A 55,936-nucleotide genomic window follows, 5' to 3' on the forward strand; every position below is an offset into this window, starting at 1 on the left:
CTGTCCGCGTTGCTGGGCGTGGTCGCGCTGGTCGGCGCGGGCTGCGGCACCGAGCCGAAGGCCGCGCCGCCCCCGGTGACAACCACGGCCTCGGCCGCCGTCGACCCCGGTCCCGTGAGCGGGAACTACTCCATCGCGGTACCCGGCAGCCTGGCCGCGGATTTCACCGCGCTACAACCCAGTCTGCGCGGCAATGCGGGGCTGGCGATCATGCCGGTCGGCGGCTCGAAGATGGTCACCTTCGGCAACTGGACCACCGGCCCGGCCTGGTCGACGATCAAGGTGCCCATGGCTATCGCGGCCCTGCGCAACAGTTCCGCCTACTCGTCGTACGCCGCCGCCGCGATCACCGCGTCGGACAACGGTGCGGCCGACTCGCTGTGGGCGTCGCTGGGCAGCGGCACCGACGCGGCCAAGGCGGTGGAGGGCGTGTTGCGCGAAGGCGGCGACACCCGCACCACCGTGCCGTCCACCCGCACCCGCACCGACGCGTCGGTGTACGGGCAGGCCGAATGGGCGCTGGCCGACCAGGTCCGGTTCGCCTCGCAACTGCCGTGCCTGCCGCAGAGCGAGCGGGTGGTCGGGCTGATGCAGCAGATCATCGTCAGTCACCACTGGGGTCTGGGCGCGTTCGGCAGTGCCGAGTTCAAGGGTGGTTGGGGTCCCGACACCTCGGGCAAATACCTGGTCCGGCAGTTCGGCCTGATCGACTCGCCCACCGGCCGGATCGCGATCGCCTTCGCCGCGCAACCGGATTCGGGCAGTTTCACCGACGGCATGGCCATGCTCGACAAGATGGCCACCCTGATCTCGGGCCATCTGGACGAGCTCGCCGGAGGTCACTGCCCCTGATCGGCACCGGTGCGGCAAGATGAACGCCATGCGCATCGGAGTCTTGACCGGAGGCGGGGATTGTCCAGGTCTGAACGCGGTGATCCGGGCTGTGGTCCGCACCGCGAACGGACGCTACGGCGATGCCATCGTCGGCTTCGAGGACGGGTGGCGCGGGCTGCTCGAGGATCGAAAGATCCGCATCCACAACGATGATCGCACCGACCGCCTGCTCACCAAGGGCGGCACGATGCTGGGCACCGCGCGCACCAATCCCGAAGTGCTGCGCGAAGGTCTGCCCCGCATCATGCGGACCCTGGACGACAACGGCATCGAGGCGCTGATCCCGATCGGCGGCGAAGGCACCCTCACCGCCGCGAGTTGGCTGGCCGACGAGGGCGTGCCGGTGGTCGGCGTGCCGAAGACCATCGACAACGACATCGACTGCACCGACGTCACTTTCGGCCACGACACCGCCCTGTCGATCGCCACCGAGGCCATCGACCGCCTGCACACCACCGCCGAATCGCACCAGCGCGTGATGCTGGTGGAGGTGATGGGCCGCCACGCCGGCTGGATCGCGCTGAACTCCGGCATCGCCGCGGGCGCGCACCTGACCCTGGTGCCCGAGGAACCGTTCGACGTGGCGCAGGTGTGCGCGATGATCAAAAGCCGCTTCCAGCGCGGCGACAAGAGCTTCATCTGCGTGGTCGCCGAGGGCGCGCACCCGGCCGAGGATTCGGGATTCGCCCTGCGCGAGGGCGGAATCGACGAATTCGGGCACGAGCGGTTCACCGGCGTGGCGCAGCAGCTGGGGTCGGAGATCGAACGCCGCATCGGCAAGGAAGTCCGCACCACGGTGCTGGGTCATATCCAACGCGGTGGCAGCCCGACTCCGTACGACCGGATCTTGGCCACGCGGTTCGGCGTGCATGCCGCCGAGGCCGTGCACGCTGGGCATTTCGGTCAGATGGTGGCCTTGCACGGCACCAAGATCGGACTGGTTCCGCTGGCGGAGGCGACCAAGCAGCTCAAACGTGTTCCGCCGGAACGACTGCGTGAGGCGTCGGCCTTCTTCGGCTGAGATCTGCGCGGTTCGCGGTTTTTGTCGGTGGGCGTGCGTACCGTTGATTCATGCGCACCGGTTCAGTGGTCGTTTCGGTTCTGTTCGTCGTCGCCGCGTTGGTGACGGGATGTTCGTCCGCGCCCGAACCCGCCGCTCCCGTGGCGGTGGAAAGTGGTGCGCGGCCGCAAGATCCGAAACCGCCGTACCCGTATCGCAGCGAGGACGTCACCTACCGCAACGGTGACATCACCATCGCGGGCACCCTCACCGAACCCGAAGGCAGCGGACCGTTTCCGGCGATGTTGCTGATCACCGGCAGTGGCCCGCAGGATCGCAACGAGGATCTCAGCGGGCACCGGCCGTTCTTACTGCTGGCCGACACGTTCACGCGGGCGGGGTACGCGGTGTTGCGCACCGATGATCGCGGGGTCGGCGGGACCAGTGGGGTGCTCGACGAGGCCACCTATCCCGATCTCGCCGCCGATGCCGCCGCGGGGGTCCAATTCCTGCGTGGCCGTGCGGAAATCGACCCGGAGCGGGTGGGGCTGTTCGGGCACAGTGAGGGTGGGTATCTCGCGCCGCTGGTCGCTGCCGGGCCCGAGAGCAATGTCGCGTTCGCCGTGCTGATGGCGGGTCCGTCGGTCCCCGGTGCTGACGTGTTGATCGAGCAGAACAAGGTGGTCATGGCCGCGGCGGGAGCACCGCAGGCCGATATCGACACGCAGGTGGGTTTTCTCACCGAGTGGACGGCGTTGCTGAACGCGGGTGACATCGCGGGCGCCAAGGCGTTCTCGCAGCAGCACAACGATTCGCTGCCAGAGGGTCAGCGACTGCCGCAACCGGTGCTGGATTCGTTGAACGCCCCGTACATGAGCGCCTTGCTCACCTACGACCCGAAACCGGCGCTGGAAGCCTTACGGATCCCGGTGCTCGCCTTCTTCGGTGGCACCGACATGCAGGTGATCGCCACCCAGAACGAACCGCCGATGCGCGCCGCGCTGGCCGGTGATCCCGACGCGACCGTGCACACGTTCCCCGGGCTCAACCACCTGATGCAGCCGTCGCAAAGCGGTAAGCCCAGCGAGTACGCGACGATCGAGACGACCATCGACCCGGCTGTGCTGACCTATGTCACCGACTGGCTGAAGCAGCAGGTGCCCCCGCGCTAGGACCACCGGCGGAACTCGTCGGTGGCCTTACATAGACTGTCTGACCATGAGCGCACCCACGGTCGAGTTGATGGATTACACCGACGTCCTCTCCCGGTACGAGCCCGTGCTCGGCATGGAGGTCCACGTCGAGTTGTCCACCGCGACCAAGATGTTCTGCGGTTGCCCCACCGAGTTCGGCGCCGAACCCAACACCCAGGTGTGCCCGGTGTGCCTGGGCCTGCCCGGCTCGCTGCCCGTGGTGAACGAGAAGGCCATCGAATCGGCCATCCGGATCGGTCTCGCGCTGAACTGTTCGATCACCCCGTGGGGCCGGTTCGCGCGCAAGAACTACTTCTACCCCGATCAGCCGAAGAACTACCAGATCAGCCAGTACGACGAGCCGATCGCCACCGAGGGCTACCTCGACGTGACTCTCGACGACGGGTCCATCTTCCGCGTCGAGATCGAGCGCGCGCATATGGAGGAGGACACCGGCAAGTCCCTGCACGTGGGCGGCGCGACCGGTCGCATCCACGGTGCCAGCCACTCGCTGCTGGACTTCAACCGTGCCGGCGTGCCGCTGATCGAGATCGTCACCAAGACCATCACCGGTGCCGGTGAACGCGCCCCCGAGGTCGCCCGCGCGTATGTCACCGCGCTGCGTGAGGTGCTGCGGTCGCTGAACGTGTCCGACGTGAAGATGGAGCAGGGTTCGCTGCGCTGCGACGCCAACGTGTCGCTGATGCCGATCGGCGCGAAGGAGTTCGGCACCCGCACCGAGACCAAGAACGTGAACTCGCTGCGCAGCGTCGAGGTCGCGGTGCGCTACGAGATGCGCCGTCAGGCCGCGGTCCTGGCCGCCGGTGGCGAGATCATCCAGGAGACCCGCCACTTCCAGGAGGCCGACGGCTCCACCGCCGCCGGTCGCCGCAAGGAAACCGCCGAGGACTACCGCTACTTCCCCGAACCCGACCTCGAGCCGGTGGCCCCCGCCGCGGAGTGGGTCGAGGAACTGCGCGGCACCATCCCCGAGTACCCGTGGCTGGTGCGCGCCCGCATCCAGGCCGACTGGGGCCTGTCCGACGAGGTCATGCGCGACCTGGTCAACGCCGGTGCCCTTGACCTGATCATCGCCACCGTCGAGGCCGGCGCCCCCGCCAACGAGGCCCGCTCGTGGTGGGTGGCCTACCTGACCGAGAAGGCCAAGGAACGCGATATCGCCCTCGCCGACCTGCCGATCACCCCGGCTCAGGTCGCCGCGGTAATCAGTTTGGTAGAGGCCAAGACGGTGAACAACAAGGTCGCCAAGCAGGTGGTCGACTTCGTGCTCGCCGGTGACGGTGAGCCCGCCGCCATCGTCGAGGCCAAGGGGCTCGGCATGGTCAGCGATGACACCGCGCTGCAGGCCGAGGTCGAGAAGGCCCTCGAGGCGAACCCCGACATCGCCGAGAAGATCCGCTCGGGCAAGGTGCAGGCCGCGGGCAAGATCGTCGGCGACGTCATGAAGGCCACGCGCGGTCAGGCCGACGCGGCCCGCGTGCGTGACTTGGTCATCGCAGCCTGTAGCTAGGCGCGAAAACCCGGCCGCCCGTTCTGCTTTCGCAGAGCGGGCGGCCGTTTCGTACCCTAGTCCGGGCCGCCCGCGCCACCCTGCGGCGGCGGGATGCGCACGACGCGGTCGTCGAATTCGCCCGGCTCGCCGTCGGTTTTGTTGGTGGTGGTCACCCAGATGCTGCCGTCGGCGCTGGCGGTGGCGCCCAGCAGTTTGCCGTACTTGTCCTGGGCGATCAGGGTCGGTGCGGTGGTGACCGCGAAGGTGGTCGGGTCGGCGGCGACCGCGGCCAGCGCCTTTCCTTCGCTCAGCGCGATGCCGACGCCTTCGCCGGTGGCCGTGCAGCCGCCGACGCCGGGTCGGTCGGGCCAGGTCCAGGACACGGTGAGGGTGCCGTCGGTGCCCAGGTGCTGCAGGCGGTCTTCGGCGGCGGTGCGGTCGGTGACCCACATGCCGTCCTTGCCGTCGCGGCAGATGTCACCGGCCGTGCCGATCCCCGACGCCACCACCTGCGGGGTGTTCTCGCCCGACGAAGGTGATTCCAGCCGAAGCAGTTTGCCGCCCAGTGAGCCGGGATCGGTTGCGGCACCAGGGTTTCCGGCATCGCCGGTCAGTACCATCAGCTGGGTGGGTGACGACCATTCCAGCGCGCCACGATTTCCGTTGGCGCCCTTGGGGATTCCGGTGAGAATCGGCTTCGGCGCACCGTCCTTGGACAGGCGCACGACCCGGTTGTCGCTGCCGGTGGTGATGTAGGCGTACATCAGCCCGTCCTCGCCGAACGTCGGCGACAGCACGATATCGGACAGCCCACCGTCGCCGGACCCATCCACGGGCACGCTGGTGATCTCCACCGGCGTCGGCTGCGGAGTGCTCGCGTCCACAGCGGTGACCTGCAGAATCCGCCCGGTCTTACGTTCGGCCACCAGTGCGCCCTCGCCGACGCCGATCAGCCCGGCACCCGATTCCATACAGGTGGCGATGACATTGGGGTCGGGGTCGATGCACGGTCCGGTCGGTCGCGGCGCCTTCGACGGATCCTCCTGCGGCTTCTTCGGTTCCGCACCCGACCCACCCAGTTGCGGTTCGGTGGTGAACGGACTCGACGCCGACTCGTCGAAACGGGCGCACCCGGCGATCAAAACGGTGCCGATAGCCACCCCGACTGCCACGCGGCCCGCGATTCCCGAACTCATGTCCCAGACGTTACCGGCACCGGTGCGGGCCGGGCACGCCCGTCGCGTCCGAAGGCCGCCGATCGGTCGAGTGGGGCTGACACGCTGAGGAAGCGTTGGGGCACGCACCGCGACGACCCGTCATAGGGTGGTCCGGTGACCGACAAGTCGAAGGACATTCCGAACGCCGATGATTCGGCGCGGGCCGGACAGGGCGCAGCGGCGGCTGGTCGCCCGGTGACCAGCCCGTTCGATTCGCCGACGGGACAGATGCGCAAGCCGAATCCGAAGGATATTCCGCGCACCGACGAGGACCTGGGCCTCGACCCCGGCGACGAAGTACCCGGCGCATCCACCGCCCATACCGGCCGCGACAGCGCCGGCGAAGATTACGGGTACGCGACGATTCCGCCCGCGACCGCCACCTCCGCGGAAGCCGTGCGCCTGCAGCGCCGCAACCGCGAAGCCCGCCGCGGCACGCTGGATCTTGGTCTGTTCGTGCTGCGACTGGTGGTCGGCTACACGTTCATCTACCACGGCCTGCAGAAGCTGACCGGCTGGTTCCACGGGCCCGGCCTGGACGGCACCGAGCTCATGATGGAAAGCGGCGGCTGGGATTATCCGTCGCTGGCCACCGCGCTGGTGATCGCCGGTGAACTCGGCGGCGGCATCCTGCTGGTCGTCGGCCTGGCGACTCCGCTGGCTGCGGGCGCCGTGCTGGCCACGATTCTGAACGCGTGGATGTGGAAGCAGGGCATGGTTCCCGGTTTCCAGTACAACGCGGGCACTCCCACGGGCGTCGAGCTCGACAGCGTGCTGGCCGGCGCGACCCTGGCGATCATCCTGACCGGCCCCGGCCGCTGGTCCTTCGACCGCACCCGAGGCTGGGCCACCCGCCCCGCCTACGGTTCGTTCGTGGTGGTCCTGCTGGCAGTGGCGGCCGCCATCGCCACCTTCTGGTTCCTGCACGGCGGCAACCCATTCCAGGGCGTGGGCCCCTTCTAACCGATCGGTGGCTGCGGCGGTGCGGGCTCCGCCAGGTGGGCGGTCATCGTGGCTTGTAGGTCGGCTACGAAGGACTCGAACCGTCGCAGTTCCTCGGGGGAGTACTTCCCCATGACCGTGTCCACCTTCGCGCCGAGCGGGCCGAAGAATTCGTCGGCCAGGGCATGGATGCGCGGCGTACTGCGCAACGTGATGACGCGGCGATCGTCGTGTTCGCGACTGCGCACGATGTGACCCGCCTGCTCGAGCCGATTCAACAAGGCCGTGGTTGCGCTGTTGGACAACGAGATCCGCTCACTGAGCCTTGCCGGTGACAGCGTGCCCCCGCGTTCCTCCGCGGTGAGAATCTCGATCAGCGCCTCGGCATCGGTGGAGTGCAACCCGAGCCAGGTCGCGAACCGGCGCGTGAACTCCCGATAGTTCGCGCCGTATGCCCGCAGACCCTCGTCGAGTCGTTCGTGCTGGGCCGCGGCCTTCGACTGGCTCATAGGTTCCTTTCGCGTCGTTTGACATCCTATTGCCCCCAATATACTTTTACCGTGGAATTATTCCACCGTGGAAATAGGAGTGTGCGATGAGTCAAGAGTCGTCCCTTCGCCGATGGCTCGGCTTGATCGCCATAGCCCTCGGCGTAGCGCTGATCGTGGTCGACACCACGATCGTGAACGTGATCATCCCGTCGATCATCGGTGACCTGAACACGGGTTCCACTGAAGCGCAATGGATTCAGGAGTCCTACGCGATCGTGTTCGCGGCGCTGCTGCTGGTGGTCGGCCGCGTCGCCGACATGGTCGGAGCACGTCGAGTGTTCGTGGCCGGTGTCGTGGTGTTCGGCGCGACCAGCATCCTGGCCGGGCTCGCCCCCAACGGCGAACTGCTGGTCATCGCCCGATTCCTGCAGGGTGCGGGCGCGGCGATGATCCTGCCGACGTCGCTGGCCCTGCTCAACGCCACCTTCACCGGCAAAGCCCGTGGTCAGGCGTTCGCGGTCTGGGGTTCCACCATCGGTGCCGCCGCCGCTCTCGGCCCGCTGCTGGGTGGTTGGCTGGCCGAACATGTGACATGGCGCTGGGCCTTCGGCATCAATGTGCCCCTGGCCGTGCTGATCGTGGTCGGCGTCATGGCGTGCATCGCGCCCTCGCCGAAGATCGCCGGACGCCTCGACGTGGTCGGCTCGATCCTGTCGGTGCTGGGTCTGGGCCTGCTCGCCTTCGGACTCGTCGAAGGCCGCACCTACGGCTGGATCACCACCACCCATCCGATGGGGATCGCCGGATTCACTTGGGGCAGTGGACCTTCGCCGGTGCTGGTCGCGCTGCTGCTCAGCGTGCTGGCGTTGGGCGGGTTCGTCTTCCGGCAGGTGCTGCTTCGCCGCAACGGCAACGCCGACAAGGCGCTGATGGACCTGAGCCTGTTCTCGCTGGCCTCGTTCCGCAACGGCAATATCGCCACCCTGATCATCGGCCTCGGCGAGTTCGGCGTGGTCGCGGTGCTGCCGCTGTGGATGCAGTTCACCCTCGGCTACAGCGCCCTGCAGGCCGGTCTGGCCCTGGTCCCGATCGCCATCGGCAGCTTCATCGCCAGCGGCGCCAGCTTCGGCCTGGCGGGCAAGGCATCCCCGCTGAACATGGTGCGCCTGGGTCTGGGCCTCGAGGTCGTCGGCCTGGCCGCCCTGGGCTTCTTCGCCGCCACCGACAGTTCCTGGTGGTCGATCGCCCTGGTCCTGTGCGTGTACGGCGTCGGCGTCGGCTTCGCCACCGCCCAGGTGACCAACGTCGTGCTGGCCGACATCCCCGAAGCCGACAACGGCCAAGCCTCCGGCATCCAAAGCGCCTTCCGCCAACTGGGCTCAGCCCTGGGCATCGCCCTACTCACCACGGTCTTCTTCACCACGTTGAGCGCCAACGTCGACAAGGACCTGACCGCAACAGGCATGCCCGCGGCCCAATCCCAGCAATACGCCCACGCCATCACCGGCAGCGCAGGCGCGGCAATCGAAACCTTTGCCGCCCAACCGGATACACAACAGGTAGCCTCCGCAGGCAAATCCGCCATGACCACCGGCGTCAACCTCGGCGCCTACCTGGCCGCGGCCTTCGTCCTACTCGGCCTGATCGCCACCGCCCTGATCCCCTCCCGGACGGGCCGTGACGACGAGTCGTCAACGCGGACAACGCAACCCGCGCTGGTCTGATCAGCTCGAATAAATACACGAACGGCGTCCCTCGAATCCGAGGGACGCCGTTGGTGTTTCGCCAGTTTCTTACGGCACGTGCCGAACGGCGCCCTTGTCGGCCGACGTTGCCAAGGCCGCGTAGGCGCGCAGGGCGGTGGTGACCGTGCGGTCGCGGTTCACCGGCTTCCAGGGGCGTTCGGAGGCTTCCATCTTCGCGCGGCGTTCGGCCAGGGTCTCGTCGGAGACGAGCAGTTCCAGGGCGCGGGTGTGCACGTCGATGCGGATGCGGTCGCCGTTTTCGATCAGGCCGATCGCGCCGCCCGAGGCGGCCTCGGGGGAGATGTGGCCGATCGACAGGCCCGAGGTGCCGCCGGAGAAGCGGCCGTCGGTGATCAGCGCGCACACCTTGCCGAGGCCGAGGCCCTTGAGGAACGAGGTGGGGTGCAGCATTTCCTGCATGCCGGGGCCGCCCGCGGGGCCTTCGTAGCGGATGACGACCACGTCGCCGGGCTGGATCTTCTTGCCCAGGATCATCGACACCGCGTCCTCCTGCGACTCGACCACCACGGCCGGGCCTTCGAAGGTGAACAGGTCTTCGTCGATGCCCGCGGTCTTGAGGATCGCGCCGTCGGGGGCGATGTTGCCGCGCAGCACGCACAGCCCGCCTTCGACGGTGTAGGCGTGCTCGACGTCGTGGATGCAGCCACCGGCGGCGTCGGTGTCGAGCGAGGACCAGCGGTTGCTGGTGGAGAACGGCTCGACGGTGCGCACGCCACCGGGCGCGGCGTGGAACAGTTCCAGCGCCTCGTCGGATGCCTTGCCCGAGCGGATATCCCAGGTGTCGAGGAATTCCTCGAACGAGGCGGTGTGCACGGTGGTCACGTCGGTTTCGAGCAGGCCACCGCGACGCAGTTCACCGAGGATGGCGGGAATGCCACCGGCGCGGTGCACGTCTTCCATGTGGTAATCGGAGTTGGGGGAGACCTTCGACAGGCACGGCACCTTGCGGCTGATGTCGTCGATGTCCTGAAGGTCGAAGTCGATCTCACCTTCCTGCGCGGCGGCCAGTGTGTGCAGCACGGTGTTGGTGGAACCGCCCATGGCCACGTCCAGGGCCATCGCGTTGCGGAAAGCCTTGGCGTTGGCCACGTTTCGCGGCAGCACCGAGGCGTCGTCGTCCTGGTACCAGCGCTTGGCGATATCCACGATCACGGTGCCGGCGCGCTCGAACAGCGCACGGCGGGCGGAGTGCGTGGCCAGCGTCGAACCGTTGCCCGGAAGCGCGAGACCCAGCGCCTCGGTCAGGCAGTTCATCGAGTTCGCGGTGAACATGCCCGAACACGAACCGCAGGTCGGGCAGGCGGACCGCTCGACCTCGTCGAGGCCCTCGTCGGACACGGCCGGGCTCGCGCTCGCGGAAATCGCGCTGACCAGGTCGAGCGGCGCCTGCGCGACACCGTCGACGATCACGGCCTTACCGGCCTCCATCGGCCCACCGGAGACGAACACGGCGGGGATGTTCAGGCGCATCGCGGCATTGAGCATGCCGGGCGTGATCTTGTCGCAGTTGGAGATACACACCAGCGCGTCGGCGGTGTGCGCGTTGGCCATGTACTCGACCGAGTCGGCGATGATCTCGCGCGAGGGCAGCGAGTAGAGCATGCCGCCATGGCCCATGGCGATGCCGTCGTCGACGGCGATGGTGTGGAATTCGCGCGCGATGCCACCGGCGGCGGCCACGGCCTCGGCGACGATCTCGCCCATGTTCTTGAGGTGCACGTGACCGGGAACGAACTGCGTGTACGAGTTCGCGATCGCGATGATCGGCTTACCGAAATCGGAGTCGGTCATGCCGGTCGCGCGCCAGAGCGAGCGTGCGCCCGCTGCGTTGCGGCCGATGGTGGTTGTGCGTGAGCGAAGCGGTGGCATGCGAAGTCCTTGGGGGGCTGACCTGCGGGTTGACGGAGTCCGGCAACCTTCCACAGTACTGCGCGGCCTTGGTGGGCGTCGCGCCGGTGGTCGGAGTGCCGGTGGTTGCAGCGGGGCGGAAGCGGAGGTATCGCTTCGAAGGGTGTCGCCGCGGTCGTGCCGTCGGCGCGGGGGTGCCCGTCGCCGTCAGCCTACCTGGATGAACAGTCGCGCGACCGCGCCGATTCCTGATGTGGTGGATATCGCCTAGTCGGTGGCGGCCGACTCGTCGATGACGTCGGCTTCGGCGCGTTCGGCCTCCTCGCGGGCCTTGCGCGCCGCTTCGATCTGGGCGGCTTCGGCGGAGGCGAACACGTCGGGCAGTCGACCGCCGGACGCGTCGATCAGCTCGCGCAACCGGTCATAACCGACACCGGGCAGCGTCACTTCGGCGTCATCGGTGAGCCGGGCGCGCACATACCCGCGCTTGGGAATGGTGATGCCCTTGATCTGTGACCAGTCCAGGTGCTTGCGACGCACCATCGAACTCAGGTCCAGCCCGGACGCGGACACGGTCGTGTGGGTGCGAGTCACCCACCACACCGCGATCACCGGCAGCAGCAGCAACGGCCACAGCAGGGCAGGCCACCCCACGAACGGGAAGAACACGCAGAACGCCAGCACCAGCACGCCGATGTAGGCCAGCTTGGGCACGCCGATCACGTGCACACCCGGCGTGGGCGTGTTGGTCTTGCGCGGCACGAGCAACCACACGATCACCGCGGTGGGCACGACCATCCCGACCAGGGTGCCCAGCGACCAGTCCTGCACGGTGCCCACGACAACGAAGGTCAGGTACGCCAGTACCACTGCGCCGATGGCGGCGAGCCGTCCCGGCGACGCCGAGCGCAGGCCACCGGGTCGCGAGGGGCGACCCGTCTGGGTTCCCTCGTCGGTGGTGTGGGACGATTCAGACGGTGGCACGGACTGATGCGGTGAGGACACCCTCCCATCCTCGCATCTCGGTACACGGACCCACGCAACCACTCGAGTCCCACAGAATGGGACCGGAGCGGTAAGCCTGTTTGACTCGACGCAGTACGCGCGCCTAACGTCGTACGTGTGATTCGAAACGAGCTCGTACTTCGCCCGGCGCGTCCAGCGTCGAGCCTGACTTTCTAGTCGAAATACGTCAGCTCGCGTTTGCGACGCGCCACCCTCGAACAGCCATGCGCTGGGCGGGGGCTTTTTTGTGTTCGGGCGAATGCCAGTGGCCCAGTCGGGTCAGTCCGAGTCAGAACCAGACAGTGAGGAACGAAGACGGTGAGTGCACCAACCGCACGACCCGGGCCATCGGCCCGCAGGTCAACGCCTTCCGCTACCCCCGCGGGTAGCCCGGCGACCAACCCCGCCCGTCGTCAGGTCGCGCCCGAGCGCGTCACCGGCGCCCAGTCCGTGGTCCGGTCGCTGGAAGAGCTCGACGTCGACACGGTATTCGGCATTCCCGGCGGCGCGGTCCTTCCTGTCTACGACCCGCTGTTCGATTCGAAGAAGGTCCGGCACGTGCTGGTCCGGCACGAGCAGGGCGCCGGTCACGCGGCCACCGGTTACGCGCAGGCCTCGGGCAAGGTCGGTGTGTGTATGGCCACATCAGGTCCCGGCGCCACCAACCTGGTGACCCCGCTGGCCGACGCGCAGATGGACTCGGTCCCGATCGTGGCGATCACCGGTCAGGTCCCGTCGAGCCTGGTGGGCACCGACGCGTTCCAGGAAGCCGACATCTCCGGCATCACCATGCCGATCACCAAGCACAACTTCCTGGTGAAGGACCCCGCCGACATCCCGCGCACCCTGGCCGAGGCGTTCTACCTCGCCGCCTCGGGTCGCCCCGGTGCCGTGCTGGTCGACATCACCAAGGACGCCTTGCAGGCGCAGACCACGTTCTCGTGGCCGCCGGAGATGCGTCTGCCCGGCTACCGTCCGGTCACCAAGCCGCACGGCAAGCAGGTGCGTGAGGCCGCGCGACTGATCCTCGAGTCCAAGCAGCCCGTGCTGTACGTGGGCGGCGGCGTGATCAAGTCCGACGCCTCGGCCGAACTGCTGGAACTGGCCGAACTCACCGGCATCCCGGTCGTCACGACCCTGATGGCGCGGGGCGCGTTCCCCGACAGCCACACCCTGAACATGGGTATGCCCGGTATGCACGGCACCGTCGGCGCTGTCGCCGCGCTGCAGCGTTCGGACCTGCTGATCACCCTCGGTGCCCGTTTCGACGACCGCGTCACCGGTCAGCTGGACTCCTTCGCCCCCGACGCGAAGGTCATCCACGCCGACATCGACCCGGCCGAGATCGGCAAGAACCGGCACGCGCACGTCCCGATCGTGGGCGACGCGCGGGAGGTCATCGTCGAGCTGATCGAAACCCTCAAGGCCGACCCGCAGTCCGGCGCCGCGCCGCTGCTCGAGCTGGGCCCGTGGTGGACCTACCTCAGCGGCATCCGCGACAACTACCCGCTGGGCTGGAAGACCCCCTCCGACGGTTCGGTCTCGCCGGAGTACGTCATCGAGACGCTGGGTCGTCTCGCGGGCCCCGACGCGATCTACTGCGCCGGTGTGGGCCAGCACCAGATGTGGGCCGCGCAGTTCATCAAGTACGAGAACCCGCGCACCTGGCTCAACTCGGGCGGTCTGGGCACCATGGGCTACGCGGTTCCCGCGGCCATGGGCGCCAAGATGGGCGCGCCGGACAAGGAAGTCTGGGCTGTCGACGGTGACGGTTGCTTCCAGATGACCAACCAGGAACTGGCCACCTGTGCGATCGAGGGCGTGCCCATCAAGGTCGCCCTGATCAACAACGGCAACCTGGGCATGGTCCGCCAGTGGCAGACCCTGTTCTACGAAAAGCGTTACTCCAACACGGATTTGGGCACGCACACCCTGCGCATCCCCGACTTCGTGAAGCTGGCCGAAGCGCTGGGTTGCGTCGGCATCCGCGTGGAGAAGGAGTCCGAGGTCGAAGACGCGATCCGTCAGGCCCAGGCCATCACCGACCGTCCCGTCGTGATCGACTTCATCGTCGGCAAGGACGCTCAGGTGTGGCCGATGGTCGCCGCGGGCACCAGCAACGACGAGATCATGTTCGCCCGCGGTATCCGTCCGCTGTTCGACGAGGACGAGTCGGTCTCCGAACCGGCCGTCATCCACGAAGCGATGGAACGCGAGCAGGCCGCATTCGAGAAGGGCACCGACGAATGAGCACCACCCACACTCTGAGCGTTCTCGTCGAGGACAAGCCTGGTGTGCTGGCACGTGTCGCGAGCTTGTTCTCGCGCCGTGGCTTCAATATCGAATCCCTGGCCGTCGGTGGCACCGAGATCCCCGAGATCTCGCGCATGACGATCGTCGTGACCGTCGACGATCTGCCGCTCGAGCAGGTCACCAAGCAGCTCAACAAGCTGATCAACGTCATCAAGATCGTGGAGCAGGACGCCGACGCCTCGGTGGCCCGCGAGCTGATCCTGGTGAAGGTGCGCGCTGACGCGTCGGTGCGCACGCAGGTGATCGAGGCCGTGCAGTTGTTCCGCGCCAAGGTGATCGACGTGTCGCCCGACGCGCTGACCATCGAGGCCACCGGCACCCGTTCCAAGCTCGACGCGCTGCTGCGCATGGTCGAGCCGTACGGCATCCGCGAGATCGTGCAGTCCGGTGTCGTGGCTGTGGGCCGCGGCCCGAAGTCCATCACCGCGACCCGCTGACTTCCACTCAGCAACCCCCGCGATAAATTTTCCTAACCATCATTTTCAGAAGGGACCAATCAAGTGGCAGTCGAGATGTTCTACGACGACGACGCTGACCTGTCGATCATCCAGGGCCGCAAGGTCGCCGTGATCGGTTACGGCAGCCAGGGCCACGCGCACTCGCTGAGCCTGCGCGACTCCGGCGTCGACGTGCGCGTCGGCCTCACCGAGGGCTCCAAGTCCCGCGCGAAGGCCGAAGAGGCCGGTCTGACCGTCGGCACCCCCGCCGAGGTCTCCGAGTGGGCCGACGTGATCATGGTGCTCGCGCCCGACACCGCCCAGGCGTCGATCTTCACCAACGACATCGAGCCCAACCTGAAGGACGGCGACGCGCTGTTCTTCGGCCACGGCCTCAACATCCACTTCGGCCTGGTCAAGGCTCCGGCCGGCGTCACCGTCGCGATGGTCGCCCCGAAGGGCCCCGGTCACCTGGTGCGTCGTCAGTTCGTCGACGGCAAGGGCGTTCCGGCTCTGATCGCTGTCGATCAGGACCCGACCGGCGAGGGCCAGGCGCTGGCGCTGTCCTACGCCAAGGGCATCGGTGGCACCCGCGCGGGCGTCATCAAGACCACCTTCAAGGAAGAGACCGAGACCGACCTGTTCGGTGAGCAGGCCGTGCTCTGCGGTGGCACCGAGGAACTGGTCAAGATCGGCTTCGAGGTCATGGTCGAGGCCGGCTACGCCCCCGAGATGGCCTACTTCGAGGTCCTGCACGAGCTCAAGCTGATCGTGGACCTGATGTACGAGGGCGGCATCGCCCGCATGAACTACTCGGTCTCCGACACCGCCGAGTTCGGTGGCTACCTGTCGGGCCCGCGCGTCATCGACGCCGGCACCAAGGAGCGCATGAAGGCGATCCTGACCGACATCCAGGACGGCACCTTCGTCAAGCGCCTGGTCGCCAACGTCGAAGGCGGCAACAAGGAGCTCGAGGGCCTGCGCAAGGAGAACGCCGAGCACCCCATCGAGGTCACCGGCGCCAAGCTGCGCGGCCTGATGAGCTGGGTCGACCGCCCGATCACCGAAACCGCGTAATTCTCGCACCCTGAAAGGCCCGTTCGCCCCGTGCGAACGGGCCTTTCGGCATGGTTGCCTGCTACCTGCCCGCATGCTGTCATCGCATGGTTATCTGCAGGTCCTTGCCGTGGTGGTTCGGTAGCGGCAGACTTGCTCGATGACCACGGTTGAGGAATTCGATCGGCAGGCGGAAGACGTCGGTAAGGACGCGCGGAAGCGGGTTTCGCGGTCGGAGTTGGGGCAGTGGCGGGCGGAGCCGGGCAGAGAAGACCCGGTGGGGATTCTGTTGAAGCAAAATGCCGGGCGGGTGCAGAGTCTGGTGCCGATTCGGATGGCGCGAATGGCGGTGTCGCCGTTCGCGTTTCTGCGGGGATCGGCGGCGATCATGGCGTATGACCTGGGGTGTCATCCTGATACCGGGCTGACCGCGCAGCTGTGCGGTGACGCGCATCTGGCGAACTTCGGGCTGTATGGAACCCCTGAGCGCAACCTCGTTTTCGATGTCAACGATTTCGACGAGACGTTGCCGGGGCCGTTCGAGTGGGACGTCAAACGTCTGGTGACCAGTGTCGCGGTCGCCGCGCTGGGCAATGGTTGCACCGACGAGGATGCGGCGTCGGCGGCGGAGGCGGCCGCGCGGGGGTATCGCGAGGGCATCGAGGCGATGTCGGAGCTGGACAGTCTCGAGATCTGGTACGAGCGGGTCGATGCCGACCAGGTGATCGCGCAGATCCCGAAGAAGAAGTTCCGCGAGAAGGCCGAGAAGACGATGGCCTCGGCGAAGAAGCGCACCAGCTTGCAGGCGTTCGACAAACTCACCGAACCCGACGCCGACGGCATCCCACGGATCAAGAACCAGCCGCCGCTGCTGGTGCCCATCACCTCGCCCGACGAGGCGACGGTGAAGTCGGTGCTCGCCGAATACCGCCGCAGCCTGCCCGACCAGATGCGCGTGCTGCTCAACCGCTACACCCTGGTCGACGCCGCGGTGAAGGTCGTCGGGGTCGGCAGCGTCGGCACCCGCTGCTTCATCGCCTTGATGATGGACAAGGAATCCGGCGCACCCCTGTTCCTGCAGATGAAGGAAGCCGACACTTCGGTGCTGGCCCCGTACCAAAAGCCAAGCAAGTACCAGCAGCAAGGCCACCGTGTCGTCGCGGGCCAGCGGCTGATGCAGGCGGCCAGCGACATCTTCCTCGGCTGGGCCACCGGCGCCGAGGGTGTGGACTTCTACTGGCGCCAGTTCCGAGACATGAAGGGCTCGGCCGACATCGAGAACATGAGCCACCGCCAACTGTCCAACTACGGCGGCCTGTGCGGCGGCGTCCTGGCCCGCGCGCACTGCCGTTCCGGCGACCCCCTCGCGATCAACGCCTACATCGGCGGCAGCGACAAGTTCGACAAGGCCCTGCGCGATTTCGGCATGTCGTACTCGGACCAGACCATGGCCGACTACCGCCTGTTGCTGGCCGCGATCAAGGACGGACAGGTGCAGGTGGCAGCGAACCCGTACTGACCGGCGCCGTGCGATACAGCGCGGCTCCGATGGCGAACAACCACAGCATGGTGAACCCGCCGACGGTCGCGGTGGTGCCCCATCCGTTGGCCGCGTAGAAGTCGGCCGGCACGTTCCCGAAGTACAGCGACGGCACGAACGCGAAGTTCACCGCCGCGAGCGCCCAGCTGGCCGCGATGCACCAGCGGGGGAGCAGTCGTGCCGCCGCGATCGCGAACGCCACCAGGAACAGTCCTTCCATCAGCCGCGACACCGTCCCGTACAGCACGTAGGTCCCGGTCACGGAGATGGTGGGGTCGATGGGCTCGGGCGCGGCGATCACCGCCCCGATCTCGAGCCCGGTCGACACCAGAACCACTGTGAGCCAAGCCGTTCCAGCCGTGGCGGCCAGCGACCCGAACCATTCGCGTTCGGGATCACGGTGTTTCACCAGGTACGCGACCCCGCTCATGAACACGATGAACAGCGTGATCCCGACCAACCCGAGCAGGCATCGCGTGAGCACATTCGCATCCGGCGGCGCTCCCGCATACACGAAGTACAACGGCAGTTCGATCAGCGTGCACCCCGCGCCGAGGAACGCGGCCGCCCCGGTGATTCGCTGAATCCTGTTGATATCCATGATCATTCACCCCTTGTTCCCGGCCGGCCCCAACCGCCCGGAGTTAGTATATGAATGAAACTATAAGCCATATGCTAATCTGTGGGAACCCCCGAACGAATGAGGATTCTGTGGCACGAGACCGGCCCGAACAACCCGCACGTCTCAACCTCTCGGATCTGTCGGCGGAGGATCTCGCGGTCCTGCGTCGAAAGGTCAAGGCCGACGGATTCGATCAACCGTCGGCAGTTCGCGCGCGTGTAGGTCGCCCGGCCGAACTCGACGTGGAGCGCATCGTCAGCACCGCCATCGCGCTCGCCGACCGTCATGGGCTCACCGGCGCGTCGTTGACGAAAGTCGCTGCGGCCCTGCATGTCACACCCATGTCCCTGTACCGCTACGTCAAGTCCAAAGACGGTCTCACCGACCTGATGGCCGACGCCGCCTTCGGCCTTCCGCCTGTCGCAGACCCTCAGTGGCGCCCCGCGCTGCACGGCTGGGCGACCGCACAACTGGACGTGTTCGCCCGCCACCCCTGGCTGGCCCAGATCCCCATCAGTGGCACCCCGCGCGGCCCGCACGCGATCGCCTGGATGGACGCGGGCCTGGCCGCCCTGCGTGAAACGAACCTGAGCTGGGGCGCCAAGATCGGCGTGATCACCGTGATCGGCGGCTATGTCCGCCAGGCGTTCGTCACCGGCCGCCACCTCGCCGAACGCCGCCTGGTGGAACAGATCGACGAAGCGGAATCGCTGCGGATCTATCAGGAAGAAGTCTCGGCCCACCTGGATCCGACCCGCTTCCCCGAGGTGGCGCGCCTGTTCGCCGATCAAGCCTTCGCCGAGGTCCCGCCGGATCAGGAGTCCGCCGATGCCGATTTCGCCTTCGGCCTCGACCTGATCCTGGACGGCGTCGCCGCGACGATCAGCCGCTGACGCCCCCGCCTATACTCATTACTGATGAGTAACTTCTTTGCCTCGGTGGACCAGGTAACCGCTCGCCTCACGGCCGCGGGCTACCTGCCGTCCCTCGACATCGCGACCGCGGTCTTTCTCGCCGACCGCCTCGGTAAACCCCTGTTGATCGAGGGTCCCGCGGGCGTGGGCAAGACCGAGCTGGCCAAGGCCGTCGCCGCCGCGACCAGCGCCGAACTCATCCGTCTGCAGTGCTACGAGGGTGTCGACGAGGCCCGCGCCCTGTACGAGTGGAACCACGCCAAACAACTGCTACGCATCACCGCCACCTCCGGGGAAGACTGGGACAGCACCCGCGACCACGTCTTCACCGAGGAGTTCCTGCTCGCCCGCCCCCTGCTGGCGGCGATCCGCAACCCCGACCCCACGGTCCTGCTCATCGACGAACTCGACAAGGCCGACGTGGAACTCGAGGGTCTGCTGCTGGAAGTTCTCGGTGATTTCCAGGTGAGTATCCCGGAGCTGGGCACGGTCAAGGCCGTGCGCAAGCCCTTCGTCATCCTCACCTCCAACGCCCACCGCGACCTATCCGAGGCGTTGAAGCGCCGCTGCCTGTACCTGCATATCGACTATCCGACAGCGGAATTGGAGAAGTCGATCGTCGCGCTCAAGGTTCCGGAACTGGATGCGGCCCTGGCCGAACCCGTGGTGGCAACCGTGAGCGCGCTGCGTCAACTCTCGCTGCGCAAGGCACCTTCGATCGCCGAAACTGTTGACTGGGCTCGAACTTTGGTCGCACTCGGCACGAAAACACTGTCCAGCACCGTGGTTCGCTCGACGCTGGGTGTCCTGCTGAAGTACCAGTCCGACCACCGCGTCGCGATCGAGCGCCTCGGCCTCGATGATCAACCCGACGGCAGTGTGACGCGATGAATCGGGCCCCCACCCGCTTCGCCCCGACCACCGCCCGCCTGGTCGATTTCGTCACCCTGCTGCGCGAACACAACATTCACGCCGGCCCCAGCGAAACCATCGACGCCGCAGCAGCATTGGTCGCCCTCGCCCCCGCAGACCCCGCCATCCTGCGTTCCGGCCTGGCCGCCTGCCTGCTCCGCCGCAACGGCCAACGCAAAACCTTCGACCAACTGTTCGACCTGTATTTCCTCGGCTCGGAACTGCCACCCGCAGTCCCGAGCGAGAACGCGGATTCCCTGCGTGAGCGTCTCATCGCCACCCTCATTCAGGGCGAAGACACCGCCGAACTGGCCCGAGAAGCCCTCAACACCTTCGGCGCCTACGGCGGCGCGGGCGAGAGCGCGGGCAGAGTCACCCAGGCGTCCGGCGCGGGCTGGTCGTCCTACCTGACCATGAAATCCCTACGCCCAGACGAAATCTCCGAAGAAGTAGCCCAAACAATGGGCGGCACAGGCCAATTCGACACCGCAGTCCGCACCATCGAAGCCCGCCGCCGAGTCGACCGGTTCCGCACCGCCGTCCAAACCGAAGCCCGCCTACGCTCGGCCGAACTCCGAGGCACCGACTACATCGCCCGCCGCGGCGTCGAAACCGCTGCGGACAGAACAGATTTCCTCGGCGCCCGCGAACAAGACCTCGCCGAAATGCGCAGACTGGTCCACCCTCTGGCCCGCAAACTCGCCACCCGCCTGGCCGTGCGCCGCAAGAAGGCCGTCCGCGGCCAGATCGATCTTCGTCGCACCCTGCGCCGTTCGATGGCCACCGGCGGCGTCCCCGTCGACCCCGTGCTGCGCGCCCGCAAACGCGGCCGCCCCGATCTCGTTGTGCTGGCGGATGTTTCGGGCTCGGTCAGCGGTTTCGCCGAGTTCACGTTGCAGCTGGTGCAGGCCCTGCAGGACCAGTTCAGCAAGGTCCGCAGCTTCGGTTTCGTCGACACCTGCGCCGAGATCACCCACTACTTCACCCCCGGCGAACCCCCACCCCCCGGCTTCGCCCAGAACATCGTCCGCGAAGGCGGCGTGGCCCGTTTCGGTTCCAGCAACTACGGCGAGGTCCTGCAGGGTTTCGTCGACCACTACCTCGACGCAGTCGGCCCGAGAACGTGCGTGCTGATCCTGGGCGACGCCAGAACCAACCGCACCGACCCGAATCTCGAAGCCCTGCAAGCGATCACCGAACGGGCAAAAGCCGTGTACTGGCTCAACCCGGAGCCCTCGCGCTCCTGGTCGACCGGCGATTCGGCCGCGCAGGACTACACCGACATCGTCACCATGCACGAATGCCGCAACGTCGCTCAGCTCGCCGAGGTGATCGGCCGACTCCTGCCGGCCTGATTCACCGGTACTGCGTGGTGCCCGCCGACCCGCGCGAATTGCTCACCAGTTTCGCGAAGCACTCGTCCACAGCGATCCCTTGCGCATCACACCAGGCGTTGGCCGAGCCCGGATCGGAGAACGTGACCCCAGCCAGGGTCACCCACCATCCCTGCAGGTCGAACGTGCTCCAGTCGTCACTCCAGATCAGCCGCGCCCCCGGATACCGCTGCCGCAACCGCTGGTTCTGGGCGAGGATCTCGCTGTCGGTCCAGTTCACCATCCGCCCGTCGACATCGGCCGCGTACAGCCCGTTCTGTTTGGCGGACAGCTGCGGCACCCACCGGTCGGCCAGATTCACGGCCACGAACGGTAGATCGGCGTTGGCCTGCGCACGCAAGCTGTTCTGGGCCTGAATCTGCGGGTCCACCGGGACGGGCGGAACATAGGTGATGTCCGGCCCGGTGGCCGCGATGGTCGCGGCGGTGAGCGGGGCAGCGGCGGTGTCGGCGTCGCGATCGCGGTTGCGTTGCATCACCACGATGATCCCCGCGGCGATCACACCGACAGCCAACGCGGCGACCACCACCAGCACCGCGAGAACCCACGGCCACCGCGACGGTCGCGGCGCGTACGGCCCGTTCGGCGGGTATCCCGGATAGCCCACGATCCACCTCCGCATCGGCAAGAGCCATCAGCTCGCTCCCCGGCCTGTCGATCAGTCTAAAACCGTTCGACAGGCCCCTCAGCTTTCGTTGCGCAACCGACACGCACCCTCACACGGCCGCCAACTCCACCACCGTGTACTCCCGACCGGCCTTGGCCTGGTACTTGTTATACCGGGGCTGTGCTGCGGCGATGCCCGTCCAGGCGGCCGCTCGCTCCGCTCCTTCGAGCACCCGTGGCGTCACAGAAACGGCATCGTGATCGGGTAGCTGAACGGTCGCCTGTTCGGGATGCCCCATCAGATTGCGGAACCAGTCCGGCTCCCCGTCCTTGCCACCGGACGCGACCAGCAACCAGGTCCCGTTCTCGCCGGGGAACCAGCTGATCGGAGTCTCACGGGAAACCCCGCTGCGCCGACCGACCGTGTGCAGGATCAGCACATCCATTCCCATGAAAGTGCCTTTGCCACTGCGGATCTTGCGATTCATCCGCGCGTTCATCCGGTGCTGCATCCACCGCGAGAACCCGCTGTGGCTGGTGCTGGTGTTGGTCGACATGAGGGAATTCCTTTCAGGAGTTGGGGTTTTCAGCCCCACGCGCCGGCGATTTGACGGGTGGTGGCGTTGAGCCGGTTGAACATGTTGGTCACGCCGATCATGAGCACGATCGAGGCGAGCTGCTTCTCGTCGAAGTAGCTGGCCGCGTTGTCCCAGATCTCGTCGGTGACCGCGTCGGGGCGGTCGGCCATGCGGGTGGCGGCTTCGGCCAGTTCCAGCGCGGCGCGTTCCTCGTCGCTGAAGAACGGCGTCTCCCGCCAGGCGACGACGGTGGCCAGGCGCTCTTCGCTGACGCCGGCCTTGCGGGCGGTGGTGGTGCCGCCGAACACGCAGGCCGCGCAGCCGTTGATCTGGCTGACCCGCAGGTGCACCAGCTCGAGGAGTTCGGACTCCACGCCGCCGGTCTCCACGGCCTTCAGCACCTGCTGGATCGGGCCCATCGCGTCGGCGAGGATCATGGCCGGGTTCTTCATCCGAGACTGCATTTTCTTCTCCTTGTTCGTTGCTTGCGGTGTGCCTCAATAACAGCCCGTGGCGCGCTGGAACAGAATGGTTGTGGGACACTGTGGGACAGCGGAAAACGGCTCTGACCACCGGCTTGTCGGTCGGAAAATTCCTGGTCCGGGCCGGGACAACGGGAGTGGTAACGGTGGTTGTGCAACAGCGGGCGTACCCGCAGGACGAGCTCGCCTCGCGCCTGCGCCTGATCCAGGAACTGTCCGGGCTCGGCGTGCGCGCGCTGGCTCGCGATACCGGCTTGAGTTCGTCGTCGCTGTCGCGATACCTCAGCGGCCAGACGGTGCCGCCGTGGCCCGCGGTGCTGGAACTGTGTCGCCTGGTCAAACGCGATCCGCGCCCGCTGCGCCCCCTGTGGGAGCGCGCCAACAACCCGCTGCCCGCCCCGCCGAAGACCAGCCGCCAGATCGCCCCGCCGTCCCCGCCCGCCGACGCCCCACCACCCCCGCGCAACGATCTGCCGCGCGATGTCCCCGACTTCACCGGCCGCGAACAGGCACTGGCCGACGTGCTGGCCGCCGTGGCATCCGATCGCGTGGTCGCCATCGACGGCATGGCAGGCGTGGGCAAAACGTCGCTTGCGGTGCACGCCGCCCACCAGCTCACGGACCGATACCCTGACGCCCAACTGTATTTGGACCTGCACGGCTTCACCGACGGCCGCCAACCCCTCGACCCCGACGGCGCCATCCGCGCGCTGCTGGCCGCGTTGCAGGTCCCGTCGGAGAAGGTCCCGCAGGAGGGGGGAGTCGAACTGCGCGCGGCGGTGTGGCGTTCGGAACTTGCCCGTGTGCGGGCCGTGGTGGTGCTGGACAATGTCGCCGATGCCGCGCAGGTCAGCCACCTGTTGCCGGGTGCGGGGGAGTCGGTGGCCATCATCACCAGCCGCAACCGCCTGCTCGAACTCGACGAGGTCCCCCCGGTGACCCTGGACGTGCTCACCGCCGAGGAGAGCGCCGAACTGTTGGCGCGCGCCAGCGGCGACGCGCGCACCGGCAGACTCGCGAAAGAACCCGACCAGACTGCCGAAGTCCTCCGCCTGTGCGGCAACCTACCCCTGGCGTTGCGCCTGGCCGCCGCCCGACTGCGGCACCGTCCCGGCTGGTCGATCGGCATCCTGGTCGAGCGAATGGCCGAGGGCGCAAGCGAATTCGACACTGCGTTCGGCATGTCGGTGCGCCAACTCAACCGCGACCAACGCCGCCTGTTCCGCCTGCTGGGCCTGATCCCCGGCTCCACGTTCACCGACTACGTCGCCGCCGCGGTCGCCGATGTCCCGTTGCGCACCGCCCGCACCATGCTCGAAGACCTCCTCGACGCCCACCTGGTCCAACAACCCGCCGAGGGCCGCTACCGCCTGCACGACCTGGTCCGCCAACACGCCCGCCAGGCCACCGTCGAACACGACACCCCCGCCGACCGCGACCGCGCCCTGCACCGCATCCTGGACTTCTACGTGCACGCCGCGGCCGCCGCCGACGCCGCCATGCCGTTCCTGTCGCCCACCCGCGCCGTCTCCGCGGGCTCCCCGCCCGCCGAACTCCCGCACTTTCCCGGCCGCGACGCCGCGTTCTTCTGGTACGTCACCGAGTACACCAACCTGATGTCGGTGTTCTACGCCGCCGTCGAAGCGGGCGCGCACACCCACGTGTGCGAACTACCCCGTTTCATGCGAACGTTCTTCGCCCGCCGTTGCGGCACAACACATCTCAACTCCCTGTTCGAGCAATCCCTGTCCGCCGCACAGACTCTCGACGACCCACGACAGCTGGCCGAAGCCCACAGCGACCTGGGTTTCGCCCGCTACAACGCAGGCCGCATGACCGAAGCCGCCGCCGCCTACGCCGCCGCGGCCCCCCTGATCGCCGCAGCAGGCGACCCCCTACCCCGAGCCGAACTGACCATGCGCTGCGCCCAATTACGTTGGGACGAAGGCAATATCGAAGAACCCCTAGAGCTGTTCCGCCAAGCCCGAGACCTCTACACCACCAGCGGCTGCCCCACCAGCGCCGCCGACGCCATAGCCAGCGAAGCCTGGGCCATGCTCCAACTCGGCCACCGCCCCGAAGCAGCCCAACTGGCCCGCGAAGCCCTGGCCGTCCCCACCGAAAACCCGTCCCTACAAGCCCAGATCACCCTGGGTGTAGCAATAGCGGCCGAAGAGCCCGAAGAAGCTCTCTCCCACCTGAATACGGCCCTGACGCTAGCCCGAGAAGACGGCCACAAACACAACGAAGCCTGGTGCCTGAACTGCCAAGGCATAGCCCTGAGAGAAATGGGCCGCCCCCAAGAAGCCCTGGCCAGCCACCAAGCAGCCTTCACCCTCCTCGACGACCTGTTCGAACCCCACTGGAAAATCCACTTCCTCAACAGCTACGCCCAAACCAGCCACCAAGCCGACCTCCCCACCCAAGCCCTAACCCTGTACCGCGAAACCCTCACCCTCGCCCCCCAGCTGGGCCACCGCTTCGAAGAAGCCATGGCCCACCAGGGAATAGCCGAGGTCCTCGACCCCACAGACCCAACCGCCGCCGCCGAACACCGAGCAGCAGCCGAGTCCCTCCTCGCCGAGATCACCCCATCGACTTCGCCCCATCCAGCGATTCCCGGATGATGTCCGCGTGCCCCGAGTGCTGGGCCGTCTCGGTCATGATGTGCATCAGCGTGCGACGCGCGGTCCAACGCCCACCCGGCTCGAACCACGGCGCCTCGGGCAGCGGCTGGCTGACGTTGAGGTCGGGCAGGGTGCGCACGAGTTCGTCGGTTCGCGCGGCCACCGCGTCGTATTCGGCCAGGATGTCGGCGAGGGTGTCGCCGGGCAGCATCTGAAAGTTCTCGCCCCACTGCGCGAGCTGCTCTTCGGTCATCGACTCGAAATCCGGGGCGTCCGCGGGCCCGTTGACGATGAATCCGGCCCAATTCGCTTCCACCGCAGCGACATGCTTGATCAGCCCGCCCAGGCAGAGCTCGCTGGCGGTCGTGCGCAGGCCGGCCTGTTCGTCGGTGAGGTCGCGGACGGTGAAGCGCAGGAAGTGCCGGTGCTTGGCGAGCATGTCGAGGAGGTCGGTGCGCTCGGTGTCGATCAAGGTCTCGGTCATGTGCTGATCCTTTGCTTGTCGGTGTTGTTATAACCCAAGGTAGAACCCATTGCGGCCAGTTTCTGTCCGCAATTGCGGGATAATCGAAAACATGGCCGATACGAGCGCACGTACCCTCCGACTGCTGTCGCTGCTGCAGACGCATCGCTATTGGCCGGGCACGGAACTATCTGAGCGCCTGCGTGTTTCGTCCAGAACCCTGCGTAGAGACATCGAGCGTCTACGCGAACTCGGCTACCCCGTAGACGCCCGCCCCGGCGTAGACGGCGGCTACCAACTGGCCGCAGGCGCCGCCCTGCCACCCCTGGTCCTGGACGACGACGAAGCCGTCGCCATCACCGTGTGCCTGCAAGCAGGCTCCCAAGGCGCAGGCGACGGCCTAGCCGAACCGTCCATCCGCGCCCTGGGCAAACTGGTCACAGTCCTACCCACCCGCCTACGCCGCCGCGTCGACGCCCTACGCGCCATGACCGAATCCGCCGCCTGGACCGCCGTGCCCCTGTCCGACGTAGACCCCGCCGTCCTCACCGACCTGGCCCTGACCTGCCGCCGAGAAGAACGCCTCACCTTCACCTACACCGCCGCCGACGCCCGAACCAGCACCCGAGAAGTAGAACCCCACCGCCTGGTCTCCCAGGGCCGCCGCTGGTACCTGGTCGCCTACGACCTGACCCGCCACGACTGGCGAACCTTCCGAGTAGACCGCCTCTCAGCCTCGTCCACCACCGGCACCCGCTTCCGCCCCCGCACCCTCCCCGCCCCCGACGCCGCCACCTTCGTCCGCACCGCCATCGGCGCCCGCCGCCCCGGCTACACCGTCACCGCCGAAATAGAAGCCCCCACCACCGAAGTCCACACCCGAGTAGGCCGCTGGTGCACCATCACCCCCCTCCCCGCCAACCGCACCCACATCGAGATGACGGTCGACAACCTCGACTGGCCAATCTTGTTGCTGGGCAAGGTGGAAGCGGAGTTCCGAGTACTCGGACCACCGGAACTGGTTGCGCGACTACGAGAGTGGGGGAGTCGGTTCAGCACGTCAGCTGGGTAGTCGAGAATACGCAAAATTGGTCGCGGGTAGTGCGCGGTCGAATACCTATCCGGGCGACCCTGTCATCGCCTGCTTGCATGACTGCGGCGGATGGCCGGATCTTCACTTAGTCGTTGTCGGACCCCGCAGTCGACCCGATGATTGTGGAGGGTCGGCGATCGTGGCAACGAGGTTCGACCAACTCCAATGTTGATCATGTATGATCGAATCAACATTACCAACATGGAGGTGTGGGATGACGGTAACCCAGATCGACCTGGATGACGACGCTCTCGAGCGCGTGCTGGCGACGTCGGATGCCAAGACCAAGAAGGACGCGGTCAATCTCGCACTCCGGTTCTACGCGGAGAAGCAAGATCGTGCGGCACGAATCGCGAAGCACTTCGCGCGGGCGGCGAAGTGGGGTGCAGTGGAGGATGCGGAGCGTCGGCATCTGGCCGAGAAGAATGCTCTGTGATCTACCTGCTGGACACATCAGCACTCGTTCGGCTCTTGGCTGATCCGGTGTTACAAGAAGCCTGGGCAGACTCGATTGAGGCAAATGTCATCGCCTCGTGTTACCCGCAGCGCGCTGAGTTTCTTTACAGCGCACGCAACTCGGCGGAGTACGACGAAATTGCCGAGATGTTCGGCGACATGTACCCGGATCGCGCCGTGCCCAGGGCCGCCGGTCGTTGGATCGACTCGGTACAGCGCCAGATGTCACAGCATGGCGAGCACCGCAGCGCCTCGGCGGTCGACCTGATGATCGCGGCGACTGCTGCTCACCACGGATTGACCGTCCTCCACCACGATGCTGATTTCCGAACTGTCGCGAAGCACGCACCTGACGTATCGGAGCACGACGTCACGGACATCCCGGACTGATCTTCGCTCTAGCTGGGGCGCTACCAGGCCCCTCTGCCGATGTTGCGCCGGTCTATCAGGGTCGGTTCCCGTGCTGATGTCGCTGCTGCGGCGGCTGATTCGACTGTCCCCACTGACCGGGCGGCGGCCCATACCCGGGAACTGGTGGCATCCCCGGCCGATACATCGCCGGCTGAACCCCGTGCGGCGGCATCGGCGCCCCGGATCCCCATGCTGACTGTCGAACCCCTCTGCACCACCGACGAGTCGACGGCAGAACCGCGAGCGCGAATGTCACGAGGGGAAACCCGAGCAGCAGCACCGAAACCACAGTCGGCAGGTCAGTCTCCACGGTCCCCGCCACCATCGCGTCCACACTCGTCTGCCTGAGCGCATATTGGATAGACCTGCCACTGATGTCGCCGTACTCCGCCATCTGACCCAGCGTTGTCACTACCGACACCGCGTAGGCCCCGACCACCCCGATGCACCCCAGCACCGTCAGCGTGGGCCCCGAATGTCGCCGCCGAAAAATCAGAATGGCTCCCGTGAACAGCAGCACCGCGGCGACCACCTCGACGATCAACGCCAGTGCCATCGCCACCGAAGCCCACGTGGGTGCCAGTCCCCACCAGAAAACCGAGTTTGCGAGCACCATGATCCGCACGATGGAGACCGCCCCACCTAACCCGGCAAGCGCACCGAGAACGGCCAGCACCGCCGCGGTAATCGCAGTCCCTCCTGTAGCAGGTCGTTGATCGGCAGCGTGGTACATGGTGGTCCCCCTCGATCGACTCCGAATCCACCCCCACTCTCCCGCAACCAGCCGCGATTGTCGCGCCCTCCCTCCGCCGAGCACCGTCAGCCGCAGCGCGCTATACCTGTCCCCATGAATCTCTCCCAGCTGAGCTCGGCGATCGAGGCGGCTGTCTCCCAACACCTCAACGAACTCGGCCGAGCGCACGGCCTGCTCCCGCTGAGCTGGTATGTCGCCCCGTCGGTGACCAACGACGACAGCATGGAAGCAGTCATGTCGCTCGAAGGCCAAGTGGGGAGCCATCTCTCGCAACATCCCGGCTGGGTAGTCGATCAATGGGCGAACGCCCTCGGATTGCGTCCGGTGCATTGGCCAACAGCGGGAGTGCACGCGATGGAAGGCCTCATCGAGCCCGCACCCGACGAATACCGGCTCGAGATTCGCGTCTGGGGCGTAGTCGACCCGGCCGCCCTGCACGCCCAAAGGGACTGGGGCAGATGGCAGGGCTAGCCGCGATTGTCGCGCCCTCCCGAGCGAAACTGGGCAGGCGCACCAACGCACGCCTGCTCGGCACCTCGGGTGCGAATCAGTCGACACTGCCGAAAACGCCACGCGGCAGCACATGATGCAACCACTTGCGGATCGGATCGTGCCCGAGGTGCAGCCCGTTGTCGTCGTGCCACCCACGATCCACGAATTCGAGTGCAGCAGAACTGGATTCGGCCTGGGCCGAGGCGGTGCCGGCGACGCCGACGAGGGGAGTGGCGATGATCGCCGCGACCACGGCGAAACGAGCGAGAGTCATCGGTAGATCCTTTCGAGCGGAGACGTCCTCTCACCGTTGCGCATTCGGTGCAGATTGTCACGCCCCGAACAATCAGCGACGCGCATCTTCCGCAGCATCCCGGTTGGTGGTCGACCTGCGAGAATCAGCACCCCGTTCCCAAGACCCGGTGTCCTGCAACGTTTTACGAAGGTGGACCACCCCGGTGGGCGCATCGCGATCTCGGCGCGAACTGCTAATCTCCTGCCGACCCGCGATAGGCGGGAGCGAGCGTTATGGGGGAGGTCCGATGCGGGCTGTGTACTGGGTGCTGTTCGGTGTGATGATCGCGATCGGCGGCTTCGCCAACAGCTTCGACAAGTTGGCCGAGCCCCAGGCGTCGTGTGGCTACCAGCAGATGAGCCACAGCGACCGCTGCCAGGAGATCGACGGCTCCTCGGTGCGTGTGCGCAGCTATGCCGAGCAGCGGTCAGCCAATTACAGTGAGGGCCTGGTATCGCTGGTGGTCGGCTTCGTCGCGCTGGTGGGGACCCTGATCTATCTGACCATCGTGATCGGACAGCGCGCCGAGACCCACCGCAGGACCTGACCCGATCTGGTCGACTGTGGCGCCCGCTGCGTCAACCGTTGCGATTTCGCCCCTTCTGCCTCCGCTGATAAAACAACAAATCCACCTCCACCGGCTCCACCAAAGCCGTGATCTCCGCCAACCGACTGTCATACCGCAGCTCGGTAATACACCGATGCAGATAGGCCCGCCGCTCCGGCCCCAACTGCGCCCACACCGCCCCGAACCGAGCCTGCCCCCGCTCCCCAGAAACCGCCACCAAGTCCAATAGCGCAGGCCAACAACCAGTTTCGGTAGCCCGAGCAGGCAGCTCCGCCACCGCCGACTCCGGCAACATCGCCAGCGCATACCCCGCCGCCGCCCGCACATTCTCATCCATCCGAGCCATCAACGTGAACAACCCACGCCAACTCCCCGCATCCCCCCGCCCGTCCATCTGCGCAACCAGATCAACCCCCACGTCGGGATCGTTGAACACAGGATTACCGACCAACGTCCACATCCCCAACGGCGTGAGAGACCCTGCCAGCGTAAGCAATTCGGGAACAGCCCGCAACGCGATGGCATTGCGAACCAGCCTCGCCACATCACCGGGCTGCGCATTCCCGAACAGAATGTCGCCCACCCGCCGAATCACATCGGGCGCACACCGCGAAAACACCGACAGCGCAGCATGTTGCAGATCAGCAGACCCTGCCAACACCACCCGCGTCATCCGAGGCACCCGCCGATGCGGCCCATTCAGCAGCTGCCGAACAACCGCACTGATCACCTCGACGTCATAGGAGAACGCAGCCGAGAAGATCAACCCGGCATCATCGCGCACCCCCGCCTCGACCGCAGCAATCAATTCCGGTGTGGCACAGGCCAAGAACGGCCCAGCCGTCACAAAATCCCGCCGCCGCAACAACTCGTTGACGATCTCCACGATCGGCCCCGGCGCCATGTCCCCCGCCAACTGCTCGATAGCCCGCGGATCCAGATAGGGCGCACAGTCCGCCGCATACCCCGCATCCAGCATCGTCAACGTCTCCGCGGCCTTCCCCGGATGATCCAACCCCACCGACCCCGCCGCCCGCCCCGTCATCATCGGCGGAACCAGCTTCTGCACCAACGGAATCGAGATCGTCAACGGAATGAACGGCACCAACGAACTGATCCGCCGAAACATGTCCGTGTGCTGATCGAACAACACCCCCGAAATCTGTTGCTGCAGCGCATGTAACCGATCGGCCCCCAGATACCGCAGGTGGTCCAACCGCTGCGGATGAACGTGCAATGTGCGAGCCAACAGAATCAACTGCGCCCGAGTAGTCAGATCGGTCATCGCCCGCCGAACATGATCTTCTTCGTCACCCGACGCAACGGCCGCGGCAACGCAGAGACCATCGAATCGATGGACTTGTCCAACGCCGCCGCTTCGAATGTGCTTGCGGCGCGCATCAACTCGAACAGGTCCCGCGCCTGGTCAGCGGGCAGCTGCTCCAATGCGGGCAAGGTCTGCGGCAGGCCACCCTCATGGTCCCCTCTGACAGTCATGCGGCTCCTGAATACGCGATCGTCTCCTTCTGAGGGTCCGCCATTCACTCGCGGCCCGCCACGGCTTTGCGAATTACTGTGCACAACAACGAAAACAGGTACCCGTTTGCATGTGAACAGACGTGTCTCGGCGATGGCCGCCGCTTCCTCTCGGTTCCCCAACTGTGATACGGGCCACCGTAGAATGATCTACGCTCTTGGACGTAACCGGAACAGTTTCATGGCGTGGGAGTTCGTGATGCGGGCAGCGAAGATCGCGACATTGCGTGCGGCAGCGGTCGGCGCGGTTTTCGCGCTGGTAGCAGTGTGCGCGGGTGGGGCCGCGGCAGTGCCGCTGCCGCAACAGGATTCCTTCTACACCGAGCCGACCGGACTCGCGGACCTACCCAACGGAACAGTGCTCGCGTCCCGGACGATCGAACCGCAGACGTTCGGACTCCCGCTGCCCGCGGATGCGTGGCAGGTGCAATACAAGACGATCGACAACGATGGCTCCCCCCGTGCCTTCGTCGCGACAGTGCTTGTGCCACAGGGGCAGTGGACGGGAAGTGGCCCGCGTCCGCTGCTGTCGTATCAGGTCGCCGAAGACGGTGTCGGCGCGAAGTGCGCACCCTCGTACGCGCTGCGCGGTGGACTCGACGGCGGCCCGAGCAACGCGTACATCGAGACCGGCATCATGGGACTTGCGCTGCAACAAGGTTGGGCCCTGGTCGTGCCGGACTACCTCGGACCCGACTCCGACCTGTTCGGTGCCGACGGCGCCGCCCACGGCGTACTGGACGGCATTCGCGCCGCCACAGCGTTCACACCCGCTGCCATCGACCCCGCGGCACCGATCGGCATGTGGGGCTACTCCGGCGGAGCGCAGGCCACCGCCGTCGCCGCGCAAGCGCACAGCACCTACGCCCCTGATCTGCGATTGTCCGGCGTGGCACTGGGCGGGGTCGTCGCGGACCTGGAGTCGACCATCTCCGACTTCAGCGGTGGCATCGCCGGCGGTGCGGTCGCGGTCGGCCTAGTGGGGTTGAACCGGTCGTATCCGGAAGCCGACGTGGCTCAATACCTCAACGAATCAGGCCGCGCGATACTGGCCGCAAGCCAGTCCGACTGCCTACTCGACGCCGGTCTCGCCCACCCCTTCCTCGATGCGGCGACACTGGAAGCCTGGCCCGGATCCCTCACGAACAACCCCGAACTGAGCAACGTGATGCGCACGGCCAGCCCGCTGTTCATTCCCGGCCTACCAGCCGCGCCAGTGCTGATCCATCACGCTGTCGCCGACGAGTTCGCCCCCATCGAAGCGGCGCGCGCACTGGCCGAAAAGTACTGCACCGCAGGGGTTCCGGTGCAGCTGGTGGAGAACCCAGTGGGCGAGCACGGCACCGAAGCAGTGGTGGGCTTACCGACGGCCCTGACCTACCTGTCCGACCGATTCGCCGCGAAGCCCGCACCCAGCACCTGTTGAGCAGTGTCGGGCCTCGCTGAACGGACGGTGGCGCAACTCGCGTGGTGGTTATGGCGGCAAGCCATCCTCGATCTACGGGCGCGACCTCTCCGACGATCCGCCGGTAGTGAATTGTCGAATCACTGTGCCCCGCAGGGTAAACCCCTGCGGGGTCAGTATCTTGACGTACAACTTCGAGGCTATGCGTAATCGGGCAACCTACTGGCATCGTAGGGCGTCGGACACGTCGAGAGTCTCCAGCACGCCCGGCTCGACGCGCAATCCGCACCACGGCACCAGTGGACCCGAACTTATCGAACCTGGTCAACTGTTCGAGATCTGTTCTCGCTGACCATCATCCGCGATGACCCGCAGTGCTGTCGTCGAGAGCGGAGCCGGTGCGACGAAGGATCGTGTTCTCAGTCCAGCCGGTAGTATTCGTCAGCGGGCAACCCTACCGTCACCTGCTCGAAGGGGTCGAGTGAATTCCGAAGACTGCACGTACCCGCACGGCGACAGGGTCATTCGCGGTGGTTGCGCTTGGCAGCACACGCCGGACGCGGATGCTGGGCTCGCTCAGCTTCGAGCCTCCGACCCTTTCGCCTTCGGCAATCTCCAGGGGCAGATCCAGGAGTCCGAGAACAGCGGCCTCGGATCGAGCACCTACCGTGCACCAGTGGACTACCGATGCCCACTCGAGTTCGCACCGACGAATGAGCCCGACGCGCCATGGCTAGGCGAGTTGAAGGCCAGCGGAAAGAAGGGCACCCAGTGGCGCTTGTACTTCGGTGAGCCGATCAATCACCAGGTCCTGGTGGTCGGCATCTCACTTCGCGACAGCAAGAGGGCGAAGCTGAGCGTGGTCCAGAATCGCGGCCGCCAGCGTCAGCACATTACGCAGGCGATGCGCTTCCTCAAGACCTATTTTCGCAGCCAGGGCTTCCGTTGGGCGCCGTTTCCTCGCGGTTCCAGGTAGGTCACAACAGGCTCGCAGGCTCATATGTTGCGCTACAGTGCAACGTATGAGGCCATGGCGGAAGCAGACCGAGCAGTTGGATCTGACCAGCGATGACTACATCAGAAACGCGATGGAGTTGACGCAGGCCCGGCGACGACTGTTCAACGATCTCATTGGTATCCGGGTGCAGCGCGGCATCCCGCAGGCGAAGGTTGCCGATGCGATCGGCATCAATCGCTCCGGGATCAGTCGGTTCGAGGCGGATATCGAGACCAGTAACCCGACCTTCGATGTCGTGTTGCGGTACGCACATGCGGTTGGCGCTGCACTCACGTTGCGTGCAGAACCAATGGAGGCACGGGCGCTTCCTCTGCTGCCTTCGGTCGGCGAGGCATTCGTGTGGCACGCCACCATGCAGCCCTCGGCACTCAGCATCGGCGGCTTCATTCCCGATAGTTCACTCGCCGAGCCGTCCGCAGGCGACTGGATGGTCGATCAAGAAGCAGCTGCGTTGTGAATGGTGATCGGGTCGAGGCCTCAGCGGGTCCGAGTCCTCGCGACCGTGCGTCGGCACTGCGATTCGCTATTCGGTTGGACCGAGTCGAGACGCGGTCTGTCCATGTCGAGCGGTGGGAAGGCGGTTCGCCACCGGACTGGGTCGGAGAAGAAGGCTCGGTCACTGTCGATTTGGGTGCTGAACCCGACAGTCGGGTTGTTGTAGCGGTCAAACTGCTTGCCAGAGATGATCATCCGCGCGCGGTCGAGGCGAACATCGCGGCGATCTACGAGGTTGCGATCGTGCCCTCTGGCGAGGATGCGCCTACGCGCGGCAATGTCACTGACACGACCGCGTTCATGGGTTCGCTCGATCGTGCCGGGATCAAACGGATTGCCAACCAAGCCCTTCGAGACATCGCTCCCTACATGCGTGAAGTGGTACAGAGCATGTCAGTGCGAGTTTGGCCCGAAAACCCTATTCCGTTGGCGGGGGGCATCCCAAGGCTTCCGGCGGACTTCGAATACGACAAGCTCGTCAGCACGTGACCGTTGGGGCGAGGTCCGGCGGGTGCGAAACCTTGCGGGCAAACCACCCCGGATGGCGCGAATTGCGGTGCACGACAACGAAAATGCAGTCCCCTGTACATGTGAACGGACGTGAACTCGCCGACCAGTACTGTCTGGCCCTGTGAACGACACCGCAAGGCGCACCCTGCTCCGACTGGTGTTCGTGGCGGGCGCGCTGATCGGTGTCCTCGGCGGGCTGATCGGCCTGGGCGGCGCGGAGTTCCGTCTGCCGGTGCTGATCGGTCTGTTCGGCTTCGCGGCCCTGCACGCGGTGATTCTGAACAAGGCGATGAGCCTGCTCGTAGTGCTCACCGCACTTCCGGTCCGCCTACTGACACTGCCGCACAACCAGATCACCACCCACTGGCCGATCGCCGCCAACCTCCTGCTCGGCAGTCTCGTCGGCGCGTGGCTGGGCGCCTCCTGGGCCACCCGCATGCGCTCCCGCTCCCTCTACCGCGTCCTGGCGGTGCTGCTGGTCCTCATCGCCGCCGCCCTGGCCGCCACCCATCTCGGCCCCATCGGCACGCTCGACCTCCCGCCGATCCCGCGATTCGTCGTCACGGTCATCGCGGGCGTCGGCATCGGAACGGTCGCCGCCCTGATGGGCGTTGCAGGCGGTGAGCTGCTGATCCCGACAATCGTGCTGCTGTTCGCCGTCGACATCAAAACCGCCGGAACCCTGTCCCTGATGGTCTCGCTACCGACAATGCTGGTGGCCTTCGCCCGCTACACCCGCGACGCCAGCTTCCAAATCCTATACGCCAACAAACGTTTCGTCCTCACAATGGCGGCGGGTTCGATCGCCGGAACCATAGTCGGCGGCCTACTCCTCGGCGTCGTCCCCAGCCCCGTCCTCATCCCGATCTTGGTCGGCTTACTGCTCGCGTCCGCGGTGAAGGTCTGGCAGCACCGGTAGTTGGACTGGCCGTTCTCGACCCACCCGGCGACCGGCGGACCGAAACCCCGCTGGGAGCGGGGGAGCGAAGGGAGTGCAGGGGTACCCCGGTACCGCGAGGTACAGGTGCACCCGTGACGCGAGCTCCGCCGGTCGGTCGCCGCTACGGTCGCTTTGGTGATGCACGCCCACCGGAAATTACTCGGCAAGGGCCGGGACTGGGATTCTGCACAGAGTCGGGAACACCCAGGGGAACCCCGGTATCCATGCCACCAACCACGGTGGAGCCGTCCGAGTCCGCCTTTACCGGCCGACTCTGTGTCATCGGAATGGTTGCAGCGGCCCCTCTGACGGGCGACGACTGCGCGAGTGAGGCGCATCACCCGCACAACTCGCCCGGGCGCACAGCGGCAAGGGGGGAGATTGGCGGAGATGCCAGAATCATCGGTAGGCTGCTGCCCACGGCGTTGAGTCTGCTGAACCCAGATTCTCGCCCAGGGCCTCGGCGGTGTTGACGCACCTCCGGGGCCTGACTTGTAGGCCGACCGTACCATAGCCTTCGGCTATCCAAGAAAAGTCGTCAAATCCTCGGACCACCGATCCTGGTCTGACACAGCCCTTTTCCACCCTTTGGGCGGCGGCCAGGGCACACCCCAGCTGGCCAGCACGGCCTGAGTGAACCCACCCTTCGGGGTCTGGTTGGCCAAGATCTCGTCGGCAGAGACGTAACGCACTGGCTCCCAATCGGTCACAGCATCAAGTATGCCCAGCGCCGTCGACTTGAGCGCTACCTGGTTGTGTGTGGCCGGTCGGGGCGCGCGAAGCGGATCCTGAATCAGCGGGTAGCGGCGGTCTTTTCGCCGACCATCATTCGAATCCCTCACGAGCCCATTGCCTTCCGCTGTGCACCGGTGAAGATGGGCGGAATTTGGCGCAAAGTCAATTCCGTCGTGTTGACAGAATCCCTGCGTTTCATCGGATGGTCAGTCCCAACTCACCCTGGCGCGCAGGTTGGGCAGGTTGGGTAGGTGATCACTGCTCGAACAGATAGTTGAACTGGGGGCAGTAGGTGGCTACGGCCGCACCGACCACGTATGCGGCGTCCTCTGCGCTGTCGAACTGGTCAACGGCGGCCAGGGAGGCGCCAAGGGCAAAGGCCAGGCTGGGGCTGCCTTCCTCGATGAACGTCGCGCACACCACGTCCTTGCCGAAGGTGACCAGGTCGACGTTGCTGTTGCGCAACTCGGTAATGCCTTCCGCCTCGAGCACGGCAAGGTATATCTGGTCGACACTGTCGACCTCGGGGGTCGTAGTTGCCTCCTCCTGCGCGGTGGCGGGGAAGACGCGCTGCTGTGCGGTCGGTGTGGGCTCACTCTCGGTGGAGGAACAGGCACTCAGGAAGAGGGCGGCACTGGCGCCGAAGGCGGCGAGGGCGACCGAAGGCGTGCGGTTCATGACGGGGACTCCACTTCTGGTCTTTAGGATCCGCGATCGGGCAAGTGGCCGGGCGACGTGGTGTTCCCGTCGTGTTCGAGGCCTGTTGAGGCGACCTTGGCCGGGGTTGTAGCCCGGTCGGTCATCTCTCTTGTTGTTCGATAGAGAGGTGAGATTCGTTACAGTTTGTTCAATATCAAACGGATTCATTCTCATTGTGATAGGCGATCGTCGGCCTCTGTGGGAGGGTTCCTCGGAGGCAGGCCATCAGGGGCCTCACCGCATCCGCTACCCATTGACATCCGATCGCCCCGCCATCGAGAATTCGCACGGACGCGGCATGAAAAGCATTGCAGGTGAATGAAGTTCGATGCGGGGGGATCGTCACGATGGCATGGATCGACGGCATGATCGAGAACAATCAGCGGATCGTTCCACAGAAGGCGGAGAAGAGTGTCGACTGTGGATACCAAGTCATAGAAGACGAAGACGGCAGGCGAATCATCCACCTGACGACCCACGGATCGAAGCATCGAGCGTCCCCGCCGAAGAGCAGCCAGTCCATGCAGTTCGGCCAGACCGTGGCCGAGACTCTGGTCGACATCCTGTGTGAAGCATTCGATCTTTCGCACCCGTCGGGCTCCGGGGTGGAACCAGAGGTGAGGGCCGCATATCAAGCGAACCCGCACCTGTTCCGGGAACTGATCGCGGCTGACGTCGAGGCCGCGGATGTCGTCGGACTGGCTCGCCGTCGAGCCCAGGTCGACCGCTTTCGCAAGTTGCTGACCGACGACGTCGCATTTCGTGCCGAGATGGACGCGTTGCCCGGCAGTGGCAAGGAGAAGGTCTGGCAGCAGTTCTTCGAGCAGAATCCGTGGATCCTCGGGACATCGCTGGCGACGCAACTGTTGACCTCATGGAACGACAAACTGCTGGAGCAGGTTGTCGCTGGCTATTCGATCGTTGACGTCGGCAAACGGACCGATGCGTTGCTGCGAACGTCGGGGCGAATCAGATCCATGGCGTTCGTGGAGTTCAAGACCCATACGACGGACCTGCTCGCGCCCAAGCCCTACCGCTCCGGAGTGTGGAAACCGTCGTCCGAGCTCACGGGTGCCGTGGCACAAGCCCAGGTAACTGCTCACCGGGCCTCCAGGGAAATCCAGGAGCGGCTTCAGTCGAAAGACGTTGATGGTGGCGATATTCCAGGCGATTGGACGTATATGTTTCGGCCCAAGTCGTACGTCGTTGTCGGTCAGCTGGGGCAGTTCGTCGTCGACAGTGGGGGACACCACGAGCAGAAGATCCGGTCGTTCGAGCTCTACCGCCGCGAGCTCTCCACACCCGAGGTAGTCACCTTCGACGAGCTGCTCGCCAAGGCCGAGTGGATGGTCGCGACGCCCCCGAGCGAGTAGCTACCGACCTCGGCGCGTCGCACTCCGATTCGCATGTAACACAGCGCACTCCGCAACTGATCAATCCGGAGAGCGTTCGACAACAACGGTGCAGGTGACTCGGGGTGTGGCAATGACGGCTGACTGGCAGTTCGATGTACCGACGACAGGGCGGAAGTACCTACCGCCGGACGCCCGGTACATGGAGGCTTTGACCAGCCAGGGTTACGGGTTCGAGGCGGCCGTTGCCGACCTCGTGGACAATTCGATCGACGCGGGCGCCAAGGACGTCGTCATCCACTTCCTTCGTGACGGTGACGACCTGTTGAGCCTGCTCATCATCGATGACGGCGTCGGCATGACCGAGGACGAACTCGAAGTCGCGATGACTGTCGGTGGGCGGCGCGACTACGCGGAGAACTCCCTCGGTATGTTCGGCACCGGCTTGAAGTCGGCGTCGTTGAGTCAGGCCTCGGCCGTCACCGTGGTCAGCCGGACCAGGAAGACCAGGCCCGCGGGATTGCAGTGGGTTATGGAGCGGGCGCGTGACGGCTTCCAGTGCGACATCGTCGAACCTCGGTATGCCCAGTCGCTGATCGACCGCTACCACCAGTGCCCGATCGAGTGGCACGGCACCGTTGTGCGGTGGGACGGTGTGAAGGACTTCCCGCGCAACGTCGGCAGCGCGCAGACCGGCCGCTACCTCGACCGCATGATCAACCGGCTCGGGGCGCATCTCGGGTTGCAGTTGCACCGTTTCTTAGCGCGTGAGGACTTCAACATCACCATCGCGGTGGAGGATGTGCAGACAGGCACGGTCTACACCAATCTCGGCGTCGTCGGCCTGAATCCGTTCGGATATCCGGTCACTGGTCATCGCGACTACCCACGTGCCTTCGTCGCCGACATCGACTCGATCGGAAAGGTCCAGCTCACCGCGCATATCTGGACTCCGCGTTCGTCGGTGAGCGAGTACAAGGCGGTGGGTAGCGTGCTCGATCGCCAGGGCTTCTACTTCTACCGCCACGGGCGGATCGTGCAGGCCGGTGGTTGGAACAACTATCGGCAGCCTGAGCAGCACCTCTCGCTGGCGCGGGTCGACGTCGACCTGCCGAGCACGTGCGCGGACGTGTTCCGACTGACGGTGAAGAAGGAAGGCGTCGAGGTCTCGCCCGAGTTCGTCTCGGCGATCGAGACGGCGACCGATGATTCCGGCCGTACGTTCGCCGACTACATCAACGACGCTCAGACGGTCTACCGCGAGGCGCGTCAACGATCCGGCTCGACGCGCAAAGCGGTGATTCCGCCGGGGCGCGGATTCGCGCCTGCGGTCAAAGACACTATCCTCGACGAACTTCCGCAGGTCCCCGGCGAGGATCCGATCGGCATCGAGTGGCGGGCACTGCCTGACGACGTCTTCTTCGACATCGACAACGAGGCACGAATGATTTTGCTCAACAAGCGGTTTCGGTCCGCGATGCTGGGCGGTCGCAATGGCAGCCTCAATGACGCTCCAATGCTCAAGGCGCTCATGTTCTTTCTGCTGCATGACGTCTTCGGCAAGGAACGCAACGGGCCGCGAATCAAGGACAATCTGGCGCTGTGGCAATCGGTGCTCATTTCCGCTGCACGCGTCGAGCGCGACCAGGCGGGACTGTAGATCATGCTGGAAAAGCCGACACCGCAGTCAGATTCAGCGCGACTCGACCTTCATCGGGCCGTGCTCGCAGATCTGGCGGGCAGCAAGCCGAAGAGCCTGGCACGGGCGATGCGATACCAGGTGTACGACTTGCCTGGGGCGCAGTCGTACGCCGACGAAGACGACTTCCGTGCCGCTCTACTGGCAGCCGGGCACAGTGATCAGTTGGTCGACATGTGGCGAAAGCAGTTGACGCACTGGGATTTTGCCGAGCGACCCTCCTGGTCCTCTTCCGAACCGCGAACTGACCAGCGGCGCACCGACATCTACGATCTCCTCGACCTGGAACCCGTCACGCGCAAGCTGTTGGAGGCCTGCGCGCCGGTGATGAAAACACCGCCGCCCGTGGTGATCAGCGAGCAGTTCGAACCCTGGTATCGCACGACCACGAAATACGGCCGCGAATGGTACTGGCCGGCGTACCGGAATCTGTTGTCCGCCAAGGGCTGGTCCGATGACGCGGTGGCCAGTATGGACATGGCCACCGACAGTGTCGTGGAGCGACTGTCGGATCCGTCCCGCCCCGAGGCGTTCCAGGCGAAGGGCTTGGTCGTCGGCTACGTCCAGTCGGGCAAGACCGCGAACTTCACCGGAGTGATCGCCAAGGCGGTCGACGCGGGGTACCGCCTGGTCATCGTGCTCGGTGGCACGTTGAATCTGCTTCGCGCCCAGACACAGCGACGGCTCGACATGGAGCTGGTGGGTTGGGAAAACATCCTCCGTGGCGCCAGTGAGTTCGAGTCGGACTACGCCGACGATCCGGCGTGGAACCAGGGCAAGTTCATCAAATTCGGCGGTCAGCCTGCGGCTTTGGGCGCCTTCGACATTGTCCGGATGACGACCCGCGACGACGATTACAAGAGCCTTCGGCAGGGGATCGTCGCGCTCGAGTTCGAGAAGCAGCAACCCGCGCTGCCGCTGTACGACCCGGTCAACCTGCATCGTTCGTCTGCGCGGTTGATGGTGGTGAAGAAGAACAAGACGGTTCTCGGCAAGCTCGTTCAGGACCTGAAGAAGATCAAGACCCCGCTCGCGGAGATCCCGGTCCTGATCATCGATGACGAGTCCGACGAAGCGTCGGTGAACACCGCACGGCAGAAGCCGGATGCCGAGCGCACCGCCATCAACAAGAAGATCTCCGAGCTGCTGACGATGCTGCCGCGGGCACAGTACGTCGGATACACCGCGACGCCGTACGCCAACGTCTTCATCGACCCCAGCGATTCCGCCGATATCTTCCCGAAGGATTTCATCGTCTCGCTCGAGCGGCCCCACAACTACATGGGCGCTCGCGACTTCCACGACCTCGACGACGACATCCCCGAAGACGAACGCACGTTTGCCAATTCGAACGAGAAGGCGCACGTGCGCAGCGTGCAGGTCGACGGCTTGGACGAGGTCGACACCGCGACATTGCGCCAGGCGATCGATATGTTCGTGCTCACCGCGGCGATGAAGCTGTATCGCGAGGAGCGCGGCGGTCTCGGCGACGGGTACTTCCAGCACCACACGATGCTGATCCACGAATCGAGCTGGACTCTCGATCACCGAGAAGTGTTGGGGCGCATCACCAAATTGTGGTGGGACTCCGACTATTCCGGCCCCAGTGGACACGAACGGTTGCGCACACTGTTCGACAACGATCTCGCCGAGGTGTCCGCGGTCCGTGCGGACGGGCACGTCGTGCCGCCGAGTTTCGCTGAGCTGCAACCATATATCGGAGCCGCTGTGTTCAGGATTGGCGGCGACCAGAAGCCGATCATCGTCGTCAACAGCGACAAGGACATCGAGACCGGCGAAGCGGACTTCGACAAGCGGCAGATCTGGAAGATCCTGGTCGGCGGTCAAAAGCTTTCCCGTGGCTTCACTGTCGAGGGACTCACGATCTCGTACTTCTTGCGTCGGGCGTCGAATATGTCGGCGTTGATGCAGATGGGCCGCTGGTTCGGGTTCCGGCCCGGCTACCGCGATCTGGTGCGTTTGTACATCGGTCGGGAGCAGCCGGGAACGGGCGCCAAGGGGATCGACCTGCTGCGCGCGTTCGAGGCTGTCTGCCGGGACGAGGATGCCTTCCGCCGCGAGCTGCAGCAGTACTCGGTTCTTGTCGACGGAATGCCGCAGGTGACGCCGGCGCAGGTGCCGCCGCTGGTCTCGCAACATCTGCCGCAGTTGAAGCCGGCCAGCCCGAACAAGATGTACAACGCGAAACTGGTCGAAGTGCGCTCTCCCGGCAAATGGTTGGAGCCGACTGCCTATCCGACCTCGGCACCGCAGTTGAGGCACAACACCGCGTTGTGGACGCCCACGTTTGAGCAATTGTCTACGGAAACAACACGTTTCGCTTATCACTTCCCTGCGCAGAGCGGACGACATGCCAAGGACCTGAGTCCGACTGTGCATTACCTGACGGCACTGACGGGCAGGCTGGCCCCCGACGAATTCCTGGATCTCGCGGAGCAAACGAAGTGGCGTGCACCCGGCGAGTTCGGCCCGCACCTCGAATATTTGCGCTCGATCACGCGCGGAGTCGGACGGGCGGTGGACGAGTGGGTCGTTCTCGCACCGCAACGCGACAAAGGCGATCAGCAAGTTCGCGTGGGCAGCAGGCTGATCACCCGATGGGACCGTTACCGACGTCGCGACCCGCTCTTCGGCTCGATCAGCACGAGCCGCCACCGCAGCATCGCCCTACGAATCGCCGGGGCCATCGGTGACTCGAAGGACCCGAACACCGAGCGGTTCGTCGGCGAGCGCACCGGTGCCATCTTGATCCACGCCGTCGTCGAGCCGGGCAACGTCGCCAGTGTGGGCGCGGACGGGGTGATCGATCCGGGCAAACTGGTGCTGGCGTTCGGCTTCGTCGCTCCGGCCTCGGCCTACCCCAGCGACAACCGGGTGGTTCGGTTCACCACTGTAAATTCAGCCACTGCCGCCCCGATTATCGACTTCGACACAGAGGAATGACCCCTGAGCCGGACCGGTGGACGACGAATCCGCCAGTCCGGCCTAGGTTGTCAGCAGCTTCGGTCCGACGACCACGGGATCGATTCGTTGGAAGTCGTCCTTGCCGACCCGAAGTCCCTTGTCCCCGTTCTTGAACTCGTCAAAACGTTCGCCGAGACGATCCGGCTCGGGGTAGAACGACTTCTTGTCGGGCAACGTGAGGCGAACGTTGTTCATGCCTTTGAGCCCGAACTTGAGGATCGGCCCCTCATTGTCGGCTTCGGTCAACGCCGGGCCGATGTGAACCCGATAGTCGCGCGAGATCCCCATGAGGTTCCGGTCGTACGCGGCATGGTGGATCTTGCACAGGCTCAAGCCATTCGGAATGTCGGCGATCCCGTGCTCTTTGCCATCGGAGATGATGTGCGCCGCTTCCAACAACTGCGGTCGGCCGAGCCTGCACACCGCGCACCGGTTCCTGTACGCCATCAGCACCCGGCTGCGGAACTGCGGCTGGTGCAGGCGTTGATTGGTCATCCGCTGCACGTACCGCCGCTCGGTCTCGGTCAGGTGTTGCGGATCGCCGACGACGCGCAGCGATTCATCGAGCGCGAGCAGCACCCGGCGATTGGCCGGATCATCGGCGACGACGTACACCGGAAAGATCGGCAGGTACCGAATGTCGGGACCGACCTTCATCCACCGAAGCAGAATCAGCGGCAGCCCGGTCTCCGCGGATTTCCTGAGCTTGACGTTGTCGCCGGCATCGATGCGCCCCTCGCGGTAGTCATAGGTGAACAACGAGTCACCGACCACCGCGTCCTCATACGGGCTGCCCGGCTTGGACATGATCGACAGCGTCGACGCGAGATCCTTGGGGTTTCGAATCCCGCGATTGCGGTCGACAAGCTGAATCGGATAATTCCCGACCTGGAACTCCAACAAATCGGCCCGAGTGACCGAACCGCCCCGCTCCTCCACCAGTTGCCTGAGCACGTGAAAGATATCCGAACGAAACGCGCGCTCATCCCCAAGGTCCACAGATGAAGTGTGCCACGGGCATCCGACAGATTCGGGGGGATGAGCAGGGCGGCCTGCTCGGTGGAGTTGGGGGTCGGTACAGCGAGTATGTCGCGGCTCGATGGCGACGAGGATCCCGGCCGCCGCGTCGAGACCGCTGACCACCCCAAGTTTGGGGGCACCGAATGGCGGTCATCTGAACCGCGAGTGAGTCAGAATTGTCCATCGGTAAGCGAATGGAGAGCGAAGATGCGTAAGACGATGGTGGCGGGCGTGCTCGTTGCGGCACTGATGGGTGTGGGCAGCGGCGTTGCGGGTGCTGATTCGGCGCCGGTTCCGGTGGCCGAAACCGGTAGTTCAGGGTCGGGGTCCCTGTCGTCTGTACCGAGGGACCCCGAGAACCCGCTGTTCTGGGTGTTGGTAGCTCAGAACATGCTGCGGTGTGCGTTCGCGGCTACGGGCAGCCTCGGGCCGTGCGATCTGAGTTAGGAAACCTTCGCGCGGATCCGTGGGTGAGCTCAGAGTGCTTCCCACCGCCAGGGCCGTGCGATTTCGCCACGTAGACAGGCAAGTCGATGTCGCACCTGTTCGCTCGCCTTCGCGTTCGTTTCCGATTGGGACAACGCGAAGGCGGTCCAGCGCAGTTCCTGGATGTTCGCGAGTAGGCGAAACGAGCCGTGCGCGGTGACATCGCAGTCGTACGCGTCGACGAACGATGCGTAGTCGTGCGAGGACAGGCGATCGAAATCGACGTAGTCGGCGGCGATTTGGACGAGGTCCCACTCTTTTCGGCCCATCGAGACGCGCTCGAGGTCGAGGATCGTGGGAACCCCGTCGGACGGCACAACGACGTTCCCCTGCCACGCGTCGCCGTGAATGACGGCTCGCACAGCCGGGGGATCGAGGTTCATGTAGTGATCGAGTAGTGAATCATGATGTGCAAGAAGCCAATTGCGGTCCTCGACAGCAAGGTCGCCGGCGACGACGATCCGTTGGCGGATTCCGAGGAACGGGTCGTAGTCGGGGAGGGCGAACGCTGTCGGGGGAGCCAGGTCGTGCAGATGTTGTAGCGCGGCGCCGAGTTCGGCCGGAGTTGATGGACGATGGTCGGGGATTCGCTTCCACCAAGTGACCGGACGACCGTCTACAACCACCATTGGGATGGCGACGTCGGCTGCTTCGACTGCGGGCAGGCCAGAGTGGCTGAGCCACTGTGAAATACGTAGCTCCTGCTGCGCGACTTCTGCCGCACCTGTGGTGCCGATCCGGGCTATCAAGTCGCCGATGCGATAGATCGAGTTCGATCCCCTGCGAATGAGCACAGCGCCGTCGGGATCGATCCCGCTGATCGTCGCCGCCTCCTCGAGGACTGACCGAGTCCCGGTTCCATCGGTGCTCATGACGACGAGTTACTCAGGGACGCAGTGGAAATGAGTTCACGCAGCTCGCGGACTACGGTGATGCTGCGGTGTCTGCCCGCAGTCATTGCCAGCCTTCGAAGCTCAGTCGAGATGCGCGCCGATTTCAGCCCGCGGGCGTGGCCGATCGCCTCCGTGCCGATCGCGGCGGCCTGCCGCGGGTCTCCTAGTTGCATCGTCAAAGTGGCAAGTCGAATCTGCGAAAATGCCCGTGAGCGTGGATATTCGGAGCTGTGCAGGTTGACGGCATCGAGTAGGCGTGGCGCAGCGATGTCGATCGAGTTGGATGCCACCGCGGCCAACGCCAGTGCTTTGCCGGTACTGCCGAGGTGCTCGGCGGTGTCGTAGTAGCACATCCAGGGCGGCTCGGCTTCTGGTGTGCGGGCCGCGAACATGTCGTCGGCCCGCGCGACCTCCGCCAATGCCTCCTCGGTGTGTCCTATGGCCGTCAGGTACTGGGCTCGCATGGCACTCAACATCGCGCGAATCGTGAATGTCAGTCGGTCCGAACGTACTTGGGCGAGTTCGATGAGCGACAGTGCGTTGTCGGGATCGCCGACGAATGCCGCTCGACGTGCCATGTCGGCCAAGGAGCTGGCCCGCAGATCCCACGACCCGGCGGCGTCGGCGCACCAGAGGGCGAACTGGAAGTACCGATCGGCGTCGGTGAGCTCGCCGGCGTCGAAGGCCGTGTAACCCACGACGCTGCTGAGATTGCCGACTGCCTCGAAGAGCGAACGCCGCAGATTCGCGCTGACCGTGCACTTCACCATCGGTGCGAACTGGGTGAGCGCCTGGTGCGCGGTGCCCGACGAAGAACCGCCACCGTGCAGATTCTCAGTCGACGCGGCCGTCCGCGTCGCGGCTCGAATCGCATCGACCTCGGTCTTGCCGATCCGCCCCGCCCATCGGCCGACGAACTCGGAACTGATGTACTCCGGGGACCGGCCGAAAGGGCTGAACAGGTTGACCGCGAGTGCGCGATCCGGAGAGATGCCGGCGGGCTTGTGACGGCGTGCGGGCACGAATCCGAGCTCGGCATCGGAGGCGCAGAGAATGTGGCCGAGCGCGCGGCGATAGTCCGAATTCGGCCACCGGACGACACCGCGTTCGTATCTGGCGATCGCATGGGCATCCAGATCGCGGCGTAGACCTGTTGTGCGCCAGAGGTATTCGTTGACCGCCTCGGCGAGCTCGGCGCGACTCATCGTCGCATCAGGGACAACTCGAGACGGCGTTGCTTCTCGTCGTTGCTGCAAGTGCACGTTCGGTGGGATGTCGACCTCCGCGGCTCTGGACGCGATCGAGTGTAGTCGGCGGGGTCCCCGCAAACGGGTCGCGCGGCAGTCTGCCCCGTAACTTGCCCTCCTGCTCGGCCTTTCGTCATCGGATGCTTGAACGTGCCCGCATCGGGGGAGAACACGCAATCCAGGAGGCAATGATGTCCACTGTTGACCAGGCCCTCGTTCTGCGCATTCTGCAACCTGGCGGACAGCTCACCGACCGCCAGATCGCCGCCGACACAGGGCTGTCCATCCGCAGGACCAGGCGAGCGCTGCGCATCCTGCACTTCGACGGGCTCCTCCGCCAAGTCACCCACCGTGACGCGTGGGAACTGTCGCCCTGTGGCAACGCCTACACGGCGACACCGTCGGGCCGGGCGATGCTCGACGTGCCTCGGTCGGCGCTCGCCGGATGAAGCCCGTAGCGATCGGGTACCTGCGATCCGACATCTCCGGACCGGGGCAGAACTGGGATGAGAAGCGACTCGGTTGTGCCTCGCGGGAAAGATCGTGTTCGCCGTGCGAACTCACTATCTGCCACTGAGAGTCGTTGTGGCGGAATATTATCGACCAGTGCAGCCGGGCTACGTGACGCGAACTCGCTGGCCGGAGTTCGGCGCGGATCCCAATTGGACAACCGCCACCTGCCGGATAGCATCAGCATCCATGAGCATGCCTGGGGGAGAAGGATCGTCGCTGTCTGTGGTGCCGGAAAAGGTCCGCGATGTCGGCAATTACGTTTACGGTCTGGCGGACGTGCTACGTCAAGCGCTTGACTCAGCTGCTCGCGAAGTCGATGCCTGTGCTGGTGCGAGCTGGACAGGCGGCTCCGCTGAGGCGTTTGCTGAGGGTTGGTCCGAGACGCGCACTGGCGGCAACGCAATCATCGGGGCACTCACTGAGATGGCAGAGAAGCTCGGTGTCTCTGCCGATTCCTACGCCAAACGCGATGAAGCGAGCGCTGCTGCGCTCGGCACGTTCAGCCTCGACCTTTAGGGATTGTGATGGCAAATTTTACTGTTGACTTGGACCACCTCGACGTCATCGTCGCCAAACTCGCTGGCCTATCTGGATTCATCAACGACCATCTCGACGAAGTCGATGATCGGGTGGCCAGTCTACTCGGCACTGGCTGGGAATCTGTCGCCGCCGAGGCGTACGACACCGCCCACCGGAAGTGGGCGGTTGGTGCCCGCGAGTTCGTCGAAGGTATTCGCGAAATGAGCGATGCGGCCAAAGCGGCGCACGGCGGCTACACCAATGCGAGCGACCTCAACAAGCGCATGCTACGGGGTGGATGAGTGGCACCCCTCGCTGTGGACGCAGATATCTATTACGCGGCAGCCAAGAACCTCACGGCACTTGCCGACGAGATATCCGCAGCGGTCATTCGTGACCTTGCTCCCGGTCTGTCTGCTAGTCCGGGCATGGGCGGAAACTATCCGGCGGTTGCGCCGTGGTGCTTGGCGTACCTTGTGCATGCCAACGACGTCAGGACAGTCCTGCAGAACTACACTGATGCTGCTCGACATTTCGGCGACATCGTCAATGCCGCAGGCTACAATTGGGATACTGCCGAGTTCAATGCGAACCGCAACCCGGAAAAGGGTGCGGCGCCACCGCATCCGGTACGTGTAGTCGCACCTACGGCGGTCTTCCCGCAGATCCCGGTTGTGAGCGGTGAGAACGGTGCTGGGGCGATAATAGCGCCAGCCGGGCAATCCTCGAGTTCGTGGACGGGGGCTCCGAACGGCCGGGCCGCCGCGCTAGAGACGACTGGTCTTGCTTGGGAAAATTTCGGCTACTGCCAGGAGTTGATGACTGCGCCCAGTACTCTGCGAGCTGTCCGCGATTCATTCAACGGTGTCCAGGCGCCCGAAGTGCCCGATATTCAAGAGGCTCTGGATGTACTGCGGAGTGCCGCAGAGCAGATTCGCACTGTAGCAACAACTCTCGGGTCTGAGACTCGGATCCACGGCGACAATCTGGTAGCCGCGAGACAGCAACTTTCAACGGCGGCTGCTCGTGCTTTCCCGAACAAACCCGCTGCACAAATAGTCACAACAGTGGCCGACTCTTCCATACACGTTTCTGTGTCCGAGGCGCTAGGCGCGGATGACATTGCTGGCGCTGAGGCTTTCATGAGCGCCACACTTAGAAATAGCACATTGTTTGCGGTGTTCTCGAAGGTTGGACGTGATGGGCAGGGGTTCGTTGCTGATGATGCATTGAACAGTCTCCCAAAACTTAAGGCGATTATAGGCCTGCCGCTCATCTCGGAATCCGGGAATCAAAAAGATAATGAAGTCCTCAGTACCGAGTGGGACAAGACATCGACTTGGACTGATCCGGCGGTGTCTCTCGCTGCGGTAGATCTCAGTGCACTCGACGCGTATGGTCCCCAAATGAAGACTTGGGCGATCCTGGCAGTAAAGTACGGCAACGAAGCTGGAGTCGATCCGCGTATGGTGCTGGCGATGGCGTTGCAAGAGGGGGCGCCCCTTCGCTCGGGTCTCAATAAGGACTTCTACAAAGCGCTCGAAGGCGACCCATCCTCTTACAAGCCACTGGCGGAGGGGCCGAACAGGGGTGCTGCGTACGATCAATTTCGCTACGACCTTTCTAGGCAAGGGGTCGACAAGGGGCACGGCGCTGGGAATTCCATTGGTTTGACAAATCAGAAGGAAGCGCCATTCCTTGAAACCAAGGCTCGGTATCCAGGGCAGTTCAAGGACGATGAATGGTCCGATTTGATCGGAAACGATGATCTGGCACTAAAATCTGCAGCCTACAATTTGAAGACGCTTCAGGAAGAAGCGGCGACCCATGCAACGCCAGAAGTCCGTGCGAGCCAGCCACTTAATCAGTTTCTTAGTTCGGGGTACAATGCTGGCGGGACCGCTGAGCGATCATACAACGTTGCCACTGGTAGTGAGGTATTCCACAATGGAGCTGACGGCAAAAATAGCGAGATCGAACATGGTGAAAGCACCGTGAAGCCGGGCGGAACATTCGATCTAGCGAATAAAATCCTTTGCGGCAGTGGGGCGTTCCGATGAGTGCGTCTCGGCGTCACTGGACGCGAGTGCGGCGATTTGGCTACTTTGCAGTCGCGGTGGTCGCTATCGGTGCAGTGGTCGGACTCGGTTGGCAGCGATTCCAGAGTGCTCGCGACTTGCCGACAGAGGCTAGGCGAATCGCTGAGTCGGTGGCTGTGGCCGGATTTGTTCGGACGGCGGTTGTAGACGTCTTGGATAGCAATGCATCTTATGCCACCGCGTATTTTATCGGACCTTCGCCACAACCTGATCCACTGGCCGTCATTACGGTACCCACAATGGAATTGAAGGTGTCCGATCCTCCACCTCGAAGATCGCCATATGGAGGACCCAGGCCTCACACTATTGTCGCGAAAGGGGCACGCCCAGATGGGTGCCACGCCACCGTGGTAGTCAATACGGATCCGAGAATTTCAACATCCGCAGTGCCTCCGATTCAGATTGTCACTTACGAGCAACGTGCAGCCGTTCGCAACGGGGATCAAGTATTAATAGAAGTTCTAATCGGAGACTGTGGTTGGTAAGTTGGCTTCTTCGGGCTAGTCCGTTGGCTCAAGGAGCTACAGATTCTTATGGATGCACTGGGCGAAACTCGGCAGGAGGCGTGCCCGATATGGGGTCTAATGATGATGAAACCGACTTGGACGCTGCCGCATGGTCGAGCGAGCAGACCCCGCCGCAGATCGAATTCATCGAATTTCTTGCACGCGTCGAGCCGGAGTTCGGCCAGATTGTGTCGGAGCATGAACGAGACTACGGAGAAATTCTTCCCACGCTTGTGATGGGTGATATCGCTCGCAGGACCGCGGCGATCGCTAATGCTGGTGGTAGTGAGTCGAACCCTCGGCTGTCGAAAGTCCTTGATGCGGCAGATCGTGACGGATGTCTTAGATATCCCGCATCGCAGCCAGAGCTGCACGAGCGGCTGCTACCACATGCGGCCACTCGGAATCTCTCAGGTATACCGCATCCGGTGCGTTTCCTAATCGGCTGATCATGGGGCCGAGCACTTGGTCCAACTCGATCAGTCGGTCGACCTCTGGTCCATCTACGAGCACGGTTCCGATCCTGCTACGAGCGTCGGGGACGACTACGCAGTCGTCGTACAAGATACTCACGTTCAAGTCCAGGTCGTCGTAAAAATTCGCGTGCGGGAATTGGCGATTTATCCAGACTCGCCTTTGATAGTCTGGATCGGCGAATGATTCGAGTGCATCTATCACGGACATGCGCATTTCGGGATATTGAACAGCGGTCATGGTTGATCCCAACTCCTCCAAGTCAGCCAATAGGCGCCGTTCGCGTCGACAGGGCTTGTCGATCGAGCTGGTCGTTGTCCCAATTATGCAGGTCACGACCTCACGTCACGGCTTCGCCACAGTGCTGTCAACGACTCCACAGACCAATTCAAACGGTTCTCGGTGGACGTTCGAATTGTGATCAGAGTCTCAGGCAGGCGCCGATCGGCCGTCTTCAAGGTGTGCCGCGAAGCTGGCACAAATGGGTTCGTTCCTAGGGTGCGAGCGATTGCCCGGATCTGGTCGGGTGGGTAGCGTAGCTGACGATGGGCGGGGATCCCCCTGACGACCAACACAATATTGAGGAGGGGTGGGGTGCGGCGTAGTCGGGTTGGGTTGATGGCTGTTGGTGCGGTCTTGCTGGTCGCTGGGTGTGAGTCCTCGACTGACGGCCAGGCGGTAGGGCTCGAGGCGACGACGAGTGGGCAGGGGCTCGCGGCGGACGTGCCGGTGGGGTTCGATCCGTGTCGGGATATTCCGAAGTCGGTGTTGGATTCGGAGGGGTTGCACAAAGCCAGTTCGAATAACAACGCTGATTTCGACGGGGCTGGTGGGGTCAAGTGGAGAGGGTGTAGCTGGGTGGTGTCCGACGGGTACGCGGCCGGAATCACGACCACAAATCTGACTGTCGATAAGGTTCGGTCGAACACGAAGCTGACGGTTCGGGGCGAGTACACGATCGGTGGACGATCGGCGGTGGCCGCGAGCCGTTCCGACAACAAGAACCCTCGCTCGGTGTGTACCCTCACGGTCGCGATGCAGGGCGGGAGCCTAGAGTTTTCCCTCGACAATCCGGACTCGAACGAGTTGACCGGTCAGCGCGATACGTGCGAGCTCGCGCGCGGTCTTGCGGAGAAGGTCGTTCCGTTGCTCCCAGCTGGAGCTTGACTCGATAACATCAACTCGGACTTGAATCAGGGGGAATCTGACCATGAGTGGTGAAAGACCGTTGCAGGACCTGCTTGCCGAGGCGCAGGAGGGTCGGCTGACGATGAGGTTCGGCGGCAGCGTTCGGGTGGACGCCGAAGAGTTCGTCTACATCGAACGAGAATGTCAGACCTTCAAGGACCTGATCCGCGAGCTCCAACGGACCGCGACCGCAATTTCCGAGCGTGAGGTGTGGGGGCTGGGAGAAGCGGTGGCGGAGTTGATCTCTGCGCAAACTATGGTCCGTCGGTTCCGGGAGAAGGGGCAGGGGTCGGACAACAGCGTCCACGCGATCCTCGACCAGCACTACAAGATCGTCGATGACCTACAGGAACTCCATCGACTGATCGCCCAGCGCTACCAGGAGACCGACGCCGAATTCGCCTCCTACTACAAAGAACTCCTCGCCGCAGCACCCGCGCCGGGCACCCCTGGCGGCGGCGACACCCCGGCCGAGCGCGTCTAGCGCCCGCCACCTGAATCACGAGCGACGGCAGGGCGACGATGGTTTTCGAAGACAAGCAGATTCCGAAGCAGGAGCACACCCCTGACTTCAGGCACCCGCAGATCAATGGCGCGTTCAAGCCGTTGGAGCCGACAGGCAATGCGTTGGCTGCGGCGGGGCAGTACAGCCAGATCGCTCAGAAGTGGCGGGAGGGTGTCACCGATTTCGCCGCACGGATGAATCGTGCCAGTGCTGCGGCGTGGGACGGTCAGGCGGCGGAGCGGTCTCGTGAGGCGATCAAGAATTACACCCAGCGCGCCACGGAGTTGACCCCGGAGCTGGAAGCGTTGGCGACCCGAGTGGGGCAGACGGCACAGGCGATCACCACTACGAAGGATGCGCTGCCCGACCCCGGTCAGAGTTTCGAATTCACCTCGCCCAGTACTTGGGATATCTGGAACAACAAGGACCCGGACGAGCAAGAAGAAGTAGCCCGCCGGGTGATGGCGCAACATTATGTGAAGCCGTTCACTGAGGCCGATGCGGGCATTCCGGTGTTGCCGACACCGGTCAGTCCGACGAATCCGCTGCATGGGGCGATCGACGACGGCACCGGTGGTGGCGGAACTGGTGGTGGTGGAACAGGCGGCGGCAGTATGAAACCCGGCGACGGTTCCGGCGGAACCTCCGAGCCCGCGACCACTGAGGATCCGGCAGCCCAGCAGGAAGTCGAGGATCCCGCCGCCGCGGCGGACGACGATTCCACTGACGACGGCTCCTCCACCAGCGACGAAAATGGTGGAGGTGACGAGACCGCACCGAGCAGCGCAACGCCAGAAGGTGCCACCGCACCGGCAGCAGCTTCTCCTGCAGGGGGCACACCCTCGACCGGATCACCCGGCGGCGGCGCTGGCGGTGGTGGCGGAGGGACGCCGGGTTCGCCTGTGGCAGCGCCTGTTCCGGGTCGCGCTGTCGCTGGTGCGCCGACGGCGGGGACGCCCACCGGTATCGCCGGTGCCGGGTCGGGGTCGTCGAGTGCGGGACGCTCGGGTATGCCGGGAATGATGGGCGCGCCCGGTGCCGGACGCGGCAAAGGTGGCGAAGACGATGACACACACCAGATTCCGGACTACCTGATCACCGCGGAGAACACCGAGGAGCTGTTGGGGGAGATGCCGAACACGATCGCGGGCGGGGTCATCGGTGGCGATGCGCCATCGGCGAACACTCCGCCGCCGGCGCCACCGCGACCGCAGAACTGAATAGGAGAACAAGCCCTCGATGGCTGAATGGGTTTGGGCGTCAGACGATTTCGCAGCACTCTGGTACAGCGACGGGATCGACCGGTTCCCTCGACCGCTGCATTATCAGAGTCGGTTTCACTACGTCGAAGACTACGAGTCTCATCGTGCTCATGTCCTCGCTGCCCTCGACCAGGACGAGAGTGAACTGATCAGGCTGGCGTTGCACACGTTGACCTTCGGACAGTTGCGTATCGAAATACGTGGTGGCTCAACGGCTACCAACCCGGGGACGATGCGGGAGTATCGGATCGTCGGTGCGCAGAACGGTCAGCACGGTGTGGTGTTGGCGCAGGCGATCGTCAACGGGGTCGATGGTCCGATCCATGGTCGGCTCTTTCCGTCCGAGCACCTGCCGAAGCGTCTTGCCGAGCGGGTTCCACGCTGCACACCGGGGCGGCAGGTGCCGATTTCTGTCGACGTCCTCGATGTCGAGTCCGGCGCCGCACACCAGTCGTACGCGCGGCGCAGTCCCCGCGAAGAATACGAAGCCCTGACCCGCCGCCCGATCGACGGCAGTGGTCAGGCGCGACTGCTCGTCGGTCATATTCTGGACCGCCCCGAACCGTGGTACACCACGCAGTGGGTAGACCTTTCCGACGATGGTCGCTACCTGCAGCGACGAACCCGGGATCGGATCACCGTTCGGCCCGCTGTCGCTGATGATCTGAGCGTTGGATTCGCCGGCTGGATCGAGCGCGCGCAGAGGCGGCTCAGGGAGGAAGAGCCTGCCGTTTGGTGAGGGCGTGCTGAGACACTGATGCCTGCCGGTCTTGTGTATACGTATACATCTACGTATAGTCAAGGGTCGTCAGGCAGCATGTTCGTTCCGATCGAGCGTGCGGATTCGGCAGTGACCGCGCCGCAGATCATCCACCCGGGAATGCTCCCCACCAGCGCCTTCACGGCGTGGATTCCCGTGCCGCGCAATGATTTCGGCCGGGTGCTGCAATACCTGCGCAGCGACCACGCCTTCGCCCAACTGATCCGATTCGCCCTGGTCGGCGGTGCCAGCAACATCGCCTATGTGCTGCTGTTCATGACCATGCACGGCAGCGGACCGCTGGTCGCCAACGTCGCCGGATCGATGGTGAGCACGGTGATTGCGAACGAACTGCACCGCCAACTCACCTTCCGGGCGGGCAATCGTGTCGGCGGGTTCACCGCACAGTGGGAGGGCGGCGGGCTGGCGTTGCTCGGACTCGGGATCAGCACGGCAGCACTGGCCGGACTGGATGCGGTGGCACCGAACCTCGGTGGGGCCGTGCAGGCGGGCGCCGTACTTGCGATCATGGCGGTGGTCGGCGGACTGCGCTTCCTGGCGCTACGCAGTTTCGTCTTCGGCTCGACTAGACCCGGTGGGACCCCGGCGATGTTCAGGTCGCCGGGCGCAAGTACGGATCGACTCCGGGCACGTGGACTGGAGTGAGCATCGTGTCCGGGTGGACGACCGTGACGCGGGGGTTGATGAAGTCGAACTCGCGATCGAACGGATAGGTCCACCGGACTGCCTGGATGGGCATCTGCTGTTGGACGAACAGGTAGTACGCCGCGTGCGGTGTGTCGTCGCGATACGTCGGAGGGAGGTTCTTCCAACATACGTCGGCGATCCCGCTGGATGAATTCAATTCGGCCGCTTCGGTTCCCGGGAAAACGACGACAATGCGATCCCATTCGTCCTTCAGGCCGGCGGCCCGTGTCACATCTCGCATGGACAGCGGCTCGTGCCCCAACGCAACTGTGCGCGCGGCTCGATGGAGCCACGCGCCGTCGCCGAGCGGTTGTTGCGACGACCGGAAATCGAACGTTGCCGCGCAGTTCTCGATTGGTTCCGGCTGATTCGACCCGCATCCCGAGATCAGTGCCGAGAAGAGCAGGACCGATCCGGCGGTCAGCCTGCGACCAAGACCCCGACCTGCGACAGTAGGTGCCACGTGCACGATCGGACTCCTCGTCTACGAGATCACCAGG

57 protein-coding genes (2 of these 57 cut by a window edge) are annotated in these 55,936 nt (G+C 64.9%); 38 read left to right on the plus strand and 19 right to left on the minus strand.

Annotated features, from left to right (window positions below):
* The 4 genes in view from ACFWVD_RS04525 to gatB are tightly spaced (at most 50 nt apart) and all read left to right on the plus strand, a layout consistent with a single transcriptional unit that may run on beyond the window.
* Positions 1-852 carry the 3' portion of a hypothetical protein gene (locus ACFWVD_RS04525; RefSeq protein WP_379240542.1) on the plus strand. The gene continues 6 nt to the left of window position 1, outside the view, so 852 of the gene's 858 nt are visible here — the last part of the coding sequence; its start codon lies off the left edge, out of view; it ends in the stop codon at positions 850-852.
* A gap of 28 nt (positions 853-880) precedes the next feature.
* Positions 881-1,915: an ATP-dependent 6-phosphofructokinase gene (locus tag ACFWVD_RS04530; protein ID WP_379240543.1), complete on the plus strand. Its 1,035-nt coding sequence runs from the start codon at positions 881-883 to the stop codon at positions 1,913-1,915.
* Between the two features lie 50 nt (positions 1,916-1,965).
* Positions 1,966-3,066 (plus strand): alpha/beta hydrolase family protein, encoded by a 1,101-nt coding sequence (locus tag ACFWVD_RS04535; RefSeq protein WP_379240545.1) that lies wholly within the window; start codon positions 1,966-1,968, stop codon positions 3,064-3,066.
* Between the two features lie 46 nt (positions 3,067-3,112).
* Positions 3,113-4,618: an Asp-tRNA(Asn)/Glu-tRNA(Gln) amidotransferase subunit GatB gene (gatB, locus tag ACFWVD_RS04540; protein WP_379240546.1), complete on the plus strand. Its 1,506-nt coding sequence runs from the start codon at positions 3,113-3,115 to the stop codon at positions 4,616-4,618.
* Positions 4,619-4,674: 56 nt separating this feature from the next.
* Here the strand turns inward: gatB and ACFWVD_RS04545 are convergent, their stop codons facing one another.
* A complete protein-coding gene (locus tag ACFWVD_RS04545) occupies positions 4,675-5,796 on the minus strand; it encodes a PQQ-dependent sugar dehydrogenase (protein ID WP_379240547.1) in 1,122 nt (373 codons plus the stop codon).
* A 135-nt stretch (positions 5,797-5,931) separates the two neighbouring features.
* Between ACFWVD_RS04545 and ACFWVD_RS04550 the strand changes: the two genes are divergently transcribed.
* On the plus strand, positions 5,932-6,780 hold the full coding sequence (locus ACFWVD_RS04550; RefSeq protein ID WP_379240548.1) for a DoxX family protein: 849 nt from the start codon (positions 5,932-5,934) through the stop codon (positions 6,778-6,780).
* Here ACFWVD_RS04550 and ACFWVD_RS04555 read toward each other — a convergent pair.
* Positions 6,777-7,268 carry a MarR family winged helix-turn-helix transcriptional regulator gene (locus ACFWVD_RS04555; RefSeq protein ID WP_379240549.1) on the minus strand — a complete coding sequence of 164 codons (492 nt, stop codon included), beginning with the start codon at positions 7,266-7,268 and terminating at the stop codon, positions 6,777-6,779. The two genes, ACFWVD_RS04550 and ACFWVD_RS04555, sit on opposite strands and share 4 nt — an antisense overlap.
* 86 nt (positions 7,269-7,354) lie before the next feature.
* On the opposite strand from ACFWVD_RS04555, the gene ACFWVD_RS04560 reads away from it, so the two are divergent.
* Entirely contained in the window at positions 7,355-8,974 is a 1,620-nt protein-coding gene (locus ACFWVD_RS04560; RefSeq protein WP_379240550.1) for a DHA2 family efflux MFS transporter permease subunit, read from the plus strand.
* A gap of 69 nt (positions 8,975-9,043) precedes the next feature.
* Here ACFWVD_RS04560 and ilvD read toward each other — a convergent pair whose 3' ends face one another.
* A complete protein-coding gene (ilvD, locus tag ACFWVD_RS04565; protein WP_379240551.1) occupies positions 9,044-10,885 on the minus strand; it encodes a dihydroxy-acid dehydratase in 1,842 nt (613 codons plus the stop codon).
* Between the two features lie 246 nt (positions 10,886-11,131).
* Positions 11,132-11,869: a PH domain-containing protein gene (locus tag ACFWVD_RS04570; RefSeq protein WP_379240552.1), complete on the minus strand. Its 738-nt coding sequence runs from the start codon at positions 11,867-11,869 to the stop codon at positions 11,132-11,134.
* A gap of 318 nt (positions 11,870-12,187) precedes the next feature.
* On the opposite strand from ACFWVD_RS04570, the gene ACFWVD_RS04575 reads away from it, so the two are divergent.
* The 4 genes from ACFWVD_RS04575 to ACFWVD_RS04590 all read left to right on the plus strand — a co-directional run bounded on the left by ACFWVD_RS04575 (position 12,188) and on the right by ACFWVD_RS04590 (position 17,194).
* Positions 12,188-14,119, plus strand: a complete 1,932-nt coding sequence (locus ACFWVD_RS04575; RefSeq protein WP_379240553.1) for an acetolactate synthase large subunit — start codon at positions 12,188-12,190, stop codon at positions 14,117-14,119.
* Entirely contained in the window at positions 14,116-14,619 is a 504-nt protein-coding gene (ilvN, locus tag ACFWVD_RS04580) for an acetolactate synthase small subunit (RefSeq protein WP_019048314.1), read from the plus strand. The genes ACFWVD_RS04575 and ilvN overlap by 4 nt, the downstream gene beginning before the upstream one ends.
* Positions 14,620-14,694: 75 nt before the next feature.
* Positions 14,695-15,696, plus strand: coding sequence for a ketol-acid reductoisomerase (ilvC, locus tag ACFWVD_RS04585; RefSeq protein ID WP_379240972.1), 1,002 nt, complete (start codon positions 14,695-14,697; stop codon positions 15,694-15,696).
* Positions 15,697-15,835: 139 nt separating this feature from the next.
* Positions 15,836-17,194, plus strand: coding sequence for a DUF2252 domain-containing protein (locus ACFWVD_RS04590; RefSeq protein ID WP_379240554.1), 1,359 nt, complete (start codon positions 15,836-15,838; stop codon positions 17,192-17,194).
* Here the strand turns inward: ACFWVD_RS04590 and ACFWVD_RS04595 are convergent.
* A complete protein-coding gene (locus ACFWVD_RS04595) occupies positions 17,154-17,816 on the minus strand; it encodes a hypothetical protein (RefSeq protein WP_379240555.1) in 663 nt (220 codons plus the stop codon). The genes ACFWVD_RS04590 and ACFWVD_RS04595 overlap by 41 nt on opposite strands.
* Positions 17,817-17,926: 110 nt before the next feature.
* On the opposite strand from ACFWVD_RS04595, the gene ACFWVD_RS04600 reads away from it, so the two are divergent.
* From ACFWVD_RS04600 to ACFWVD_RS04610, 3 genes are read left to right on the plus strand one after another with little or no spacing between them, the layout of a single operon-like run.
* Positions 17,927-18,730, plus strand: a complete 804-nt coding sequence (locus tag ACFWVD_RS04600) for a TetR/AcrR family transcriptional regulator (protein WP_379240556.1) — start codon at positions 17,927-17,929, stop codon at positions 18,728-18,730.
* 24 nt (positions 18,731-18,754) lie between these two features.
* Positions 18,755-19,642 carry an AAA family ATPase gene (locus ACFWVD_RS04605; protein WP_379240557.1) on the plus strand — a complete coding sequence of 296 codons (888 nt, stop codon included), beginning with the start codon at positions 18,755-18,757 and terminating at the stop codon, positions 19,640-19,642.
* Complete coding sequence (locus ACFWVD_RS04610; RefSeq protein WP_379240558.1) at positions 19,639-21,018, plus strand: VWA domain-containing protein; 1,380 nt, start codon at positions 19,639-19,641, stop codon at positions 21,016-21,018. Before ACFWVD_RS04605 ends, ACFWVD_RS04610 begins: the two co-directional genes overlap by 4 nt.
* Before the next feature lies 1 nt (position 21,019).
* On the opposite strand, the gene ACFWVD_RS04615 is transcribed toward ACFWVD_RS04610, so the two are convergent.
* From ACFWVD_RS04615 to ACFWVD_RS04625, 3 genes are all read right to left on the minus strand, one after another.
* Positions 21,020-21,664, minus strand: coding sequence for a hypothetical protein (locus ACFWVD_RS04615; RefSeq protein ID WP_379240559.1), 645 nt, complete (start codon positions 21,662-21,664; stop codon positions 21,020-21,022).
* A gap of 109 nt (positions 21,665-21,773) precedes the next feature.
* A complete protein-coding gene (locus ACFWVD_RS04620) occupies positions 21,774-22,220 on the minus strand; it encodes a nitroreductase family deazaflavin-dependent oxidoreductase (protein WP_379240560.1) in 447 nt (148 codons plus the stop codon).
* Positions 22,221-22,249: 29 nt separating this feature from the next.
* Positions 22,250-22,705, minus strand: a complete 456-nt coding sequence (locus ACFWVD_RS04625; protein WP_379240561.1) for a carboxymuconolactone decarboxylase family protein — start codon at positions 22,703-22,705, stop codon at positions 22,250-22,252.
* A gap of 164 nt (positions 22,706-22,869) precedes the next feature.
* Here ACFWVD_RS04625 and ACFWVD_RS04630 point away from each other — a divergent pair, with 164 nt between their 5' ends.
* Positions 22,870-25,350: a helix-turn-helix domain-containing protein gene (locus tag ACFWVD_RS04630; protein WP_379240562.1), complete on the plus strand. Its 2,481-nt coding sequence runs from the start codon at positions 22,870-22,872 to the stop codon at positions 25,348-25,350.
* On the opposite strand, the gene ACFWVD_RS04635 is transcribed toward ACFWVD_RS04630, so the two are convergent.
* Positions 25,310-25,834, minus strand: coding sequence for a DinB family protein (locus tag ACFWVD_RS04635; RefSeq protein WP_379240563.1), 525 nt, complete (start codon positions 25,832-25,834; stop codon positions 25,310-25,312). The genes ACFWVD_RS04630 and ACFWVD_RS04635 overlap by 41 nt on opposite strands.
* 91 nt (positions 25,835-25,925) lie before the next feature.
* On the opposite strand from ACFWVD_RS04635, the gene ACFWVD_RS04640 reads away from it, so the two are divergent.
* The 3 genes from ACFWVD_RS04640 to ACFWVD_RS04650 all read left to right on the plus strand — a co-directional run bounded on the left by ACFWVD_RS04640 (position 25,926) and on the right by ACFWVD_RS04650 (position 27,752).
* The gene (locus ACFWVD_RS04640) at positions 25,926-26,885 is read left to right on the plus strand and encodes a helix-turn-helix transcriptional regulator (protein WP_379240564.1); all 960 of its coding nucleotides are present in this window, start codon (positions 25,926-25,928) and stop codon (positions 26,883-26,885) included.
* 235 nt (positions 26,886-27,120) lie between these two features.
* Positions 27,121-27,342, plus strand: coding sequence for a type II toxin-antitoxin system VapB family antitoxin (locus ACFWVD_RS04645; protein WP_379240565.1), 222 nt, complete (start codon positions 27,121-27,123; stop codon positions 27,340-27,342).
* Positions 27,339-27,752, plus strand: a complete 414-nt coding sequence (locus ACFWVD_RS04650; protein WP_379240566.1) for a PIN domain-containing protein — start codon at positions 27,339-27,341, stop codon at positions 27,750-27,752. The genes ACFWVD_RS04645 and ACFWVD_RS04650 overlap by 4 nt, the downstream gene beginning before the upstream one ends.
* Before the next feature lie 55 nt (positions 27,753-27,807).
* Here the strand turns inward: ACFWVD_RS04650 and ACFWVD_RS04655 are convergent, their stop codons facing one another.
* Positions 27,808-28,506 (minus strand): hypothetical protein, encoded by a 699-nt coding sequence (locus tag ACFWVD_RS04655; protein WP_379240567.1) that lies wholly within the window; start codon positions 28,504-28,506, stop codon positions 27,808-27,810.
* Positions 28,507-28,620: 114 nt separating this feature from the next.
* On the opposite strand from ACFWVD_RS04655, the gene ACFWVD_RS04660 reads away from it, so the two are divergent.
* A complete protein-coding gene (locus tag ACFWVD_RS04660) occupies positions 28,621-28,998 on the plus strand; it encodes a hypothetical protein (protein WP_379240568.1) in 378 nt (125 codons plus the stop codon).
* A 76-nt stretch (positions 28,999-29,074) separates the two neighbouring features.
* Here the strand turns inward: ACFWVD_RS04660 and ACFWVD_RS04665 are convergent, their stop codons facing one another.
* The gene (locus ACFWVD_RS04665; RefSeq protein ID WP_379240569.1) at positions 29,075-29,293 is read right to left on the minus strand and encodes a hypothetical protein; all 219 of its coding nucleotides are present in this window, start codon (positions 29,291-29,293) and stop codon (positions 29,075-29,077) included.
* Between the two features lie 268 nt (positions 29,294-29,561).
* Here ACFWVD_RS04665 and ACFWVD_RS04670 point away from each other — a divergent pair, with 268 nt between their 5' ends.
* Positions 29,562-29,861 (plus strand): hypothetical protein, encoded by a 300-nt coding sequence (locus ACFWVD_RS04670; RefSeq protein WP_379240570.1) that lies wholly within the window; start codon positions 29,562-29,564, stop codon positions 29,859-29,861.
* Positions 29,862-29,892: 31 nt separating this feature from the next.
* Here ACFWVD_RS04670 and ACFWVD_RS04675 read toward each other — a convergent pair whose 3' ends face one another.
* Both ACFWVD_RS04675 and ACFWVD_RS04680 read right to left on the minus strand, forming a co-directional pair.
* Positions 29,893-31,098, minus strand: coding sequence for a hypothetical protein (locus ACFWVD_RS04675; RefSeq protein ID WP_379240571.1), 1,206 nt, complete (start codon positions 31,096-31,098; stop codon positions 29,893-29,895).
* A 65-nt stretch (positions 31,099-31,163) separates the two neighbouring features.
* A complete protein-coding gene (locus ACFWVD_RS04680) occupies positions 31,164-31,379 on the minus strand; it encodes a hypothetical protein (RefSeq protein ID WP_379240572.1) in 216 nt (71 codons plus the stop codon).
* Positions 31,380-31,599: 220 nt separating this feature from the next.
* Here ACFWVD_RS04680 and ACFWVD_RS04685 point away from each other — a divergent pair, with 220 nt between their 5' ends.
* From ACFWVD_RS04685 to ACFWVD_RS04705, 5 genes are all read left to right on the plus strand, one after another.
* Positions 31,600-32,844 carry a lipase family protein gene (locus ACFWVD_RS04685; protein WP_379240573.1) on the plus strand — a complete coding sequence of 415 codons (1,245 nt, stop codon included), beginning with the start codon at positions 31,600-31,602 and terminating at the stop codon, positions 32,842-32,844.
* Positions 32,845-33,304: 460 nt separating this feature from the next.
* On the plus strand, positions 33,305-33,799 hold the full coding sequence (locus ACFWVD_RS04690) for a hypothetical protein (protein ID WP_379240574.1): 495 nt from the start codon (positions 33,305-33,307) through the stop codon (positions 33,797-33,799).
* A gap of 46 nt (positions 33,800-33,845) precedes the next feature.
* The gene (locus ACFWVD_RS04695) at positions 33,846-34,298 is read left to right on the plus strand and encodes a helix-turn-helix domain-containing protein (protein ID WP_379240575.1); all 453 of its coding nucleotides are present in this window, start codon (positions 33,846-33,848) and stop codon (positions 34,296-34,298) included.
* A gap of 74 nt (positions 34,299-34,372) precedes the next feature.
* On the plus strand, positions 34,373-34,825 hold the full coding sequence (locus ACFWVD_RS04700; protein ID WP_379240576.1) for a hypothetical protein: 453 nt from the start codon (positions 34,373-34,375) through the stop codon (positions 34,823-34,825).
* Positions 34,826-34,967: 142 nt separating this feature from the next.
* The gene (locus ACFWVD_RS04705; protein WP_379240577.1) at positions 34,968-35,765 is read left to right on the plus strand and encodes a sulfite exporter TauE/SafE family protein; all 798 of its coding nucleotides are present in this window, start codon (positions 34,968-34,970) and stop codon (positions 35,763-35,765) included.
* Positions 35,766-36,776: 1,011 nt separating this feature from the next.
* On the opposite strand, the gene ACFWVD_RS04710 is transcribed toward ACFWVD_RS04705, so the two are convergent.
* Complete coding sequence (locus ACFWVD_RS04710; protein ID WP_379240578.1) at positions 36,777-37,199, minus strand: DUF732 domain-containing protein; 423 nt, start codon at positions 37,197-37,199, stop codon at positions 36,777-36,779.
* A 368-nt stretch (positions 37,200-37,567) separates the two neighbouring features.
* On the opposite strand from ACFWVD_RS04710, the gene ACFWVD_RS04715 reads away from it, so the two are divergent.
* The 3 genes from ACFWVD_RS04715 to ACFWVD_RS04725 all read left to right on the plus strand — a co-directional run bounded on the left by ACFWVD_RS04715 (position 37,568) and on the right by ACFWVD_RS04725 (position 43,235).
* Positions 37,568-38,593: a Shedu immune nuclease family protein gene (locus tag ACFWVD_RS04715; RefSeq protein WP_379240579.1), complete on the plus strand. Its 1,026-nt coding sequence runs from the start codon at positions 37,568-37,570 to the stop codon at positions 38,591-38,593.
* A gap of 112 nt (positions 38,594-38,705) precedes the next feature.
* Positions 38,706-40,232, plus strand: coding sequence for an ATP-binding protein (locus ACFWVD_RS04720; RefSeq protein ID WP_379240580.1), 1,527 nt, complete (start codon positions 38,706-38,708; stop codon positions 40,230-40,232).
* 60 nt (positions 40,233-40,292) lie between these two features.
* Positions 40,293-43,235, plus strand: a complete 2,943-nt coding sequence (locus ACFWVD_RS04725; protein ID WP_379240581.1) for a Z1 domain-containing protein — start codon at positions 40,293-40,295, stop codon at positions 43,233-43,235.
* Positions 43,236-43,277: 42 nt separating this feature from the next.
* On the opposite strand, the gene ACFWVD_RS04730 is transcribed toward ACFWVD_RS04725, so the two are convergent.
* Positions 43,278-44,399 carry an HNH endonuclease gene (locus tag ACFWVD_RS04730; RefSeq protein WP_379240582.1) on the minus strand — a complete coding sequence of 374 codons (1,122 nt, stop codon included), beginning with the start codon at positions 44,397-44,399 and terminating at the stop codon, positions 43,278-43,280.
* Between the two features lie 84 nt (positions 44,400-44,483).
* Here ACFWVD_RS04730 and ACFWVD_RS04735 point away from each other — a divergent pair, with 84 nt between their 5' ends.
* Positions 44,484-44,723, plus strand: coding sequence for a hypothetical protein (locus tag ACFWVD_RS04735; protein WP_379240583.1), 240 nt, complete (start codon positions 44,484-44,486; stop codon positions 44,721-44,723).
* A 29-nt stretch (positions 44,724-44,752) separates the two neighbouring features.
* On the opposite strand, the gene ACFWVD_RS04740 is transcribed toward ACFWVD_RS04735, so the two are convergent.
* Together ACFWVD_RS04740 and ACFWVD_RS04745 are read right to left on the minus strand one after the other, a co-directional pair.
* Positions 44,753-45,634 carry a phosphotransferase enzyme family protein gene (locus tag ACFWVD_RS04740; RefSeq protein WP_379240584.1) on the minus strand — a complete coding sequence of 294 codons (882 nt, stop codon included), beginning with the start codon at positions 45,632-45,634 and terminating at the stop codon, positions 44,753-44,755.
* Positions 45,631-46,860 (minus strand): XRE family transcriptional regulator, encoded by a 1,230-nt coding sequence (locus ACFWVD_RS04745; RefSeq protein WP_379240585.1) that lies wholly within the window; start codon positions 46,858-46,860, stop codon positions 45,631-45,633. The genes ACFWVD_RS04740 and ACFWVD_RS04745 overlap by 4 nt, the downstream gene beginning before the upstream one ends.
* Positions 46,861-47,093: 233 nt before the next feature.
* Here ACFWVD_RS04745 and ACFWVD_RS04750 point away from each other — a divergent pair, with 233 nt between their 5' ends.
* From ACFWVD_RS04750 to ACFWVD_RS04795, 10 genes are all read left to right on the plus strand, one after another.
* Entirely contained in the window at positions 47,094-47,351 is a 258-nt protein-coding gene (locus ACFWVD_RS04750) for a hypothetical protein (RefSeq protein ID WP_379240586.1), read from the plus strand.
* A 250-nt stretch (positions 47,352-47,601) separates the two neighbouring features.
* On the plus strand, positions 47,602-47,931 hold the full coding sequence (locus tag ACFWVD_RS04755; RefSeq protein WP_379240587.1) for a WXG100 family type VII secretion target: 330 nt from the start codon (positions 47,602-47,604) through the stop codon (positions 47,929-47,931).
* 8 nt (positions 47,932-47,939) lie between these two features.
* Positions 47,940-48,236, plus strand: coding sequence for a WXG100 family type VII secretion target (locus ACFWVD_RS04760; protein WP_379240588.1), 297 nt, complete (start codon positions 47,940-47,942; stop codon positions 48,234-48,236).
* A 15-nt stretch (positions 48,237-48,251) separates the two neighbouring features.
* Positions 48,252-49,994, plus strand: a complete 1,743-nt coding sequence (locus ACFWVD_RS04765) for a hypothetical protein (protein WP_379240589.1) — start codon at positions 48,252-48,254, stop codon at positions 49,992-49,994.
* 604 nt (positions 49,995-50,598) lie between these two features.
* Complete coding sequence (locus ACFWVD_RS04770) at positions 50,599-50,988, plus strand: hypothetical protein (RefSeq protein WP_379240590.1); 390 nt, start codon at positions 50,599-50,601, stop codon at positions 50,986-50,988.
* Between the two features lie 643 nt (positions 50,989-51,631).
* Positions 51,632-52,180 (plus strand): DUF3558 domain-containing protein, encoded by a 549-nt coding sequence (locus tag ACFWVD_RS04775; RefSeq protein WP_379240591.1) that lies wholly within the window; start codon positions 51,632-51,634, stop codon positions 52,178-52,180.
* A gap of 43 nt (positions 52,181-52,223) precedes the next feature.
* Positions 52,224-52,685 carry a hypothetical protein gene (locus tag ACFWVD_RS04780; RefSeq protein ID WP_379240592.1) on the plus strand — a complete coding sequence of 154 codons (462 nt, stop codon included), beginning with the start codon at positions 52,224-52,226 and terminating at the stop codon, positions 52,683-52,685.
* Between the two features lie 38 nt (positions 52,686-52,723).
* A complete protein-coding gene (locus ACFWVD_RS04785; protein ID WP_379240593.1) occupies positions 52,724-53,926 on the plus strand; it encodes a WXG100 family type VII secretion target in 1,203 nt (400 codons plus the stop codon).
* A gap of 19 nt (positions 53,927-53,945) precedes the next feature.
* On the plus strand, positions 53,946-54,707 hold the full coding sequence (locus ACFWVD_RS04790) for an ESX secretion-associated protein EspG (RefSeq protein ID WP_379240594.1): 762 nt from the start codon (positions 53,946-53,948) through the stop codon (positions 54,705-54,707).
* A 78-nt stretch (positions 54,708-54,785) separates the two neighbouring features.
* Positions 54,786-55,394, plus strand: coding sequence for a GtrA family protein (locus tag ACFWVD_RS04795; RefSeq protein ID WP_379240595.1), 609 nt, complete (start codon positions 54,786-54,788; stop codon positions 55,392-55,394).
* On the opposite strand, the gene ACFWVD_RS04800 is transcribed toward ACFWVD_RS04795, so the two are convergent.
* Positions 55,342-55,698: a hypothetical protein gene (locus tag ACFWVD_RS04800; RefSeq protein WP_379240596.1), complete on the minus strand. Its 357-nt coding sequence runs from the start codon at positions 55,696-55,698 to the stop codon at positions 55,342-55,344. The two genes, ACFWVD_RS04795 and ACFWVD_RS04800, sit on opposite strands and share 53 nt — an antisense overlap.
* 222 nt (positions 55,699-55,920) lie before the next feature.
* Positions 55,921-55,936: the 3' end of a hemerythrin domain-containing protein gene (locus ACFWVD_RS04805; RefSeq protein ID WP_379240597.1), read on the minus strand. 503 nt of this gene lie beyond the right edge of the window; 16 of the gene's 519 nt are visible here — the last part of the coding sequence; the start codon falls outside the window, past its right edge; it ends in the stop codon at positions 55,921-55,923.

The sequence above is a fragment of the Nocardia sp. NPDC058666 genome, from assembly GCF_042714895.1.
In the GTDB taxonomy this organism is placed as follows: domain Bacteria; phylum Actinomycetota; class Actinomycetes; order Mycobacteriales; family Mycobacteriaceae; genus Nocardia.

What these genes read in the sequence shown, in the direction of transcription:
- ACFWVD_RS04665 (WP_379240569.1), bottom strand. Translation starts at nt 29,293, where the DNA reads ATGACTCTCGCTCGTTTCGCCGTGGTCGCGGCGATCATCGCCACTCCC.
- ACFWVD_RS04605 (WP_379240557.1), top strand. Translation starts at nt 18,755, where the DNA reads ATGAGTAACTTCTTTGCCTCGGTGGACCAGGTAACCGCTCGCCTCACG.
- ACFWVD_RS04745 (WP_379240585.1), bottom strand. Translation starts at nt 46,860, where the DNA reads ATGAGTCGCGCCGAGCTCGCCGAGGCGGTCAACGAATACCTCTGGCGC.
- ACFWVD_RS04740 (WP_379240584.1), bottom strand. Translation starts at nt 45,634, where the DNA reads ATGAGCACCGATGGAACCGGGACTCGGTCAGTCCTCGAGGAGGCGGCG.
- ACFWVD_RS04685 (WP_379240573.1), top strand. Translation starts at nt 31,600, where the DNA reads ATGGCGTGGGAGTTCGTGATGCGGGCAGCGAAGATCGCGACATTGCGT.
- ACFWVD_RS04545 (WP_379240547.1), bottom strand. Translation starts at nt 5,796, where the DNA reads ATGAGTTCGGGAATCGCGGGCCGCGTGGCAGTCGGGGTGGCTATCGGC.
- ACFWVD_RS04535 (WP_379240545.1), top strand. Translation starts at nt 1,966, where the DNA reads ATGCGCACCGGTTCAGTGGTCGTTTCGGTTCTGTTCGTCGTCGCCGCG.
- ACFWVD_RS04795 (WP_379240595.1), top strand. Translation starts at nt 54,786, where the DNA reads ATGTTCGTTCCGATCGAGCGTGCGGATTCGGCAGTGACCGCGCCGCAG.
- gatB (WP_379240546.1), top strand. Translation starts at nt 3,113, where the DNA reads ATGAGCGCACCCACGGTCGAGTTGATGGATTACACCGACGTCCTCTCC.
- ACFWVD_RS04750 (WP_379240586.1), top strand. Translation starts at nt 47,094, where the DNA reads ATGTCCACTGTTGACCAGGCCCTCGTTCTGCGCATTCTGCAACCTGGC.
- ACFWVD_RS04530 (WP_379240543.1), top strand. Translation starts at nt 881, where the DNA reads ATGCGCATCGGAGTCTTGACCGGAGGCGGGGATTGTCCAGGTCTGAAC.
- ACFWVD_RS04625 (WP_379240561.1), bottom strand. Translation starts at nt 22,705, where the DNA reads ATGCAGTCTCGGATGAAGAACCCGGCCATGATCCTCGCCGACGCGATG.
- ACFWVD_RS04610 (WP_379240558.1), top strand. Translation starts at nt 19,639, where the DNA reads ATGAATCGGGCCCCCACCCGCTTCGCCCCGACCACCGCCCGCCTGGTC.
- ACFWVD_RS04710 (WP_379240578.1), bottom strand. Translation starts at nt 37,199, where the DNA reads ATGAACCGCACGCCTTCGGTCGCCCTCGCCGCCTTCGGCGCCAGTGCC.
- ACFWVD_RS04755 (WP_379240587.1), top strand. Translation starts at nt 47,602, where the DNA reads ATGAGCATGCCTGGGGGAGAAGGATCGTCGCTGTCTGTGGTGCCGGAA.
- ACFWVD_RS04670 (WP_379240570.1), top strand. Translation starts at nt 29,562, where the DNA reads ATGCGGGCTGTGTACTGGGTGCTGTTCGGTGTGATGATCGCGATCGGC.
- ilvC (WP_379240972.1), top strand. Translation starts at nt 14,695, where the DNA reads ATGTTCTACGACGACGACGCTGACCTGTCGATCATCCAGGGCCGCAAG.
- ACFWVD_RS04680 (WP_379240572.1), bottom strand. Translation starts at nt 31,379, where the DNA reads ATGACTGTCAGAGGGGACCATGAGGGTGGCCTGCCGCAGACCTTGCCC.
- ACFWVD_RS04785 (WP_379240593.1), top strand. Translation starts at nt 52,724, where the DNA reads ATGGTTTTCGAAGACAAGCAGATTCCGAAGCAGGAGCACACCCCTGAC.
- ACFWVD_RS04760 (WP_379240588.1), top strand. Translation starts at nt 47,940, where the DNA reads ATGGCAAATTTTACTGTTGACTTGGACCACCTCGACGTCATCGTCGCC.
- ACFWVD_RS04775 (WP_379240591.1), top strand. Translation starts at nt 51,632, where the DNA reads ATGGCTGTTGGTGCGGTCTTGCTGGTCGCTGGGTGTGAGTCCTCGACT.
- ACFWVD_RS04635 (WP_379240563.1), bottom strand. Translation starts at nt 25,834, where the DNA reads ATGACCGAGACCTTGATCGACACCGAGCGCACCGACCTCCTCGACATG.
- ACFWVD_RS04595 (WP_379240555.1), bottom strand. Translation starts at nt 17,816, where the DNA reads ATGGATATCAACAGGATTCAGCGAATCACCGGGGCGGCCGCGTTCCTC.
- ACFWVD_RS04790 (WP_379240594.1), top strand. Translation starts at nt 53,946, where the DNA reads ATGGCTGAATGGGTTTGGGCGTCAGACGATTTCGCAGCACTCTGGTAC.
- ACFWVD_RS04655 (WP_379240567.1), bottom strand. Translation starts at nt 28,506, where the DNA reads ATGTACCACGCTGCCGATCAACGACCTGCTACAGGAGGGACTGCGATT.
- ACFWVD_RS04660 (WP_379240568.1), top strand. Translation starts at nt 28,621, where the DNA reads ATGAATCTCTCCCAGCTGAGCTCGGCGATCGAGGCGGCTGTCTCCCAA.
- ilvD (WP_379240551.1), bottom strand. Translation starts at nt 10,885, where the DNA reads ATGCCACCGCTTCGCTCACGCACAACCACCATCGGCCGCAACGCAGCG.
- ACFWVD_RS04695 (WP_379240575.1), top strand. Translation starts at nt 33,846, where the DNA reads ATGAGGCCATGGCGGAAGCAGACCGAGCAGTTGGATCTGACCAGCGAT.
- ACFWVD_RS04715 (WP_379240579.1), top strand. Translation starts at nt 37,568, where the DNA reads ATGGCATGGATCGACGGCATGATCGAGAACAATCAGCGGATCGTTCCA.
- ACFWVD_RS04645 (WP_379240565.1), top strand. Translation starts at nt 27,121, where the DNA reads ATGACGGTAACCCAGATCGACCTGGATGACGACGCTCTCGAGCGCGTG.
- ACFWVD_RS04735 (WP_379240583.1), top strand. Translation starts at nt 44,484, where the DNA reads ATGCGTAAGACGATGGTGGCGGGCGTGCTCGTTGCGGCACTGATGGGT.
- ACFWVD_RS04640 (WP_379240564.1), top strand. Translation starts at nt 25,926, where the DNA reads ATGGCCGATACGAGCGCACGTACCCTCCGACTGCTGTCGCTGCTGCAG.
- ilvN (WP_019048314.1), top strand. Translation starts at nt 14,116, where the DNA reads ATGAGCACCACCCACACTCTGAGCGTTCTCGTCGAGGACAAGCCTGGT.
- ACFWVD_RS04590 (WP_379240554.1), top strand. Translation starts at nt 15,836, where the DNA reads ATGACCACGGTTGAGGAATTCGATCGGCAGGCGGAAGACGTCGGTAAG.
- ACFWVD_RS04620 (WP_379240560.1), bottom strand. Translation starts at nt 22,220, where the DNA reads ATGTCGACCAACACCAGCACCAGCCACAGCGGGTTCTCGCGGTGGATG.
- ACFWVD_RS04560 (WP_379240550.1), top strand. Translation starts at nt 7,355, where the DNA reads ATGAGTCAAGAGTCGTCCCTTCGCCGATGGCTCGGCTTGATCGCCATA.
- ACFWVD_RS04780 (WP_379240592.1), top strand. Translation starts at nt 52,224, where the DNA reads ATGAGTGGTGAAAGACCGTTGCAGGACCTGCTTGCCGAGGCGCAGGAG.
- ACFWVD_RS04555 (WP_379240549.1), bottom strand. Translation starts at nt 7,268, where the DNA reads ATGAGCCAGTCGAAGGCCGCGGCCCAGCACGAACGACTCGACGAGGGT.
- ACFWVD_RS04720 (WP_379240580.1), top strand. Translation starts at nt 38,706, where the DNA reads ATGACGGCTGACTGGCAGTTCGATGTACCGACGACAGGGCGGAAGTAC.